We start from the raw sequence: 53,333 nt of genomic DNA, 5'->3' as shown, positions 1-53,333 counted from the left end.
ATGGAGTCCACGGCGCCCGGCAGATAGGCCAGGGCGGACATCACCTCGCGGGTGCCCTCCTCGATGCGCTTGGCGATCTCGATCTCGCCCTCGCGGGTCAGAAGCTCCACCGTGCCCATCTCGCGCATGTACATGCGCACCGGGTCGGTGGTGCGGCCCACGTCGCTCTCCACCGCCGCCAGCGCGGCCACGGCCTCCTCGGCCGCCGACTCGTCGGTGGAATGGTCGGCCATCATCAGGGTATCTTCATCGGGCGCTTCCTCGACGACATTGATACCCATGTCGTTGATCATGCCGATGATGTCTTCCACCTGATCGGGGTCGGCAATATCCTCGGGAAGATGGTCGTTGACCTCGGCATAGGTCAGGAAGCCCTGTTCCTTGCCGCGCGCGATCAACTCCTTCAGACGTGACTGCTGCTGCGCATTTCCAGCCATAGAAACCCTATCTCGACGAAGAAGAATGAAGCACCTGAAGCACTGAGGCGGAGAAAACTCGATAAGCCGAACAGTATAGCGGGGTAGACCGCCCTTTTGCCAGTTCGATGTATTTGCGCGGTCATTCAGGTGTGTTAGGTTGTCAGGTTGCGTCCCGTTCAGGTGACGCTGGTGTATATGGTGATGGTAGGAGGAAAATCAACCCCGTCGCCAATTTCCGGCGATCGCCGCGCGCCCTCCCCGCAGGCGACGGCAAGTCTCACCCCTTGAGTTCCATCAACAGCTCGTTCAGGCGCTGACGCTCCTCCTGCGACAGCCGCTCCCCCGCCTGCATCCGGGCCAGCAGGGCGTCGTACTCCTCCTGAGGCGAGCGCCGCCGGCGATGGCGCTGGAAGTAGGCCACCCAGTTGTCCAGCTCCGTCCCCCGCAGCGCCCTCGGCACCAGGGGCTCGCGACGCGCCAGCCCCGCCAGCCGCTCGCCCTCCGGCGTGCCGTGAAAGTGCGCCAGCAGCACCTGGGCGCTGCGGTAGCGCCCCGCCTTCAGCAGGCGCACCACCTCGCGGCACAGGCCGGCATCCGGGTCGTCCTGGTCGCACCAGTCATCGCTCTCGGGGAGGCGTTCGACCAGCCCCGGGTCGTGGACCAGCAGCTGCAGGGCCCGGGCCATCAACCCGAGCGCCGCCCCGCCGCCGGGCCGCCCGACCAGCGGCGGGGCGACCGTCGCCTCGGGCGGCGCCGCCGGGCCCTCCGACGACTCCGGTGCCGCACCCTCCTCCTTGGCCATCAAGGCCTCGAAGCTTGACTGGTCGACGCCGGTGCGTCGGGAGAGTTCCGTCAGCAGCAGCGACTTCAGCACGCCCTCCGGCAGGCGGCCGATGGCCGCCAGCACCTGGCTGGCGTAGCGTTCGCGCTCCTCGATCCGCTCGAGGTCGCGCCCCTCCGCCGCCTGCTCGAAGAGGAACTCCGACAGCGGGCTGGCACAGGTGATGCGGTCCTGGAAGGCCTCGGGCCCCTCGCGCCGTACCAGGGTGTCCGGATCCTCCCCCTCGGGGAGGAACAGGAAGCGCGCCTGGCGCCCGTCGATCATCTGCGGCAGCACCGTCTGCAGGGCCCGGGTCGCCGCCTGCCGGCCGGCCCGGTCGCCGTCGAAGCAGAACACCACCTCGCCGACCAGGCGGAACAGCCGCGACAGGTGGTCCTCGCTGGTCGAGGTGCCGAGGGTGGCCACCGCGTTGCGGATGCCGAACTGGGCCAGGGCCACCACGTCCATGTAGCCCTCGACGATCACCAGACGATCGAGGCGCGTCTCGGCCTGGCGGGCCTCGAAGAGCCCATAGAGCTCGCGCCCCTTGTGGAAGACCGGGGTCTCCGGGGAGTTGAGGTACTTGGGCTTGGCATCGCCCAGCACGCGACCACCGAAGGCGATGGTCCGACCGCGAATATCGCGGATCGGGAACATCACCCGGTCGCGGAAGCGGTCGTAGGTGCGCCCACTGTCCTCGCGATGCACCAGCAGGCCATACTCCACCTGCACCGCCTCGGTGATGCCCCGCTCACCCAGGTGACGCTTCAGCGCCTCCCAGTCGTCGGGGGCATAGCCGATGCCGAAGGCCTGCTGCACCTCCGGCGACAGGCCACGCCTGGCCAGGTAGTCCCGGGCGCCCTGCCCCTTCGGCATCTTCAATCGCTCGCGAAAGAAGCTCGCCGACAGCTCGAGCAGGTTCACGCCTTCCTTGCGCTTCTTCTCGCGCGCCTGGACACAGGGATCGTCGGCCCCCTCACGGGGCACCTCCAGGCCCAGCCGGGCGGCCAACTGCTCCACCGCCTCGGGGAAGCGCAGCTTGTCGTACTCCATCAGGAAGCGCAGGGCGCTGCCGTGGGCGCCGCAGCCGAAGCAGTGATAGAACTGCTTGTCGGCGCTGACGGTGAACGACGGCGACTTCTCCTGATGGAAGGGGCAGAGCCCCGAATGGTTGCGCCCGGCCTTCTTGAGTTTCACCCGCTCACCGACCACCTCGACCACGTCGACACGGGCCAGCAGGTCATCGATGAAGCGCTGTGGAATCTGACCGGCCATCGAGCCATCCAGGCATGGTTGAAGGTGGCGCGCCGAAAAACGGCGCAAAAACAAGCGGCCACCGAATGGCGGCCGCTTGGCGTCCCTCCCGAGACGGCCCGCGAGAACGCCGGCCGACTCCAGTACGGATCAATAGAGCCGTTCGAAACGCTTGCGCTCGCGCTGAAGCTTCTTCGCGTGGCGCTTGACGGCAGCCGCCGCCTTGCGCTTGCGCTCTGCAGTCGGCTTCTCGTACTGCTCGCGACGACGAACTTCGGAGAGAACACCGGCTTTTTCACAGGAACGCTTGAAGCGACGCAGCGCGACGTCAAACGGCTCGTTATCACGTACTTTGACAGAAGGCATTAAGCACTCACCTACCTTGGAAAACTTGAGTTCGGTTTGAACGCACGCCTTCCGGGGCCCCATCTCGCTCGATCGCGTGACACCGACATCGCCAGGCGAGCCGGTACGAAACGAGGCAATAACGCGGGATGTCGCCCCCGGGCGCACGACCCAGTCTTGCAGCGCACAGCATTCTAGTCGTCGTGAGCGCTCCATGCAAACCGTTTCGCCGGCCCGGCCCCTGCCGCTACCCGGTCAAAAGGCGTAGAATGCCGCCATTTCCGCTGACGGGCCATGACCATGCGTGTACTGGGCATCGAGACCTCCTGCGACGAGACCGGCGTCGCCCTCTACGACACCGAGCGCGGCCTCGCGGCCGACGCCCTCCACAGCCAGGTCGCCATGCATGCCGAATACGGCGGCGTGGTGCCGGAGCTCGCCTCCCGCGACCACACCCGCCGCCTGCTGCCGCTGATCCAGCGCGTACTGGACGACGCCGGCCTGACGCGCTCCCGGCTCGACGCCATTGCCTATACCGCCGGCCCCGGCCTGGTCGGCGCACTGATGGTCGGCGCCAGCACCGCCCACGGCCTGGCCCGGGCGCTGGACATCCCGGTGCTCGGCGTCCATCACATGGAGGGCCACCTGCTGGCCCCCATGCTGGAGGACGCACCGCCGGCCTTTCCCTTCGTGGCCCTGCTGGTCTCCGGCGGCCATACCCAGCTCGTGGAGGTCGCCGGCCTGGGCCGCTATCGGCTGCTCGGCGAGTCGGTGGACGACGCCGCCGGCGAGGCCTTCGACAAGGCCGCCAAGATGCTCGGCCTCGACTACCCCGGCGGCCCCGCGGTGGCACGCCTGGCAGAGGCCGGCGACCCGACGCGGCTGCGCTTCCCGCGCCCGATGACCGACCGCCCCGGTCTGGACTTCAGCTTCTCGGGGTTGAAGACCCATACCCTGACCGCCATCCGCCGGCTCGAGGCGGAGGGTGCCCTGGACGAGGCGGCTCGGGCCGACGTGGCCCGGGCCTTCGAGGACGCCGTGGTCGACACCCTGGCGATCAAGTGCCGCCGGGCCCTGGAGGCGACCGGGCTCAAGCGACTGGTGGTGGCCGGCGGGGTCAGCGCCAATCGGCGCCTGCGCGAGCGTCTGGAGCGGGAGGCCGGCAAGCGCGGCGCCGAGGTCCACTATCCCCGCGGGCGCTTCTGCACCGACAACGGGGCGATGATCGCCTATGTGGGCGCCCAGCGCCTGCTGGCGGGGGAACACGACGAGCCGGGCCGGATGCAGGCGGTGCCCCGCTGGCCGATGGAGACCCTCCAGCCTCCTGCCGGAGGCTGAGACGAGTGGAGAAGGAGGCTGGGAAGAGGGAAGACAGGCAATCCACCTTGCGTCCCACTTCCAGGTACGAAGCACCGGTCTTCCCTCTTCCAGTGGTGCAGCCGCGCTCTTCAAGCTTCCAGCTTATAGTTCCGGCTCATCGCCGCGCCCCAGCCGACGGATATTGAGCACGTGGCGCACCAGCACCAGCAGGGTGAAGACGATCACCACCCAGACATAGTCCGGCGCCAGCCAGATGGCAACCAGGGGGGCCACGGCGGCACTGGCCAGCGAGGCGATGGCCGCGGTGCGCATCCGCCAGGCCAGCAGGCACCACAGCAGCGCACAGCACAGCGCCACCCAGGGGGTCAGCAGCAGCATCACCCCGAAAGCGCTGGCCACGCCCTTGCCGCCGCGAAAACGATACCAGACCGGGTAGCTGTGCCCCAGCAGCACGCCCAGCCCGACCAATCCCTGGGCCCAGGGGGGCAGGCCCAGCAGCATCGCCAGGCCCAGCACCGGCATGCCCTTGGTGGCATCCACCAGCAGCGTCGCCAGGGCCAGGCGACGGCCGTGCAGGCGCAGCACGTTGGAGAAGCCGGGGTTGCCGGAGCCCGCCAGGCGGGGGTCGCCCACCCGGGCCAGCCGACAGACCGTCAGGGCACCGAGCCAGGTGCCGCTGAGATAGCCCAGCGCCATCAACGGCAGCGTCAGTTCGAGTTGTGCCAGCACGACGGTGTCTCGCGGAGGGTTCGGTCACGATTCTGCCAGCCATGGCCCGGCCGGAACAGCCGGCGCCCGCTGTCGTCTCGCGACGCGCTGTCGTACAATCGGCCGCCAATCCGGCACTATCACCGTCCTGCCCACCGCTCGGGGAGCCCTCGATGGATCTCGTACTGATCGAAGCGCTGAAGGTCGACACCGTGATCGGCGTCTACGACTGGGAACGCACCCTGACCCAGACCCTGGTGCTCGACCTGGAACTGGCCACCGACATCCGCCCGGCCGCGGCGGGTGACGACCTCACGCGGACCCTCGACTACGCCGCGATCAGCGCGCGCATCGCCGAGTTCGGCGCCCAGCACCGCTTCGCGCTGGTCGAGACCTTCGCCGAGCGCCTCGCCGAGGCCCTGCGCCAGGAGTTCGCCATTCCCTGGCTGCGCCTCACCCTGCGCAAGCCCGGCGCAGTGCCCGCCGCCGGTGCGGTGGGCGTGCGTATCGAGCGCGGAGCGGGACCCTGATGGCCCGGGTCAGCGTCAGCATCGGCAGCAACATCGAGCGGGAGCACCATGTGCGCGTCTGCCTGGACGCCCTGGCCGAGACCTTCCCGGCCCTGCGCATCTCGCGGGTCTACGAGAGCGAGCCGGTGGGCTTCGAGGACGGCCGCAACTTCTACAACCTGGTCGCGGTGTTCGAGAGCGACTGGTCGGTGGGCGAGCTGCAGGCCTGGTGCAAGCGGCTGGAATTCGCCAACGGCCGGCGCCCGAACAGTCCCAAGTTCAGCCCCCGCACCCTGGATATCGACCTGCTCAGCGTGGATGCCCTGACCGGCGAGCATGACGGCGTGCCGCTGCCCCGGGCCGATATCCTGCACCACGCCTTCATGCTCCGGCCCCTGGCGGAACTGCTGCCCGACACCCGTCACCCGGTTACCGGCGAGCACTATCTCGCGCTGTGGCAGGCCTTCGACGCCGAGGAGCAGCCCCTCTGGCCGGTGTCCTTCGTCTGGCGGGGGAAGGCCCTGTCCGGCGAGGACTGAGGCTCAGCCCTCGGCCAGCACCTCGTCGATCACCGCCCGGCGACGCCGGGCCAGCTCCTCGCCCAGCGCCCGCCCCTTGTAGCCCTCCTCGACCAGCCCCCGGGGCAGGATCTGCGCGGCCAGGCGCCAGGCCAGCGCCAAATCCGCCGCCAGGCCGGGGGCGTCCATGCTGACCAGGGCGATCAGCGGCGACACCCGCTCGGCCCGCCGCCAGGCATCGATGCCGTCGAGCCAGGCCATCACCCTCCCCCCGTCCAGCCGCCCCGCCCGGGCCGCCGCGCACAGCGTCCGGGTCCGGGCCGCCTGATCGGCCAGCCGACGCGGCGCCTTCGGCAGCTTCAGGCGCTCGGCCAGGGTCTCACGCGCCTCGCCCTCCAGGTGTTCCACCAGGCGGGCCCAGCGCCAGCGCGGCTCCTCCTCCGCGGGGATGTCCTCGGGCAGGCATGGCAGCCGCCCCAGGGCCTCGTCCAGCGCCGTGGCATCGGCGGCGAGCTCCGGCATCAGCACCGCCAGGGCCCCGCAGTCGTGGAGCGCCTGGAAGTAGACGTCGGGCCAGGGTTCGCCCAGGGCCTTCTCGGTCTCGACCCAGACCCGCTCGGCCACCAGGTGGGCGAGCTCGCCACTGACCACCAGCTCGTGCATCAGCGCGCGGGTCTCCTCGGCGATGACGAAGCCGAGCCCGGCATAGCGGGCCAGGAAGCGGGCCGTGCGCAGCACCCGCAGCGGATCCTCGACGAAGGCCGGCGAGACGTGGCGCAGCACCCGGGCCTCGAGGTCGGCGAGGCCGCCATAGGGGTCCACCAGCTCGCCCTCCGGGGTCTCGGCCATGGCATTGATGGTCAGGTCGCGGCGGGCCAGGTCCTGCTCCAGGGTGACCTCGGGGCTGGCCTGGACCTCGAAGCCGGTGTAGCCGTGGCCCGACTTGCGCTCGGTGCGTGCCAGGGCGAATTCCTCGTGGGTCTCGGGGTGCAGGAACACCGGGAAGTCTCGCCCCACGGGCCTGAAGCCGCGCCGCGTCAGGGTCTCGGGCGTGGCGCCGACCACCACCCAGTCGACATCGGTGACCGGCCAGCCCAGCCGGGCGTCGCGCACCGCCCCCCCGACCCGGTAGACCTCGAGCCCCTCGAGGAGGCCGTCACGGCGGCCCGGCATGGCTCAGGCCTCCACCCGCTCGGGATGGCGGTGCTGCCAGCCGGTGAAGCCGCCGTCGAGGCTGTAGACCTCGCCGAAGCCCTGGCCGGCCAGCCAGGCGGCGGCCTGCTGGCTGGAGTGGCCGTGGTAGCAGACCACCACCAGCGGCGTCTCCCGGGGCGTCTCGGCCAGCAGGGCCGGCACACTGTCGTTGTCCAGGTGGCGGCTCCCGGGGATATGGCCGGCGGCGAAGCTTGCCGGGTCGCGGATATCGACCAGGGTGAGGGGCCGGTCCCCCTCGAGCCAGGTGCCGAGGGTGGGAATGTCCAGGTGCTGGAAGGTCGCGGCGGTCATCGGAGTCTCCGGGTCGGGAAGGGAAATCAGTGGCGACCGGGTACGCTGACCCGCTCGCCGGTCGCCAGGTCCAGGGCCGTCAGGGCCCCGCCCCAGATGCAACCGGTGTCCAGGGCCTCGGCCCGCACGCGACTGCCCGGGGTGGTGCCCTGGAGGGCGGCCCAGTGGCCGAACAGCAGCCGGGGATCGTCGTCCCGGGGGTACTGGAACCAGGGTGCGAAGCCCGCTGGGGCACTGTCGAGCCCCTCCTTGGCGGCGAAGTCGAGGCAGCCCCGGGCATCGATGAAGCGCATGCGGGTCAAGGTGTTGACGATCACCCGCAGGCGATCGATGCCGTCCAGGTCGTCGCGCCAGCAGGCCGGCTCGTTGCCGTACATGTCGTGCAGGAAGGCGCCGGAGCGCTCGCTGCCGAGGGCGCTCTCCAGCTCCCCCGCCAGGCGCTCGGCCTGGTCGAGCCCCCACTGGGGCGGCAGACCGGCATGGCTCATCAGGGTATCGCCGTCACGCACCAGCAGCGGACGGCTCTGCAGCCAGTCGAGCAGCGCCTCCCGGTCCGGCGCCTCGAGGATCGCCGCCAGGGTGTCCTTGCGCCTGGCCCGCGCCCCGCCCCGGGCCACGGCCAGCAGGTGCAGGTCATGGTTGCCCAGCACCACCTGGGCCGCCTCGCCGAGGGCCTTGACCTCGCGCAGGCAGGCCAGCGACCCCGGGCCCCGGTTGACCAGGTCACCGGCCAGCCAGAGTCGGTCGCGGCGGGGGTCGAAGGCCAGCCGCTCGAGCAGGGCGACGAATTCGGCGTGACAGCCCTGCAGGTCGCCGATGGCATAGGTGGACATGGGCCCTCCGTGTCGACAGTGGGTGACGGCGCTCAGTGCACCTGGTTGGGACCGGCCAGGCGAAAGGGCGCGATGGCCACCTCGAAGGGCCGCTGGGTGGCGGTGTCGACGCAGGTGAAGGCGCCTTCCATCACGCCCACCGGGCCGTCGAGGATCGCCCGGCTGGTGTAGCGGAAGGTCTGGCCGGGGCCGATCATCGGCTGCTGGCCGACCACGCCCTTGCCCCGCACCTCCTGCACCTTGCCGCTGCCCTGGGTGATCTTCCAGTGGCGCGCCAGCAGCTGCATGCTGTGCCCGGAATGGTTGTGCACCGTGATGGTATAGCTGAACACGAAGCGCTCTTCCTCCGGCGCGGACTCGTCCTCCCGGAAGGCGGGCTCGACGTCGACGCGGATCTCGTCGCCCAGCGATGACGGGGTCATGACGCCTCCCCTTGCGCGGACAGGTGATTGGCGATACGCACGAATTCCTCCACCGTGAGGGTCTGGGGGCGGCGGCCCGGGTCGATGCCCAGGGCCTCCAGGTCGCCGGCGGCGAGGCGCCCCTTGAGATTGTTGCGCAGGGTCTTGCGGCGCTGGGCGAAGGCCTCGCGCACCAGCTGGAACAGCAGCGCCTCGTCCCGGGCCGCCTGGGGCAGGGTCGCATGGGGGCTCAGCCGCACGATGGCCGACTCCACCTTGGGCCGCGGCACGAAGGCCTCCGGCGGCACCGTGAACAGCGACTCGACCCGGCAGTGGTACTGGGCGAGCACCGAGAGGCGACCGCGATCGGTCCCGCCGGGCGGGGCGGCGAGCCGCTCCACCACCTCCCTCTGCAGCATGAAGTGCATGTCGGCCACGGCATCGCCGGCCTCGAGCAGGTGGCCGATGAGGGGCGTGGAGATGTTGTAGGGCAGGTTGCCCACCACCCGCAGCGGCGGCCCGTCGCCGCGCAGGGCCCGGAAGTCGACCTTGAGGGCGTCGCCCTCGTGGATGACGAAGCCCGGCCGGTCGAAGAACTGCACGCGCAGCCCGGGGATCAGGTCACGGTCCAGCTCGATCACCTCGAGGTGGCCCCCCGCCGCCTCGAGCAACGGCTCGGTGAGGGCGCCCTGGCCGGGGCCGATCTCCACCAGCCGCTCGCCGGAGCGGGCACCGATGGCCCGCACCAGCCGCGAGATGATGCCGGGGTCACGCAGGAAATTCTGGCCGAAGCGCTTGCGGGCGCGATGACCCTGGGGGCGGGATGCCATGACTGTGTCCTTCTGTTCGAATCGGAAGCGGTGCCAAGATGAGAAGCGACGATGAGTTATCCCGGGGCTCACCTGCATCTTGCCAAACGCTGGGAAAATGCTCTCACCCCCGACCGCGGCGGGCCATGTCGGCGGCCAGCGCCACGGCCACGGCGAGGCTGCCGGGATCGGCCTCGCCCCGGCCGGCCAGGTCCAGGGCCGTGCCGTGGTCCACCGAGGTCCGCACCCACGGCAGGCCGAGGGTGATGTTGGCGGCGCGGCCGAAGCCGGCGTACTTGAGGACCGGCAGGCCCTGGTCATGATACATGGCCAGCACCGCGTCCACGCCCGCCAGGTGGCGCGGGGTGAACAGGGTATCCGCCGGCAGCGGTCCGTCAAGGGTCAGGCCGTCCTGGCGCAGCCGCGCCAGGGTCGGGGCGATGACCTCGAGCTCCTCGCGGCCCAGGTGACCGCCCTCCCCGGCATGGGGGTTGAGCCCGCAGACGGCGATGCGCGGCGCCGCCACCCCGAACCAGCGCTTGAGGTCGGCGTCGAGGATGCGCAGGATCCGCGTCAGCCGCTCGGGCGTCACGGCGTCGCTGACCTCGCGCAGCGGCAGGTGGGTGGTGGCCAGGGCCACCCGCAGCGCGCTGCCGCCCCGCCAGCCGGCGGCCTCGGCATGCAGGGCCCGGTCGGTGGCGAGCATCATCACCACCTCGTCGACCGCACAGGCGTCGCGCAGGTATTCGGTATGGCCGCGGAAGCCGGCATGGCCGGCCTCGAGGATCACGGCCTTGTGCAAAGGCGCGGTGACCAGCCCCGCGGCCTCGCCGTCGCGACAGCCGTGGATGGCCCGGTCGAGGGTCTCGAGGACATAGTCGGCGTTGCGGGTGTCGAGCACGCCCGGCCGGCAGGGCGCGCGCAGGGGCACCGGCCAGACCGGCAGGCGCCCCGGGCAGGGCGCCGGCGGCGCCTCGTGCGGGGCCAGCTCGACCACCTCCAGGGGCCGGCCGAGGGCCGCGGCCCGCTCGACCAGCAGGTCGGGATCGCCCACCGCCACGACCCGGTGGTCCGCCGTACCGGCGGCCGGCGTATCGGTGGCCAGCATCACCGCGAGCTCCGGGCCGATGCCGGCCGGCTCGCCGGTGGTCAGCGCCAGCACCGGGGACGCCCTCATGAGCCGGGCTCGAGCCGCTCGTCGATGAAGGCGTCGGCCCGGATCTCCTGGATCCAGGCTTCCATCTCGTCGCTCACCTTGCGCTGGAACAGCGCCTCGCGGGCCTGGTCACGGCTGACGCTGCCGCCCTGCTGCTCGATGTAGCGCTCCACCTCCCGCTCGGAGAGGTTCACGCGACTGGCCACGCGACGCTGCTGCAGCTCGCGCATCAGCAGCTCGCGGCGCACCTGGTCGCGGACCACACCCAGGGACAGGCCGTCGGCCTCCAGGGCGTCGGCGAACTGCTCGAGGGTCATGTTGTTGCCCTCGGCGATGGCCCGCACCTGGCGGTTGAGTTCGGTGTCGTCGACGCTGAGGTTGGCCTCGCGGGCCATCTGCAGCTGGATCTCCTCGACGATCATGCGATCGAGCACCTGCTCGCGCAGCGCCGCCTCGGGCGGCAGCTCGACGCCCCGGGCCCTCAGCCGGTTGCGCGTCTGGGCGAGGCGATCCTCGAGCTGGGAGGCCATGATGGCGCCCTCGTTGACCACCGCCACGATGTGGTCCAGCGGCTGACGCGCCTGGGCCAGGCCGGCCAGGGGCGTCAGGGCGAGGCACAGGCCCAGCATCAGGGTGGCGAGTTGTCGACTGCGCATGTCTGTCTTTCCTCTCATCGGTGTCGGTTGCCTCAGGGTCGGCCGAAGGCAGTACTGCGATAGCCCGGGATCGCCTCCCGGAAATGGGTGTCCGCCTCGCCACCGACGCCGCCGAGCCCCTTGAACACGAAGCGCAGGAAGAAGCCGCGGTCGGTGGTGTCGTCGGCGATGGTGTTGGCGGTGTCCTCGTCGTCGATCCACTCCCGCCAGACCAGCTGCAGACCATAGCAGCAGTCGTTCCACTGCACACCCGCCAGTTGCTCCAGCATCCGGTCGTTGGTGTTGTCGTAGAGCACCCGGCCGATCACGTCGAGCCGCGGCGTGGCCTTGAGGGCGAAGGATAGGTCGTAGTCCTCGCGGTCATAGCCGCGCACGTCCTCCGCGTCCTCGGCGGGGGAAAAGCCCTCGAGCTCCCAGTTATAGCCAAGGTTCAGCACGTGGCCGGCATCGGCCCGGTACTGCAGTCCCAGGGAGGTGCGCTCGGTGCGCGACAGGTGGTCGTCGTAGAGCCACTCCCAGCGGGTGCGCCAGTGGTCGGTGACCCGCCAGTCGAGGCGGGTCACCCAGGGCGAGCGGTCCCGGGTGGCGTCGTAGAAGCGCGGGAAGTTCTGTTCGCTGGGCAGGGTGTCGGGATCGCCGCCCAGGTCGATGGTGCGGTCCTCGAAGTAGACCGCCTGCCCCACCCCCAGGGAGAGCCGCTCGCGGCCGCTGGCATCCTCCAGCAGGCGCGACTCCGTGCCGTAGGAGAAGCGATTGAGATCGCCGACCCGATCCCCCCCGGTGAAGCGATACGGCGACCACAGCTGGTTCCAGGAGAAGGCCCGCTCCTTGGTGTCGAAGTCGGGGAAGTCGCTCTGGTCCCGGGCCGGCACATAGGCATAGTTCAGGCGCGGCTCCAGGGTCTGGCGGAAGGCGTCACCGCCCAGCGCCAGGTCGCGCTCGAAGACCAGGCCGCCGTCCAGTGAGGCGATCGGCACGGTCTGCGACGGCCCCTCGGAACGCTCGGTGTCGCGCGCCCCGTAGTCGAGGTCGTAGGCGATATGGGCCAGTTCCAGGCGCGGCTCGAGAAAGCCCCAGGTGTCGTCGAAGCGCCAGCCCGTGGCGGGCGTCAGGCGCAGGCGCGAGCCGTTGGCCGCCTCGCGGATCGGGATCGTTCGCTGGCCGTCCCGGAAATCGTAGCGCCCATTCTCGTCGCCCTCGATATCGCGCCAGAAGTAGGTCAGGTTGGAGCCCCACTCCTGATAGAAGCCCGTGTCCTGGCGCCAGCGGGCATTGGCGGTCAGGCTCGGCAGCCGATAGAAGGGCTTGTCGCCCTCGTCGAGCGGGTCCTCGAGCTTCTGGTAGCCCTGGGCCTTGGCCTCGAGCCGCCAGACGTCGCCCCGGTAGTCGAGACGGGCCAGCCGGGCCAGGCTGTCGGTGTCCTGTTCGCCGAAGGTGAGGCCGAAGTCGTCGAAATAGGCCCCGTCACTGGCCGCCCCGTAGCGCAGCTGGTAGCGGGTGCGGGGGTCGAAGCGGCCGGCATGCCGGGCATCGATGTACCAGCGGGCGTCGCCGTTCTCCAGTTCGGAGCCCGCCGAGGCCTCCTCGCCGGCCAGACGGTCGTCGGCGATGTAGGCGCCCTCGAGGGTGCCGGCGTCGCCGGGCAGCAGGTAGCGGTATTCGGCGCCCATCAGCCAGCCGCGGTTGCTGATCCAGCGCGGCGTCAGGGTGGCGTCCTGGTTCGCGGCGATGTTCCAGTAGAACGGCTGGGCATAATCGAAGGAATCGCCGGAGAAGCCCAGGGTCGGCCACAGGAAGCCGGTCTGGCGGCGGTCGTCCAGCGGAAAGCGCACCCAGGGCCAGTAGAAGACCGGCACCTTGCCCACCTCGAGCCGGGCATGGGTGGCGGTGCCGTAGCCGCGCTGGCGATCCAGCAGGATGTCGTTGCCGACCAGGCGCCACAGGTCGCTGCCCGGCTCGCAGGTGGTGAAACTCGCCTCGGTCAGCCGGTAGCGGTCCTCGGCGACCCGGGCCAGGCGCACCGCATCGCCGCGCAGGCGCTGCTCGTGGGCCACGTAGTGGGCGGTGTCGATGCGCGCATCGTCACTCTCCAGGGAGAACTCGGCGGCCGCGCCGCGCACCAGCAGGTTGCGGTCGCGCAGGGCCACCGGCCCCTCGGCGAAGACCCGCTCCCGGGAGGCCGGCAGGCGCACCCGCGGCGCCTCCAGCTGGGTGTCGCCGCGGCGCAGCACCACCTCGCCGTTGAGGAGGGTCTCGCCGTCCGCCCCGTACTGGCCGCTGTCGGCCTCGCTGGCCACGCGCCCCGCCGGGGGCGCGGCCAGGCGGTAGTCCGGCACCACGTAGCGGCCCCGGCACAGGGCGCCGGCCGGGCGGTCTTCGCCCCAGGGCCGCCAGTCGAGCTGCGCCGCCGGCAGCGACTCGGGGGGCGCCGCCAGCAGGGGGCTCGCCATCACGCTGGAGGTCACTAGGCCTGCCAGGGCCGTCCATGAGGGTCGCTTGCCCATGTTCCACGATGTCCTTGGCCGGGGGAATCGGTATTATACAGGCCCCGTGCGACCTGTGCCGCCGACGAGCCCCTGTCTTCGCCGACGACGTCGGGCCTCAGCATGCGGCGCCGCCCCGGGGCCGTCAACCGACGCCCCGCCACCCGACGACCGAGAGGTGAAGATGCCACAGGCCGATGCCCTCCCGCGCCACCAGCGATTGCGCCACTGGGCCGCCGCCCGCCACGGGCTCGCCCCCGAGGCCCTCGACCTGCGCCTGGCCGCCGGCGATGCCAGCTTCCGACGCTACTTCCGCCTGACCCTGCCCGACGGCACCACCCGCGTGCTGATGGACGCGCCGCCGGCCCGGGAGGACAGCGCCCCCTTCGTCGCCATCGCCCGGCGCTGGCGGGAGGCGGGGCTGCCGGTGCCGGCGCTGCACGGCGTCGACCTCGCGGCCGGCTTCCTGGAGCTCGACGACCTGGGCGACACCCCCCTGCAGGCCGGCTTCGACGGCGACGACGGCCCGGCGACCCTGGCCTGGCACGAGCGCGCCCTGGCCCTGCTCGACGCGCTGCAGACCCGCACCCGCCCGGACGGGCTGCCGGCCTACGACGCCGAGCTGCTGGGGCGGGAGCTGGATCTCTTCCCCGAGTGGTGCCTGGGGCGCTGGCTGGCCCTCGAGACGCCGCCGGGCTGGCCGGCGCTGCGCCAGGCGCTGATCGACGCCGCCCTGGCCCAGCCGGTGGTCACCGTGCACCGGGACTTCGATGCCATGAACCTGATGGTCCAGGACGACCGGCTGTACCTGATCGACTTCCAGGACGCCGTGGCCGGCCCGCTCAGCTATGACCTGATCTCGCTGCTGCATGGCCGCTACTGTCGCTTCGCGCCGGCGCGGCGCGCTGCCTGGATCGAGGCCTTCCGGCGGCGGGCCGTGGCCGACGGCCGGCTGCCGGCCACGCTCTCGCCCGAGGCCTTCCGGGGCCAGGCGGCGGCCATGGCCGCCCAGCGCGCCCTCAAGGTGCTGGGCATCTTCTGCCGCCTGACCCTGCGTGATCACCGCGAAGGGTACCTGGCCCGCCTGCCGCACTTCCTCGCCCACCTCGAGGACGCCCTGGTCGAGCTCGACGGCCAGTCGGCCTTCCGGGCCTGGCTCGCCGAACGCTTCCGCCCCACGCTGATGGCACGCCTCGCCGCGGACGGGCTCGACCGGGAGGCGTCGGCATGAAGGCGATGATCCTGGCCGCCGGCCTCGGCACCCGCATGCGACCGCTCACCGACCACTGCCCCAAACCGCTGCTGCCGGTGGCCGGCAAGCCGCTGATCGTGCACCACCTGGAGCGGCTGGCGGCCGCGGGCATCGTCGATGTGGTAATCAACGTCAGCTATCGCGCCGAGCAGATCATCGCGGCCCTGGGCGACGGCCGAGACTTCGGCGTGCGCATCGCCTGGAGCCGCGAGGAGGCGCCCCTGGAGACCGGCGGCGGCATCCGCCGCGCCCTGCCGCTGCTCGGCGAGGCGCCCTTCTGGCTGGTCAACGGCGACGTCTGGTGCGACGTCACACCGCTCGCCATGGCACCGCTGGGCGACGACCTGGCACGCCTGGTGCTGGTGGACAACCCCGACCACCACGCGGAGGGCGACTTCCACCTCGACGCCGCGGGGCGGGTCCGCGAACGGGGCGAGCCCCGGCTGACCTATGCCGGCCTGGCGCTGCTCGACCCGGCCCTGGTGGCCGACCGGCCCGACGGCGCCTTCGCCCTGGCGCCGCTGCTGCGCGCGGCCATGGCCGAGGGCCGGGTCGGCGGCCACCACCATCACGGCCGTTGGGTCGACGTGGGCACCCCCGCGCGCCTGGCGGCCCTGGACCGGGCCCTCGGCGGGGCCGGGGGCTGAGTCGGCGGCCAGCAGCTGCTATGCTGCCTGACCCCATGCCGGGCCATTCGCATCCACCATTGAGAGAAGGAACCCCTGCCCATGAAAGCCAGCGTCAAGTGGACCGACGGTCGCCAGTTCGTCGCCGAGGCCGGGAGCGGCCACAGTGTGGTCATCGACGGCCCGCCCGACCACGGCGGCCGCAACACCGGCCCGCGGCCCATGGAGATGCTGCTGATGGGGCTGGGGGCCTGCACCTCCTTCGACGTCCTGGAGATCCTCGAGAAGTCCCGGGCCCCGGTCAGCGACTGCGTGGCCAGCGTCGAGGCCGAACGCGCCGACAGCGTGCCGAGCGTGTTCTCCAGGATCCACGTACACTTCACCGTCAGCGGACAGGGCCTCAAGGAGAAGCAGGTCAAGCGGGCCGTGGAGCTGTCCGCCGACAAGTACTGCAGCGCCTCGATCATGCTGGCCAAGGGGGGCGTCGAGGTGACGCACTCCTTCACCATCGTCGAGGACTGAGGGGGAACACGGTAGCGGCGCCTGCGATTCGTCACGTGACGGTGACGCGGGGCAGCGAAAAAAATGGGGGCCGGCGGGTGCGCCGTCATCGGTGGCTGTGCATAATACGCGCCTTTCGAACGCCTGGGTTCCGGCGCCACACGTCGGGATGACATCATCTGCCACAGAGGGAGGCTCGGACGTGACCGACAATCTCCGACTCCACGGGTTCAACAACCTGACCAGCTCCCTGAGCTTCAACATCTACGATATCTGCTACGCGAAGACCGAGGAGCAGCGCAGGGCCTACATCGACTACATCGATGAGCTCTACAACGCCGAGCGGCTGACGCAGATCCTCAAGGATGTGACCAACATCATCGGCGCCCATGTGCTCAACATCTCGCGGCAGGACTACGAGCCCCACGGCGCCAGCGTGACCATCCTGATCGCCGAGCACGAGTTGGAGGAGACCGATCCGGAGCAGCTCGAGCCGGGCCCGGGCCCGCTGCCCGAGACCGTGGTCGCCCACCTGGACAAGAGCCACGTCACGGTGCACAGCTATCCGGAATCCCACCCGGACAACGGCATCAGCACCTTCCGCCTGGATATCGACGTCTCCACCTGTGGCCACATCAGCCCGCTCAAGGCGCTGAACTACCTGATCCACAGCTTCGATTCCGACATCGTGACCATGGACTACCGGGTGCGCGGCTTCACCCGGGACGTGGACGGCAGGAAGCTGTTCATCGACCACGACATCACCTCCATCCAGGACTACCTGGCCGAGGACACCAAGCAGGCCTACCAGATGATGGACGTGAACGTGTACCAGGAGAACATGTTCCACACCAAGATGCTGCTCAAGGACTTCGAGCTGGAGAACTACCTGTTCGGCACCTCCCGGCGGGACATCACCTTCGAGGAGGCCCGGGACATCGAGGGCCGTTTGCGCAAGGAGATGCTGGAGATCTTCTACTCCCGCAACATGGATTGACCCGCCGCTGTGCGGCGGAGCTTTAAGCCTTAAGCTTGAAGCTGGAAGAAAAAGCGACCCCCCACCTCGGCCTGACCGAGGTGGGGGTTCTGTCTTTGGGGTTTCTTCAAGCTTACGGCTTCAAGCTTAAAACTTGTACACGGACTTGGTCATCACCCGGGACGCGAGCGTCATGCCCGCCTTGACCGGCCCCGGGAAGCGGGCGCCGCCGGCCTCCAGGGCCTGCTGGGCGTGATGGGCGTGATGGGCCTCGTCGATGGCCATCTGGCGCAGCACCGCCCGGGAGCGGTGGTCGCCCGGCGGCAGCTCCGCCATATGGGCATCGAGATGGCGGCCCACCTGCTCCTCGGTGGCCGCCACGAAGCCCAGACTGACGCGATCGCCGACGGCACCGGCCACCGCCCCGATGCCGAAGGAGGCAGCGTAGAACAGCGGGTTGAGCCGGCTGGTGTGGCCACCGAGCTCCTGCAGGCGGGCGTCGCACCAGGCCAGGTGATCGATCTCTTCCTGGGCGGCGGCCTCCATCTGCCCGCGGATCTCGGGCAGCTTGGCGGTCAGCCCCTGCCCCTGGTAGAGCGCCTGGGCGCAGACCTCGCCGGTATGGTTGATGCGCATCAGCCCCTCGGCATGACGACGCTCCTCGTCGCTCAGGTGGTCGTCGTGGACCTCCGGCGTGGCCGGCGAGGGCCGCGAGGGCTGGGCGGCGCGGGGCACCAGGGTGCGCAGCACGGCATCGAACTGGCGGACCAGGTCATCGGCGCGAGAATACTGACGGTTCATGACACCCCCTTGATCGGTCGTGGCGACATTGTAACCGAGTCGCCGCTCGCCGAGCAGGCCCCATGAGGCGACGCCGCCCCGAGGGGCGGCGTCGTGGGCATGCACCCGATGCGTCGAGCGCTAGGGGCGCGCGGCGAACCGCGGAGCGCCGGCTAGCCAGCCGGCCAAGTGAAGCGACGACCGCCCATCAGGTGCATGTGGATATGATAGACCGTCTGGCCGCCCTGCTCATTGCAATTCATCACCACCCGATAACCGTCCTCGGCGAAGCCGGCCTGCTTGGCCAGTTGGGCGGCGGTGAACTGCAGGCGCCCCACCAGGGCCAGGTCGCCGTCCTCCTCGATGTCGTTGAGGGTGGCGATGTGCCGCTTGGGCACGATCAGCAGGTGGGTCGGGGCCTGGGGATTGAGATCCTTGAAGGCCAGCACCTCGTCGTCCTCGAAGACGATGTCGGCGGGGATCTCGCGCTCGATGATCTTGCAGAACAGGCAGTCCATGGATTCGGGCTCCTCGGCGGTTGGCTCGGGTGGCGGTCAGCGGAAGCGCCGCTGGGCCAGCAGGTGGCGCACCAGCGGCCCCAGGATCAGCTCCATGGCCAGCGGCAGGCGCGACCCCGGGACCACCAGGGTGTGGGGCCGGCTCATGAAGGCATCCTGGATCATCGACAGCAGGTAGGGGAAGTCCACGGTGGCGGGGTCGCGGAAGCGGATCACCACGAAGGACTCGGCATCGGTGGGGATGTCCTGCACCTCGAAGGGGTTGGAGGTATCCACCGTCGGCACCCGCTGGAAGTTGATATGGGTGCGCGAGAACTGCGGCTGGATATAGCGCACGTAGTCGTCCATGCGGCCCAGGATGGTGTCGATCACCGCCTCCTGGGAATAGCCCCGGTAGCGCATGTCGCGGTCGATCTTCTGGATCCACTCCAGGTTCATGGTCGGCGCGACCCCCACCAGCAGGTCGACATGACGGGCGATGTCGTGCTCGGCGGTGACCAGGCCGCCATGCAGGCCCTCGTAGAACAGCAGGTCGGTGCCCGTGGGCAGCGGCTGCCATTCCGTGAAGGTGCCGACCTGGTAGCCGGCCTCGATCATCGCCTTGTCCTCGGCGTGGATGTAGTGCCGATAGGTCCCGGCGCCCGTGTCGCCGTACTCCTGGAAGAGCGTGTCCAGGTGGTCGAGCAGGTTGGCCTCCACGGCGAAGTGGGAAAGCTCGTCCTTGCGCTCGGGCTCCTCGCGGAAGATCCGCGCCAGCTCCTGGCGGGTATAGCGATGGAAGGCGTCGCCGTCGACGAAGGCGGCATGCACGTCCTCGCGGGCGAACATGCGCTCGAAGGTCCGCTTGACCGTGGTGGTGCCGGCCCCGGAGGAGCCGGTCACGGCGATGATCGGGTACTCTCGGGACATCAGGCCGCTCCCGTCAGGCAGTCACGCACCGCGCCGGGGATCGGCACCGGACGGCCCCCCGCCGGGTCCACCAGCATCAGGTTGAGGCGGGCGGTGGCGACGATCGCCGCGTCCGCCTCGCGACGGACGCGGTGGTAGACGGTGATGGCCTTGCGCGAGGGTGCCGGGATCGCGGTATCGACCACCAGGGCGTCGGGCCAGCGGGCCTCGGCCCGATACTGCACCGCGAGGTCCGCGGCCACGCTGGGGTAGCCGCCCATGTCGCCCTCGGCGAGCCCCAGTGCCGCCAGCGCCGAGATGCGCGCCTCGTGGAGCAGCGACACCAGGGCATCATGGCCCAGGTGACGGCCATAGTTCATGTCGGTGACCCGCACCGTCAGCGGGTGGCGATGGCGAATATCCGCCTCGGGAAAGGCCAGTCTGACGCGCTCCATGCAGCCTCCTTGTTATTGTCTGGCGGCAGTACGGCTCGAACATTGCCCCACGTGGCTCGCGCCCTCGCGCGGCACCCGATGCAACATCCGGGCTTAGCCCTCGCCGCACTCGCGGGCGATGGCGCGGTGGGCGATGTCGCGGCGATACAGGGCCTCGGGCCAGTGGATCTCGGCCACCCCCCGGTAGGCCAGGTCGCGGGCCGCGGAGACGCCCTCGCCCAGGGCGGTGACGCACAGCACCCGGCCGCCGGCGGTGACCACCTCGCCCTGCTCGCCCTCGGCGGTGCCGGCGTGGAAGACCTTGCAGCCGGTGGCCTCGGCCGCCGCGAGGCCCTCGATGGCGTCGCCCTTGCGGTAGCTGCCGGGATAGCCGCCGGCGGCCATCACCACACCCACCGCGGCCCGCTCGTCCCAGTCGCAGCCGAGCCCGGCCAGCTCGCCGCGGGCCCCGGCCAGGCACAGCTCGGCGAGGTCCGAGGCCAGGCGCAGCAGGATCGGCTGGGTCTCGGGGTCGCCGAAGCGGCAATTGTACTCGATCACCCGGGGGTCGCCCGCCCCATCGATCATCAGGCCGGCATACAGGAAGCCGGTATAGGGGTGGCCCTCCTCGGCCATGCCCTGCACGGTGGGCCGGATGACCCGCGCCATGATGCGCTCGAAGACCGCGTCGGTGACCACCGGCGCCGGGGAGTAGGCGCCCATGCCACCGGTGTTGGGGCCGGCGTCGCCATCGAAGGCGCGCTTGTGGTCCTGGCTGGTGGCCAGGGGCAACACCGTCTCGCCGTCGACCATGACGATGAAGCTGGCTTCCTCGCCCTCGAGGAACTCCTCGATCACCACCCGGGCCCCGGCGTCACCGAAGGCATTGGCCTCGAGCATGTCGCGTATCGCGGCCTCGGCCTCGTCCTGCGTCATGGCCACGATGACGCCCTTGCCGGCGGCCAGGCCGTCGGCCTTGATGACGATGGGCGCGCCCTTCTCGGCCAGGTAGGCGAGTGCCGGCTCCACCGCCACGAAAGTGCGGTACTCGGCGGAGGGGATGGCATGGCGCGCCAGGAAGTCCTTGGTGAAGGCCTTGGAGCCCTCGAGCTGGGCCGCGCCGGCGGTGGGCCCGAAGATCGCCAGCCCCGCCTCGCGGAAGCGATCCACCACGCCCGCCACCAGCGGTGCCTCGGGGCCGACGACGGTCAGCGCGACGTCCTCGTCCCGGGCGAAGGCCACCAGGCCGTCCAGGTCGTCGACGCCGATGGCCACGTTCTCGAGTCCCGGCTCCCGGGCGGTGCCGGCATTGCCGGGCGCCACGAAGACGGTGTCGACCCGGGGCGACTGGGCGACCTTCCAGGCCAGGGCATGTTCGCGGCCACCGCCGCCGATGATCAGAACCTTCATCCGCTGCTCTACCTCAATACCTCGGGGAAACATCGCGGCATTATGTCAGAAACCGCTCCCGACCGCCGCCCCGGGTGGCCTCACTTGTCCTCGGAGTCGTCGCCCTTCTTGCCGGAGCCGCCGAGGTTCTGCTGCCAGAAGCGCATGTTCTCCTCGGCCAGCTCGCGCATCATCTCCATCGGGGTGTGGCGCATGGCCTGCTGCCACTGGTCCTGCATGCGCTTCTGCTGCTCCAGCATCAGCCGGGTGCCCTGCTCCAGGTAGCGTGCCAGGGGCAGGGGCTGGGCCATGTCGTAGACGCGGATGAACTGGGCCAGCAGGTCGTTGGAGAACACCTCGGCATCGCCGCCGGCCTGTTCCTGCTCGATGATGATCGTCAGCAGGATGGTCCGGGTCAGGTCCTCGCCGGACTTGGCATCCTCGACGCGAAAGGGCACCTCGTCGAGGATCAGGCCCCGCAGATCCTCGAGGGTCACGTAGCGGCTCTGTTCGGTATCATAGAGCCTGCGGTTGGCATACTTGCGAATCACGCGCACGGCGATGCTCCTTGTCGTGGCAGGTGGGCGGTCGCCCCCTTATGCAGGTATTGTGCACCGCGCCACCATCCATGCAAGGCAAAAGGCATCACGAGGCCCCATGAACCTGATCCTGCTCTCGCCCGAGGACATCGAGAACGACCGCCTGGCGCGGGTCCGCGACCCCCGTCGCCTGGCGCACCTGACCGAGGTCCACCGGGCCCGGGCGGGCGATGTCATGACCCTGGGCGTCGCCGGCGGCCGGCTGGGACGCGGCGAGCTGCTGACCCTCGACGCGCACGAGGCGGTGTTCGACGTGGCCGGCCTCGACCAGGCCCCGCCGCCGCCGCTGCCGGTGCATCTGGTACTGGCCCTGCCGCGCCCACGCATGCTGGCCAGGACCCTGGAACATGTCACGGCGCTGGGCGTGAAGGAACTGACCCTGCTCAACACCCGCCGGGTCGAGAAGAGCTACTGGCAGTCGCCGGAGCTCGGCGACGACAAGATCCGGCGCCACCTGGTGCTGGGCCTGGAACAGGCCCGGGACACCCGGATGCCGACGGTGTCGCTGGCCAAGGGCTTCCGGCCCTTCGTCGAGGACCGCCTGCCGGCGCTGCTGGCGGGTCGCCAGGGCCTGCTGGCCCATCCGGGCATGGCGGAAGCCTGCCCGCGCGGGATCGAGGCCCCCACCCTGCTGGTGGTCGGGCCGGAGGGCGGCTTCATTCCCTGGGAAGTGGAGCGGCTGCTCGCCGCCGGCTGCCGGGGCATCCACCTCGGCCCGCGCATCCTGCGGGTGGAGACCGCCGTGACCGCCCTGCTCAGCCGGCTGTTCTGAGCGCGGCTCAGTCCTCGTCGCCGGCCTCCCGCCGGTCGGGCGCGTGAGGCACCCGGGGCGAGTCCTCGTCGCAGTCCGCCTCGGTCAGGAAGGTCTCGCGCACGTCCAGCCGGCCGAGGTGGCCGATGGTGCGACGCCCCAGCAGCATCGGGTAGGTCATCTCCTCGCGATTGCGCAGGCTGAACTCCTCCTCGTAGCGGGTCTCCCCCACGCAGATGTCCATCAGCACCACCAGCCGCTCGTCGCGGCCGCCGGCGCCGCGCACCACCATGTCGCGGTAGAGGGGACGCTCCAGGGTCATCGAGAAGGTCTCGCCGGAGTCCTCGTCCTCGAGCATCAGCCGAAAGCGCACCCATTCCTCCCCCGCCTTCTCGAAGGTCTCGATGTGGCGGGCGTCCAGCGACGAGGTCAGGGCCCCGCTGTCCAGCTTGGCCTTGACCGCCACGTCCCAGGGCGCCAGCGTCACCGTCTCGATCCAGCCCACCACCCGGTCGGGGGCGGCAGCCGAGGTCAGGGCCGGCCACAGGGCCACGGCCAGCAGCAGGGGGCGAAGGATGGCGGTCATGCGAGGTCTCCTGAGGGTCATGCTGGGGATCAGAGGGGCTGGCGCCGCAGGCGCTCGAGCAGGCCGAGGGTGGCGAAGCCATCGGGGACCAGGCCGAGCCGGCGCTGGAAGGCGCGCAGGCCGCGCCGGGTGTTCGGCCCGAGGATGCCGTCCGGCGGGCCGACGTCGTGGCCGAGGGCGTTCAGCCGACGCTGCATCTCGCTCACCTGAGCACGCTTCAGCGGCGGCTCCTCCCGGGGCCAGGCGCCCTGGATGGCGTCGCGCCCGGCCAGGACGTCCGCCAGGCTGGCCACCGCCAGGGCATAGCTGGTGGCATTGTTGTAGCGGCGGATGACGCGGAAGTTGTGGCCGACCAGGAAGGCCGGCCCCCGGGCCCCCGCCGGGGCGATCACCGCGGCGGCGGCGAGGTCCGGCAGCGGCCGGCCCTGCCGGCCCCGCACGCCGGCGGCGGCCCACTCGGCACTGGCGCGACGGACCGCCGGATCGGCCAGGCCGTGGTCGAAGTCCGCCGGCAGCACGACCTCCGCCCCCCAGGGCTCGTCCTCGCGCCAGCCGGCATTGTCGAGGTAGTGGGCGGTGGAGGCCAGCACATCGGGAATGCTGCCCCAGATGTCGCGACGCCCGTCGCCGTCCCCGTCCACCGCATGGGCCAGGAAGCTCGAAGGCAGGAACTGGGTGTGGCCCATGGCGCCGGCCCAGGAGCCGACCATGCGCGCCGGGGCGATGTCACCGGCCTCGATGATGCGCAGGGCCGCGATCAGCTCGTCCCGGGCGAAGTCGCGGCGGCGCCCCTCGTAGGCCAGGGTGGCCAGGGCCTCGAGGATCGAGAAGTCGCCGAGATAGTCGCCGTAGCTGCTCTCGATGCCCCAGATGGCCACCAGGATCTCGGCCGGCACCCCGTAGCGCCGGGCCGCCTCCCGGGCGGCGACCCGATGCTCGGCCAGACGCGCGCGGCCGTTGCGGATCCGGGACGGGGAGACGGCGCTGTCCAGGTAGGTCCAGATCGGGCGGACGAATTCCGGTTGGCGGCGATCCAGCTCGATGACCCGGGGGCGGTAGCGCAGGCCGTCCAGGGTCCGCTCCAGGGTCGCCTCCGCGATGCCCGCCGCCCGGGCCCGCTCCCGGAAGGACGCCCGCCAGGCCTCGAAGCCGGCCGCCTCCGCCCGCTCGGCGGCCGGCGCGTCGCTCGCGGCGACGGGATCGGGCGAGGCGGCCCGGGCCTGGCAACCCGCCAGGGCAACACACAGCAGGGCGAGCGAGAGGATCCTGGGCATCATGGGGTGACGTTCCTTGGCGACATCAGGCCGACGATCATCGCGCAGAACGCCGTCTCAGGCCAGTAGCAGCAAGCGGGTGACAGGCGTTGAAGGACGACAGGCCGGCAGGACGGCCGAGCCAGCGGGGCCAGGGATCAAGGGATGACGGTCATGACGGACCTCCCGGGCGGTGTGGCGGCGCGCCCCGACCCGGCGGACCGGTCGGCTCAGGAGGGATCGCGCGGCATGGGGTCCGACGGCTCGCCCGGCCGTTCCAGGCCGCTGTCGAGGCGGTGCGTGAGGGGGTGATAGTGGGGGCGCAGCTCGTCCTTCACGGTGCCGCTCCACAGCCGCGTCCCGACGAAATAACCCGCCCGGCCGATGACATGGGCCGCCACCGGCGCCGTCATCATCAGGAAGAGCACCACCCCGAGCGCCCGGGCGACCACCGCCACCTCGCCGAAATGCAGCGCCACCGCCAGCATGATCAGCGAGACCCCGAGGGTGGCCGCCTTGGTGGTGGCATGCATCCGGGTCAGCAGGTCGGGCAGGCGGACCACGCCGATCGCGGCCACCAGCATGAAGGTGGTGCCGGCGAGGATCAGGCCGACCACGAGCCACTCAATCATCCCGCGGCCCTCCCCGCTCCAGGAAGCGGGCGAAGCCGATGGTGGCCATGAAGCTCATCAGCGCCATGACGATGGCCACGTCGAGCAGCAGGGCGATATCGGTGGCGATGGCCAGCAATCCGATGATCCCCACGGTGATCGTCGCGAAGAGCTCCAGGGCCACCACCCGGTCGGGCAGGCCGGGCCCGCGGAACAGGCGCAGGAAGACCAGGCCCAGCGCCAGGGTCAGTAACGTCAGGCAGAGCAGGATCACGATCGGCATGGCGGGTCTCCCTTGGCTAGCGGAACAGCGCCAGGGCCCGGCGCTCGAGCTCGGCCAGGCTGCGTCGCAGCCCCGGCTCGTCGCCGAGGAACATGGCATGAATGTAGAGCACGCGATGGTCGTCGGAGACGTCCAGGCTCAGGGTCCCCGGGGTCAGGGAAATCAGGTTGGCGACGAAGGCGATCTCGAAGTCGCTGCGCGCCGCCAGCGGCATGGCGATCACCCCCGGCTTCATGTACCAGGGCGGCGTGAGGATGTCGTAGGCCACCTTGAGGTTGGCCAGCAGCAGCTGCCGGATGAAGAAGCCGACGAAGGCGACCAGCCGTGGCAGGCGTTGCGCATAGCCCGACAAGGCGGCGATCCGGGGCTGCACCAGCGCCAGGACCAGATAGGCGAAGACCAGCCCGGTCAGCAGGTTGGCGCCGCTGAAGTCACCGGTGAGCAGCAGCCAGCCCAGCCCCAGCAGCAGGTTCCACATCATGCCGATCATGGCCCCTCCTTCCCGTCGGAGCCGAGCACCGCGCGGATATAGCGCTCGGGGTCGAGCAGCTCCTCGGCCGAGGCCTCGGCGAGGCCATAGAGGGACCCCGCATTCAGGCCGAGGAACAGCGTGCACAGCGCCAGCCCCACCACCGGCGCCATCATCAGCCACAGTTCGCCCCGCCCCACCGGCGCCGGCGTGTCGACGGCCTGCGGACAGGCCTTCCAGAACACCTCGGCCCAGATCTTGACCATCGAGAAGAGGGTGAGCAATCCCACCAGCAGGGCAATGGCGGTCACCCCGTAGGCTCCGGCCTCGAGGCCGGCCCGGATCACGATGAACTTGGCGAAGAAGCCGGAGAGCGGCGGCATGCCGGCCAGCGACAGTGCCGGCACGAGGAACAGCACCGACAGCCAGGGGCGCTGCCGATAGAGCCCGCCAAGCCGCTCGAGACGATAGCTGCCGCGCAGGCGATGGACGATGCCGCTGATCAGGAAGAGGTTGGTCTTCACGATGATGTGATGGACGATGTAGAAGAGCCCGCCGAGCACGGCCAGGGGCGTGAACAGCGCCAGGCCCAGCAGCATGTAGCCGATCTGGCTGACGATATGGAACGACAGGATGCGCCGGAACTCGAACTGGGCCGCCGCCCCGAGCACCCCCGAGAGCATGGTCAGGCCGGCCCCCCACAGCAGGACTTCATGGGTATAGCCCGGGCTGTGGGGAAAGATCAGGGTGAATATGCGAAACAGGGCATACACGCCCACCTTGGTGAGCAGCCCCGCGAACAGTGCCGAGACCGCCACCGGCGGCGTGTGATAGGAGGCCGGCAGCCAGAAGAACAGCGGGAAGGCCGCCGCCTTGATGCCGAAGGCGACCATGAACATCATCGCCAGGGCCTCGACCATGCCGTCCCCCGGGAGCATCGTCACGCGCCGGGCGACATCGGCCATGTTCAAGGTGCCGAGCTTGCCGTAGAGCAGGCCCACGGCGACCAGGAAGATCACCGACGACAGCAGGTTGAGGGTGACGTACTTGATCGCCCCCTCCATCTGGGCCTTCTCGCCGCCCAGGATCAGCAGCGCGAAGGACGCCACCAGCATCACCTCGAACCACACGTAGAGGTTGAACAGGTCGCCGGTGAGGAAGGCACCCACGACCCCCGCCAGCAGCAGATGCATCAGCGGGAAATAGCCGAAGGCCTGGTGCTCTCGGCCGCTGGTCGCCAGCGAGAAGACCGCCACGGCCAGGCCGATCAGGCCGGTGATGACCACCATCAGGGTGCCCAGCAGGTCGGCGACCAGGCTGATGCCGAAGGGCGCCGGCCAGGCGCCCACCTGTACCACCAGGATGCCCTCCTGCCGGACCCGGTGCAGCAGCCAGCCCCCGGCCAGCAGCAGGCCGCCGGTCCCCGCCACGGCGAGCCCTCGCTGCAGCCGTGGCAGGCGCCAGGCCATCAGCGACAGGGTCCCGGCGAGCAGGGGGATCAGCAGGGGCAGCGTGACCGCCGGATTCACGTATCGGTTTCCTTCAGGTGGTCCAGGTCATCGGTGCGCACCACTTCCCAGGCACGATGCACCAGCACCACGGCGAAGGACAGCACGCCGAAGGAGATGACGATGGCGGTGAGCACCAGCGCCTGGGGCAACGGATCGGCTACCGCCCCTGCGGGCACGCTCATCCCCTGGGGTACCAGCGGGGGCGCGTCGCGGGTCAGGCCGGCGGTGACGAAGATCAGCAGGTTGGCCGCATTGGAGAGCAGCATCAGGCCGATCACCAGCTTGACGATGGAGCGGCGCAGCATCATGTAGATGGCGGCGGCGAAGAGAATGCCGATGGTCACGGCCATCACGGGTTCCATGAAACCTCCTCGTCAGCGGATCGCATCGTCCCGATCGGTCTCCACCAGGGCGATGATGGCGGTCAGCACCGAGCCGATCACCGCCAGGTAGACGCCGATATCGAAGATCAGCGGGGTCGAGATCTCGAGCCCGATGCCCGGGATCCGCCACCACTGGGCGGTGAACAGGGGCTCGCCCCGCCACCAGGCGGGCAGGGTCGAGAGCACGCCGATCAGCAGCCCCAGGCCGATCAGGTCGCGGGGTGACACCTTGAGAAGGGCGTGCAGGGCCTGGCGCCCGTGGGCGAACAGGAACAGGGCCAGCCCTCCCGCGGCCACCAGGCCGGCGATGAAGCCGCCGCCCGGCTCGTCATGGCCGCGCTGCAGCAGGAACAGCGAGAACAGCAGCTGCAGGGGCACCAGCAGGCGCGCCGCGACCTCGAGGATCAGGGTACCGGACTTAACCATGATCGCCCTCCCCGGGTCGCGCGTCCCGCCGGCTCACGGGGCCCTCGGGACGCAGGCCGAGCATCGCGAAGACGCCGGTGGCGGCCAGGCCCAGCACGATGACTTCGCCGAGGGTATCCAGCGCCCGGAAGTCCACCAGGATGACGTTGACCAGGTTGTGGCCATGCCCCAGCGGCTGCCCGTTGGCGATCATGTACCCGGAGATGCGCGGTAGCCGCTCGCCGCCAAGCACCGACAGCATCAGCAGGCTGACCAGCCCACCGACCAGGCTCGCCACCCCCAGGTCCCGCAGACGTTGCAGCGGGGTGGAGAGGATGGCGAAGCGCGGCAGGCGAAACAGCACCAGTGCCAGCAGGACCACCGTCAGGGTCTCCACCAGCAGCTGGGTGATCGCCAGGTCCGGCGCGCTGAACAGCACGAAGGTCAGGGCGATGGAGAACCCCATGGCCCCTAGGGCGGCGACCGCCGCCAGCCGGGAACGCATCAGGCAGGCCGTCACCGCCCCGGCCACCATCAGCGCGGCGACCAGGACCTCGTGCACCCGGGCCGACGGCACGGGGGCCGCCAGGGCCCCGTGGCGCACGAACAGGGCATGACCGACCAAGCCCAGCAGCACCAGCAGGGTCATCACCAGGTAGCTGCGCAGGTGGCCATTCTGCAGCCATCGGGTCTGCGCCTCGGCGAGACGCAGCCATCCGCGCATCACGGCCGCGTAGCCGCCCTCCGGGCCGAGGGCCATGACGGGGTCGAGCCGCGCCGACCAGGTCCGCAAGCCCTCCCAGTGGCGCACCACCAGCGCCCCCAGCAGCAGGCTGGCCAGCGACAGGCCGAGCGGCAGGGTGAGGCCATGCCAGAGCGTCAGGTGGACCGTGGCCTCGCGCACGCCCAGGCCCCGCACGATGGCCGTCACCAGGTCCTCGAGCCCGTGCGGCGCGAGCCCCAGCCACAGCGAGAGGCCCGCCAGCAGGGCCGGGCCGGCGAGCATCGCCGGGGAGCCCTCGCGGGGCGGCCGGGGCGTCTCCCGCACGGCCCCGAAGAAGGGACGCAGGACCATCAGGGCCGCCACCGCCAGGGTCAGCAGGGCGGCGAGGAAGGCCAGTGGCAGGATCACCCAGCGCAGGGGGGCGGCCTCGAGCACCGCGGCGAACAGCGCCTCCTTGCCGATGAAGCCCAGTAGCGGCGGCAGGCCGGCCAGCGACAGGGCGGCGAGCCCGGCCACCAGGGCGGTCCAGGGCATGCAGTGGCGCAGCCCCCCCATGCCGGTCAGGTCCCGGGTCCCGGTCGCCTGGTCGAGGATGCCGGCCACCAGGAACAGCGCGCCCTTGTAGAGCGCATGGGCCACCAGGAAGACGACGAAGGCGGCGAGCGCGGCGCGGGTGCCGATGCCCAGCAGCAGGGTCATGGCGCCCAGCGCCATCACCGTGGAGTAGGCCAGCAGGATCTTGAGGTGGGTCTGGCGGATCGCCAGGCAGGCGCCCAGGGCCATGGTCAATGCCCCCACCAGTGAGAGGGTGACGCCCCAGGCGTCACTGCTGCCCAGTACCGGGTGCAGGCGGGCCAGCAGGTAGATACCGGCCTTGACCATGGTCGCCGCGTGGAGATAGGCCGAGACCGGCGTCGGCGCGGCCATGGCATTGGGCAGCCAGAAGTGGAAGGGAAACTGCGCCGACTTGGTGAAGGCCCCCAGCAGCACACAGACCAGCAAGGGTCCATGCAGCGCATGTGCCTGGACGGCCTCGCCGCGGCCGGCCAGCTCGGCCAGCGACCAGCTGCCCCCGGCCTGGGCCAGCATGACCAGACCGGCCAGCAGTGCCAGGCCGCCACCGGCGGTGACCATCAGGCTCTGCAGCGCCGCCTTGCGCGCCACCGGATCCTCGTGATGAAAGCCGATCAGCAGGTAGGAGGTCAGGCTGGTGAGCTCCCAGAAGATGAACAGGGTCACCAGGTTGTCGGCCAGCACCAGGCCGAGCATCGCCATCATGAAGGCGACGATCAGCACCAGGAAGCGGGGCTGGTCGGGATCATCACGCAGATACTCGCCCGAATAGACCAGCACCAGGGCCCCGATGGCACAGATCAGCAGGGCGAACAGCCAGGCCAGGCCGTCGAGGAAGAAGGTCAGCGAGACCTCCAGGGCGGGAACCCAGGGCCAGGCCAGCAGCAACGTCTCGCCGGCGGCGATCAGCGGCCACTGCCAGAGCAGCCACAGCACCAGGCTGGCAGGCAGCAGGGCCATCATCGACGCCGTCCGGGCGCCGAGCCAGCGGTGCAGCAGTGGCGCCAGCCCCGCCATTACGAAACCTGCCAGCACAGCCTGTTGCATGAAGTTCCTCCGCGCCAGACGTGGCCCTCGGCGTGGGTAGGTTTTTTTGGTCCTGTCGCTTCACTCTAGTCGAGGCGGGGAGTTGAAAGGCAAGGAGGGCGCGAGACGCCTTCCTTTGCGGTAGAGTATGGGGCGAATGCCATTGATGGGCCTGTTCGCCCAGGGACGGATGCGACGCCTTGCCGCTTGCTCGGGGCCGTCCCTCGGCAGGATGGGACCCTTGGCCCAACGCAAACGCGCAGGATGACCGATCGATGACATTGCTGTGGATCGCCTTGTTGCCCCTCCTCGGTGTACTGGTGCCGCCGCTGGTGGCGAACCGGGGGCGTCGTGACTGTTCCCTGGCCACGGCGGCCCTGCCGACCCTGGCCCTCGTGCTGACCCTGTCCCAGGTGCCGGCCCTCAACGCCGGGGAAGCGCTGCGCTTCTCTGCCGAATGGATCCCGGCACTGGGCCTCGAGGTGGCCTTCCGACTGGACGGGCTGTCGCTGCTGTTCAACCTGCTGATCCTGGGGATCGGCCTGCTGATCCTGCTGTATGCGCATTACTACCTCGCGCCCGAGGAGCCCTACGGTCGCTTCTATGCCTACCTGATCCTGTTCATGGCCTCCATGGTCGGCATCGTGATGGCCGACAACCTGTTGCTGCTGTGGATGTTCTGGGAGCTCACCAGCCTCTCCTCCTTCCTGCTGATCGGCTTCTGGTCCCACCGCAGCGATGCCCGCAAGGGGGCCCGCATGGCGCTGGTGGTGACCGGCGCCGGGGGGCTGGCGTTGCTGGCCGGCTTCCTGCTGCTGGGCGACATGGTCGGCGGCTTCGAGATGGATCGGGTGCTGGCCGGCGGCGAGACCATCCAGGCCGACCCCCGCTTCCCGTTGATGCTGACCCTGGTGCTGCTGGGGGCCTTCGCCAAGTCGGCGCAGTTTCCCTTCCAGTTCTGGCTGCCCCACGCCATGGCCGCGCCGACGCCGGTCTCGGCCTATCTCCACTCGGCGACCATGGTCAAGGCCGGCATCTTCCTGATGGCCCGGCTGCACCCGGCGCTGGCCGGCAACGAGCTGTGGACGATGGTGGTCTCCCTGGTGGGCATGACCACCCTGCTCTACGGCGCCTGGTTCGCCCTGATGAAGACCGACCTGAAGGGCATCCTGGCCTTCTCCACGGTCAGCCACCTGGGCCTGGTGACGGTGCTGCTGGGCATCGGCAGCCCCATGGCGGTGCTGGCGGCGCTGTTCCACATCCTCAACCACGCCACCTTCAAGGCGGCGCTGTTCATGAGCTCCGGGATCATCGACCACGAGACCGGCACCCGGGAACTGGCCCGCCTCGGCGGCCTGGCGAGGGCCATGCCGGTCACCGCCCTGCTCACCTCGATCGCCGGCGCGGCCATGGCCGGGGTGCCGCTGCTCAACGGCTTCCTGTCCAAGGAGATGTTCTTCGCCGAGAGCCTGACCACGCCGGTGCTGGGTGGCCTGAGCTGGCTGATGCCGGTGATGGCGACCCTCGGCGGTGTGCTCTCGGTGGCCTATTCGCTGCGCCTGGTTCACGCGGTCTTCTTCAAGCCGCCCCGCCAGTCGCCTCCCAAGACGCCCCATGAACCGCCCCGGCTGATGCGCGCCCCCGTCGAGCTGCTGACGGTCCTCTGCGTGCTGGTGGGGCTCTTCCCCTCCGCCCTGGCCGGAGGCCTGCTCGACCTGGCCACCCGCGCCGTGTTGCTGGCGCCGCTGGAGTTCCACCTGGCCATCTGGCATGGCGTCAATCTGCCGCTGCTGATGAGCGCCATCGCCCTGGCCGCCGGCATCGGCCTCTATCACCTGCACCGTTACCTGCGGCGCTTTCTGCGGGGCTTTCGGCCGGTGGATGCGCGGATGGTCTTCGAGGCCAGCGTGCAGCGCCTGGGGCGGCGATCGGAGGGCCTGCTCGCCCGGCTCGACAATGCCTCGCTGCAGCGCTACATGGGCCTGCTGCTGTTCAGCGCCCTGGCGCTGACGGCACTGGGCCTGGTCATGGTGCCGAGCCTCGCCGGCGACCAGCCCCAGCGCCCGGTGGACGGCGTGCTGCTGACCGGGGCGATGCTGCTGATGTTCAGCGGCCTGGGCACGGTCATCGCCCACCGCTACCGCCTGATCTCGCTGCTGCTGCTGTCCATGGTCGGCCTGCTGGTCTCGCTGACCTTCGCCCGCTTCTCGGCCCCCGACCTGGCCCTGACTCAGCTGTCGGTCGAGGTGGTCACCATGATCCTGCTGATGCTGGCGCTGTTCTTCCTGCCCCAGAAGACCCCGCGGGAATCCTCGCTGCCGCGCAGCGTGCGCGATGCCCTGCTGGCCGGGGCCCTGGGCATGGCCATCGCCAGCCTCAACTACGCCGTGCTGACCCGCGGCACGCCCAGCATCTCGGGCTTCTTCCTCGACAACAGCGTGCCGGGCGGTGGCGGCCACAACGTGGTCAACGTCATCCTGGTCGACTTCCGCGGTTTCGATACCCTGGGCGAGATCACCGTGCTGGCCCTGGCGGGCCTGGCGATCTTCAAGCTGCTCAACCGCCTGAGACTGTTCATGCCCCACAGTGACGGCGAGGGCCGCCTGTGGTCGCCGGATCGCTACCCGATGATCCTGACCACCATCTCCCAGGCGCTGCTGCCACTCGCCCTGCTGGTCTCGGTGTTCATCTTCCTGCGTGGCCACAACCTGCCCGGCGGCGGCTTCATCGCCGGGCTGATCACCGCGGTGGCGCTGATCCTGCTCTACATGGCCCGGGGCGTGGCGTGGGCCCAGGAACGCCTCGCCTTCCAGTACCAGCCGGTGGCCATCGCCGGGGTCGGCGTGGCCGCGGTGACCGGGGTGGGCAGCTGGCTGTTCGGCCACCCCTACCTGACCTCGGCCTTCGGCCACTTCCACCTGCCGTTGATCGGGGACATCGAGCTGGCCACGGCGATGATCTTCGACCTGGGGGTCTACCTGGCCGTGGTCGGCGCCACCCTGATGATCCTGGCCAACCTCGGCAAGGTAACCACGCCGCACCGGCCGGCCAAGAACGAGGCCGCCCCCGCCACGACCACCGCCAAGGAGAAGCGCTGATGGAAAGCCTCTATGCCATCACCACCGGCGTGCTCAGCGCCTGCGGGCTCTACCTGACCCTGAGGGGACGGACCTTCCCCGTGGTGGTCGGGCTGACCCTGCTGTCCTATGCGGTCAACCTCTTCCTGTTCTCCATGGGCGGGCTGACCACCAATGGCGCGACCATCATCGACGGCGCCCGCGACTATGCCGACCCCCTGCCCCAGGCCCTGGTGCTGACCGCCATCGTCATCGGCTTCGCCATGACGGCCTTCGCCGTCATCCTGTCGATGCGAGCCCGCGGCGACATGGGCAACGACCATGTCGACGGTCGCAAGCAAGAGGAACGAGAGGAGAACCACCGGTGATGCAGCATCTGATCGTCCTCCCCGTGGTCCTGCCGCTGCTGACGGGCCTGTTCCTGCTGCGCAGCCTCCACGGCGGGACCCGCCTGAAGCGCGTGCTCGGCGTGACCTCGACGGGGCTGCTCGTGCTCATCGCCCTCGCCCTGCTGCTGCGCGCCGCCGACGGCGAGGTCGCCTACTACGCCCTGGGCGGCTGGCAGCCCCCCTTCGGCATCGTGCTGGTGCTGGACCGCCTCTCGGCGCTGATGGTGCTGCTCACCGCCGTGCTCGCCCTGGGCTGCGTGATCTTCGCCTGCGGCGGCGACGACGAGAAGGGCAGCAACTTCCATGGCCTCTTCCAGCTGCAGCTGATGGGCATCAACGGCGCCTTCCTCACCGGTGACCTGTTCAACCTCTTCGTCTTCTTCGAGGTGCTGCTGCTGGCCTCCTATGCCCTGCTGCTGCACGGCGGCGGCAGGTCCCGCATCCAGGCCGCCGTGTACTATGTGGTGCTCAACCTGGCCGGCTCGGCACTGTTCCTGATCGCCGTGGGGACCCTCTACGGCGCCACCGGCACCCTCAACATGGCCGACATGGCGGTGCGCCTCGGCGAGCTGCCCGCCGAGCGCGCCGGCCTGGTCACCGCCGGGGCCCTGATGCTGCTGGTGGTGTTCGGCCTGAAGTCGGCGATCCTGCCGCTGTACTTCTGGCTGCCCCGTGCCTATGCCGCGGCCCCGGCGCCGGTGGCGGCGCTGTTCGCGATCATGACCAAGGTCGGCATCTACGCCATCCTGAGGGTCTACTCGCTGATCTTCGGCGAGCACGCCGGGGACCTGGCCGACCTCGAACAGCCGTGGGTCTGGTGGCTGTCGCTGGCGACCCTGGCGATCGCCACGGCGGGGGTGCTGGCGGCCCGCGACCTGCGCCTGCTGATCGCCTACCTGGTCCTGGTCTCGGTGGGCACCCTGCTGGCCGGGGTCGGCATGGGCACCGTCGAGGCCACCGCGTCGCTGCTCTACTATCTAGTGCACACCACCCTGGTCACCGGCGGCCTCTTCCTGCTCGCCGAGATGATCGGCCTGCAGCGCGGCAAGGCCGGTACCCGCATCGTCAAGGGCAAGCCACTGACCCAGGGCGGCCTGTTGGCGCTGCTGTTCCTGGTCGGCGCCGTGGCGGTGGCCGGCCTGCCGCCGCTGTCGGGCGCCATCGGCAAGGCCCTGCTGCTCCAGGCGGCCACGCCGGCCCAGCAGCCCTGGCTCTGGCCACTGCTGCTGGCGAGCGGCCTGGGGGCGATGGTCGCGCTGTCCCGCGCCGGCTCGACCTTCTTCTGGCGCAGCCAGTCCGGTGAGAGCAACGGTGAGCGCCTGTCCCGCCACCAGTGGGTGGGCGTGGGCCTGCTGCTCGCCGCCTCGCCGCTGCTGGCGGCCCTGGCCGGGCCGGTCAGCGACTACACCCGGGCCACCGCCAGCCAGCTGGCCAACCCGGACAGCGTCGTCGGAACCCTGCTGCCCGATGCTGGAGACGCCCCATGATCACCCCCCGCTCCTGGCTTCCCATCCCGCTGCTGTCGCTGCTGCTGCTGGTGGTCTGGCTGCTCATGGTACGCAGCCTGGCCTTCGGCCACCTGCTGCTGGGCAGCGCCCTGGCGGTCGCCATTCCGCTGTTCACCTACCGCTTCTGGGACGTGCAGCCCCGGGTCAAGCGACCCGGCCTGCTGCTACGCTTCATCCTGCGCGTGCTGGGCGACATCATCATCGCCAACTTCCAGGTCGCCTGGCTGATCATCAACCCCTGGCAGCGCTCCCGCCCCCACTTCGTCGAGTATCCCCTGATGCTGGAGGAGCGGTTCACCATCACCCTGCTGGCCAATACCATCAGCCTGACCCCGGGCACGGTGTCGGCCAACCTGCGCATGGACGGCAAGACGCTGCTGGTGCATGCCCTCAACGTGGAGGATGAGGACGCGCTCATCGCCGAGATCCGGGATCGCTACGAGCGGCCGCTCAAGGAGATCTACGAATGCTAGACATCGCGCTGAAGATCAGCCTGGCACTGATCCTGATGGCCATCGTCCTGAACGCCTTCCGTCTGACGATCGGCCCCTCGATGCCCGACCGCATCCTGGCCCTGGACACCATGTACGTGAACTCCATCGCGCTGATCGTGCTGATGGGGCTCTGGCTCAACACCAAGACCTACTTCGAGGCGGCCCTGCTGATCGCCATGCTCGGTTTCATCAGCACCGTGGCCGTCTGCAAGTACCTGCTGCGCGGCGATATCATCGAATAGGCGAACCGGAGCCATCATGACGACCTTTGTGATCCTCGAGGGCGTGATCTCCCTCTTCCTGATCGCCGGCGGGGCCTTCGCCTTCATCGGCTCGCTGGGCATGGCCCACCTGCGCGACTTCTACATGCGCCTGCACGGCCCCACCAAGGCCACCACCATGGGCATCGGCTGCACGCTGATCGCCTCGATGCTCTACTTCGGGGTGATCGACAGCCAGCCGGTGGTCCAGGAGATGCTGATCACCCTCTTCCTGTTCATCACCGCCCCGGTCAGTGCCCACCTGCTGGCCAAGTCGGGGCTTCACCAGCGGCTCCCCCACGTCGACAAGACCCGCGGACGCCCGGCGGAGTTGCGCAGCGAGGAACTCGGCGAGAAGCCCGTGCCACACCCGGAGCATGGGCATGAACCCCTCACCCACGAGCGCGAGCGTCCCTCCCGCTAGGTGTGTAAACCCACCAGGTTGTTCACGGAAAGCCTCAGCCGGCTAACCGGAGGCCGATAATCCAGACTGGCATGTGGCCGATGCCAGTTGTACTGATGAAGCCAGGCAGGCAGATGCCTGCCTCGCTCCTCCGAGCTGATGTATGACCGGGCGTAGGCCCATTCCCGCAGCGCGGTCTGAATGAACCGCTCTGCCTTGCCATTGGTGCGGGGCGTATAGGGTCGAGTGCGTTTGCGCTTCAGTCCCAGACGCCGGCACAGGCGGCGGAACGGCTTGGATTTGTAGCATCCACCATTGTCGGTCAGCACGCGCGAGAAGCGAATGCCCAGGTTCCTGTAGTAACGCACGGCCTCCAATAGGGCATAGCACGCACTCCAACCGGTTTCATCGGGATAGCGGGTGCCGAAAGCGACCCGCGAGTGATCGTCGATGGCGATGTGAACATACTCCCAGCCGGCGCCCCGCGTGTTCTGCTGGCGATCGCCGGTGACACGATGCCCTGGGCGTTCGAAGCGGCCGAGTTTCTTGATGTCCAGGTGCAGTAGATCTCCCGGCGCGTCATGCTCGTAACGATTCACGGGACGGGCAGGTGCCAAGGCCGAGAGACGATTCAGCCCCTCGCGTTCGAGGAGCCGTGCGACCGTGCTGTGTCCGATCCCTAACCGCTCGGCGATCTGGCGGTAGGTCTGGCGCTGCTGGCGACGCTCGAGGACCTGCTCGCGAACCTCGGCAGGGACCGCATGAGGGCAGCGACGGGGACGAGAAGAGCGGTCCTGCAGCCCGGCCTCACCCTCTTGCCGGTAGCGGCGCACCCACTTGTAGACCGTCCTCACACTGACACCTTGCGCCTTGGCGACCTCCACTGGCCGAAGCCCTTCGTCAACGACTCGGCGGACCAGCAGGGCTCGACCATGCAGGGTAAGACGGGCATTCTTATGGGTGTTCATCCGGGCCTCCTGGAGGTTGGTTTGGGTCGCACCTCCAATTGTCCGGGTAGGTTCCGGATGAACAACCTACCGAGAGATCACAGCTAGGCGTCTGTCGGATGTGACCGATCGTCACGAGGTTCACGGATTTCGAGTCAAGTCTATCGATCTGTTGAGGCGAATAGCGCGCTATTTAACGAAACAGATCGAATGAAGTCGGCCGAAGGCCCGGGATTTGCAGTCGATCAGCGTCAAGTCCGACAGGCTCCTGCTAGAGCCAGCCGGCCAGCTCGTTCTCGGCGATCGCCGCCAGCGCCCGGACATGGTCGTCCCGGGCGTTGAGGCAGGGCACATAGGTGAAGGTCTCACCGCCGGCGGCCAGGAAGGCGTCGCGGATCTCCTGCTGGATCTCCTCCAGGGTCTCCACGCAGTCGGCGGCGAAGGCCGGCGAGATCACGGCGATATGCTTCCTGCCCTGGCGGGCCAGCGCCGCCACCTGGTCGACGGTGGCCGGCCCCACCCACTCCTCGGGCCCGAACTTCGACTGGAAGGCGGTGACGACGGCCCCGTCGGCCAGCCCCACGTGTTCCTTGAGCAGCCGCGTGGTCTTCAGGCACTGGCAGTGGTAGGGGTCACCCTCCTCGAGATAGCGCTTGGGCACGCCGTGGTAGGAGGCGACCAGCACCTCGGGCATCGACGTCGCCGCGTCATAGGCCTCCCGCACCGAGGCGCCCAGGGCGGCGATATAGTCGGGGTGCTCGAAGTAGGCCGGGACCGTGCGGATGGCGGGCTGCCACTTGAGCCGCATCAGGGTGCGGAAGGCCTGGTCATTGGCCGTGGCGGTAGTGGGCGAGGCGTACTGGGGATAGAGCGGGAAGAACAGGATGCGCTCACAGCCCCGGGCCTGTAGCCGACGCAGCACGCTCTCGGTCGAGGGATTGCCGTAGCGCATGCAGAAGTCCACCTCGACCCGCCCGCCATGCTCGGCCTCGAGCCGTGCCGCCAGCTTTTCCGTCTGCTCCCGGGTGATGGTCAGCAGCGGGCTCTCGTCGAGGGCCTCGTTCCAGATACTGCGATAGGCCCGGCCCGAGGCGAAGGGCCGCTTGGTGAGGATCACCAGCTGCAGCAGCGGCTGCCACAGCCAGCGGGAGTAATCCACCACCCGCCGGTCGGAGAGAAACTCGTCGAGATAGCGGCGCATGGACCAGTAGTCGGTGGCGTCCGGGGTACCCAGGTTGGCCAGCACCACGCCCACCTTCCGGCGCGCGACGGGTGGGTGATCGACGGGAGCCTGGGCCAGGCGGTCCTCGCCCGGACGGGCGAGGTCGTTGCCGACGGAATTCTCGAGAGCTGCCATGGTGCGCGGTCCCTGTGGTGGCGTGAAGCGAGTGTAAGCCACCCAAGATACCATCGGCAGGCAGGCAAGCGGAATCCAGTTATACCGAATCTTAAAAATGTATAGCTTTTGAACAACCCATGCCCCGCCCCCTGATCCGGAAGCCCGGCGACCCGCTCAGCCATGGGCTGGCCAGCCTGCGCAACGCGTCGGATGACGCCGTGATCGCCCTCGGCGAGGTTGCCGAGGAAGGCCGCTACGCCTCGCCACCCGCGGCGAGATCGCCTCGCCCTGGTGGACATCGCGCCGCAGATTTCGAGCCCGGGGCCGAGCGTCGGGGCGATGATCGGGAAGCGGCACCGGCGAGACGCCGAGGGGCGTCGGTTCGCGGGACGGGAAGCCAGCCGCGCCCTCTGTGCGGTGCTGGGCTATCGGCGGCGGGCAGGACCAGCGGCCGGCAGGGCTGCCGGAGGCGGGGTATCGCGTCTTCGCCCGCCACCGGGAGCGGCTCGGGCGTCGTTTGAGGTAATGCCGGGGGTGAGGATCAGAAGACCAGCGGCATGCGCGAGGCCAGCGGATCCGCGTAGTGGGTCGCGCGGCCGATCATCTCGTCATGGGGCACCTGCTGGACGAGGTAGGCCCGATGGATGCCGGCGCGCTTGAGTTCGAGGTAGACATCGTCCAGGGCGCGGAACAGCATCGGCTTGCCGCTGCGGGTCAGCATATGGCGCTGGCCCTCCACGTCCTCGAGTTCGACCTGGTAGAAATGGCTGCCCGCATGGCCGATCACGCGGATCTCGAAGTTGTCATGGTCGGCCACGAAGGCCTTGAGGTCATTGAATTCCATGGATCCCTCCATCAGAAGAGTCGACTCGTCGGATCGGTCACAGCCTGAGGGTGACCGATGACACGCGCATGACCGATCCGTGTCGTAGGTGTGACCGATGGCGGGATCAGGGGTTCCCGGGGCTACTGGTAGTCGGCGGGATCGATGGCCTTGCCCAGGGAGTTGCGGTCGACCCACTTGCCGGCCTTGGTCTCCTTGTAGCGAAAGACCACCCGGTCGCCGACCTGGACCGGCAGCTCCGAGTCCTCGGTCTGGTAGCTGTAGCTCTCGCCGTCCACCACGATGTGGTAGCGGTAGAGGTCCGGCATGCCCAGCCACTCCTTGAACGGGCCTTCCCGCTCCATGGACTGCAGCTCGCCGCGGGCCTCGAGTTTCGGGGGGCGACGACGATTGCCGCGTCGGAATCCGCCTGCCATGGTGTGCCTCCAGTGTGATGTTCAGGGGGTCGGATTATACGGTGACCAGCCGGCGGCTCAAGCGTCGCGCCGGCTCACTCGCCGAAGGCCTCGCCGTAGCTGTCCGGCGCCAGGTCCTCGAAGCGGGTGTACTTGCCGATGAAGGCCATGTGCACCGTGCCGATGGGGCCGTTACGCTGCTTGCCGATGATGAACTCGGCCAGCCCCTGGTTGTCGGGGTTATCCGGATTGTAGACCTCGTCGCGGTAGACGAACCCGATCAGGTCGGCATCCTGCTCGATGGCGCCGGACTCGCGCAGGTCCGACATCACCGGGCGCTTGTTGGGCCGCTGCTCCAGCGAGCGGTTGAGCTGCGAGAGCGCCACCACCGGGCAGCCGAACTCCTTGGCCAGGCCCTTCAGCGAGCGCGAGATCTCGGAGATCTCGCCGGTGCGGTTCTCGGAGAAGCCGGGGATCTGCATCAGCTGCAGGTAGTCGATCATGATCAGCGCCAGGTTGCCGTGCTCGCGCACCACCCGGCGGATGCGCGAGCGCATCTCGTTGGGCGACAGCGCCGCGGTGTCGTCGATGAACAGCTGCTTGTCCTTGAGCAGGTTCACCGCCGAGGTCAGCCGCGGCCAGTCCTCGTCCTCCAGCTGGCCGGTGCGCACCCGGGTCTGGTCGATGCGCCCCAGCGACGAGAGCATGCGCAGCATCAGCGCCTCCGCCGGCATCTCCATGGAGAACACCATCACCGGCTTGTCGCTGGCGATCACCGCATGTTCGACGAGGTTCATGGCGAAGGTGGTCTTGCCCATGGAGGGCCGCCCGGCGACGATCACCAGGTCCGAGGGCTGCAGGCCGGAGGTCATGTCGTCCAGGTCGCGGAAGCCGGTGGACAAGCCGGTCATCTCACCCTGCATGTTGAACATCTCGTCGATGCGGTCCACCGCCTTGGCCAGCAGGTCGCTCATGCCGATGGGGCCGCCTTCCTTGGGGCGCTCCTCGCTGATCTGGAAGACCAGTCGCTCGGCCTCGTTGACCAGCTCGTCGGCGGGACGCCCCTGGGGGGCGAAGGCGCTCTCCGCCACCTGGTTGGCGGCGTGGATCAGCTTGCGCAGGGTGGCCCGCTCGCGAACGATGTCGGCATAGGCGCGGATATTGCTCGCCGAGGGGGTGTTGCGGGCCAGCTCCGCCAGGTAGGCGAGTCCGCCGACGGTCTCCAGCTGGTCCCGCCCCTCCAGGGCCTCGGACAGGGTCACCACGTCCAGGGGGCCGGCCGCCTCGGCCAAGCCGGCCATGACGTTGAAGATCAGGCGATGCTCGTAGCGATAGAAGTCGTTGGCCACCAGGCGGTCGGCCACGCTGTCCCAGGCCCGGTTGTCGAGCATCAGGCCGCCGAGCACCGACTGCTCGGCCTCCAGCGAGTGGGGCGGCACCTTCAGGGCCGCGGTTTCCTTGTCGAGCTCGAGAGCTTCGTTCATGACGGCGGGGACCTTCGCGAAAACGGCCGGCTCATTCTACCCGAAGGGTCGCGCCGACCCCATGCCCCACCGGAAAAACCGCCCCGACCGATGGCGAGGGACGCGGCTTTCGGCAGCGAAAAGGGGCGCGAGGATCTCTCCTCGCGCCCCTTGGCAACCGATGCCGACGCCGTCAGGACGGCGTCAGGGAATCGGACTCACTCGGCCACGACCACCACGCGCACGGTGGCATCGACTTCGGCATGCAGGTGCAGGTCGATGTCGTACTCGCCGGTCTGGCGAATCGGGCCTTCCGGCATGCGGACCTCGCTCTTGGCCACTTCGATCCCGGCGGAGGAGATCGCTTCGGCCAGGTCGCGCGGGCCGATGGAGCCGAACAGCTTGCCCTCGTCTCCGGACTTGGCGACCAGCGACAGCTCGATGTCGTTGAGCTGTTCGGCGCGGGCCTCGGCCTCGGCCTTGCGCTCGGCGGCCTGGGCCTCGAGCTCGGCGCGCTGGGCGTCGAAGGCCGCGATGTTGTCCTTGGTGGCCGGCACGGCGAGGCCGTAGGGCACCAGGTAGTTGCGGCCATAACCGGGCTTGACGACCACCCGGTCACCCAGGCCGCCCAGCTTGCCAATCTTGTCGAGCAGAATGACTTCCATCTCGTTAACCTCTTGTCAATCGCTGCGGCCGAGTCGGTCACGGAGGTCCGCGAAGGTATCCGTCAGGGCCGCGAGCAGCACGATGAGAATCATGGGCCAGGTGGTGATCAGCAACACATAGAAGGCGACCAGCCACAGCCCGTTCATTCCCTTCAATCCGATGAAACCATGTACCAGAGCGATGCCGGTCACCAGCAGCGGCACCCACAGCAGCATGCCCAGGGACGGCAGTCCCAGCACCAGGCCGACCGCGCCGAGCCCGAACAGCACCAGCAGCTCGCGGGGTGCCAGCCGCAGGGCATGGAACTCCTCGCGAAAGCCGCCGGGGTTGTACAGCCCGGCCTGCCAGCTGCGAGCCAGCGCCAGGCAGGCCACCGCCGCCAGCAGCACCACCAGGCCGGTGACGCCGCCGATCAGCAGGCCGGCGAGCTGCTCGGTCTGCATGCCCTGCCGGGCAAAGTCGTCGAGCATCGCCGCGACCTCCGGGGACCCCTGGCGGAGCTGGTCCAGCACCGGCCCGGCGCCCCCCGGCGGCAGGAAGACGCCGAGCTGGATCATCGCCGCCCCGGACAGGGCGCCGACGATCAGCGCCTCGCTCCAGCGCAGCCGGGCCCGCAGCACTACCGCCATCAGCGTGACCAGCAGGATGCTGGCCAGCGGAATGACGTCGCCCCGGGTCCACCACCAGCCCGCGGGCACGGCGGCGGCGACGATCACCGGCAGCGCCGGCGACAGGCCGCGGCGCAGGGTGACCAGAGCGGCGATGGCGGCCCCCAGCCAGAACAGCCAGGGGATCACCGTGGCCGCCGCGGCCCCGAGGACCGCCTGCGGCGTGCCGCGCATCATCCAGCGGGCGACGGGCAGCATCACGCCTGCGTCTTACTGGTGGCTATCGGTGTAGGGCAGCAGCGCCAGGTAGCGTGCCCGCTTGATGGCGGTGGACAGCTGGCGCTGGTAACGGGCCTTGGTCCCGGTGATGCGGCTGGGAACGATCTTGCCGGTCTCGGTGATGTAGGCCTTGAGCGTGTCCAGATCCTTGTAGTCGATCTGCTTCACGCCTTCCGCGGTGAAACGGCAGAACTTGCGGCGACGGAAAAAACGTGCCATGGGGAGACTCCTTCAGACGTGCGAGGTGGGCTCAGGCGGACTCGGCGGTGCGTGACGGCTTCTCGTCACGACGGGCGCGCTTGTCTTCCGCCGGCTTCATCATCGGCGAGGCTTCGGTGATGGCTTCCTTGCAGCGCACGACCAGGCTGCGAATGATGGCATCGTTGAAGCGGAAGATGTTCTCGATTTCCTCGAGGGTCTCGCCGCGGCACTCGACGTTCATCAGCACGTAGTGAGCCTTGTGAATCTTGTTGATCGGGTAGGCCAGGTGACGGCGACCCCAATCCTCGAGACGATGCACGGTGCCGCCGTTCTCGGTGACGATGCTGGTGTAGCGCTCGACCATCGCGGGGACCTGCTCGCTCTGGTCCGGGTGGACCATGAAGACGATCTCGTAGTGACGCATGGGTTCTCCTTGCGGTTTGGCAGCTTCCGGTGGAGGCGCGGTGCCTTCCAGGGGAAGCAAGGAGGTGATTATCGAAATGCACGATGCCCGTTCGCGGGACGAACGGGCGCCAGTATTCTAAAGACTGGCGGCGAGCTTAGCAAGCGGGCCGTCGCCTAGGCAGGAGCCCGCGGCTTTTCCGGCGACAGGCCCCGGGATGCCGGACCATCGCGGAGGCGCTGTGGCTCCCTCCCTGGGCGCTACCGATTCTCTCCCTGGAATCGGACCTCCGCTTCGACCTGTCCCCGGCGCCGCTCACCAAGGCGGCTCTCCAAGCGTAGCCCTGGTGGGGTTTCTTCCAGCTTAAAGCTTATGGCTTACCGCTCCGGGCGAAGCCCGGCCGCGCTGGCGCACCGCCTCGAACAGGCAGATCCCCGTCGCCACCGAGACGTTGAGGCTCGACACCTGCCCGGCCATGGGCAGCTTGACCAGGCCGTCGCAGGCCTCCCGGGTCAGCCGCCGCATGCCCTTGCCCTCGGCACCCATCACCAGGGCGGTGGCCACGGTGAAGTCGGCGTCGAAGATGCTGGCCTCGGCCTCGCCGGCGGTGCCGGTGACCCATACGCCCAGGTCCTTGAGCTTGGCCAGCGCCCGCGCCAGGTTGGTCACCTGGTAGACGGGCACGCTCTCGGCGGCCCCGCAGGCCACCTTGCGCACCGTGGCGTTGAGCGGCGCGGCACGGTCCTTGGGCACCACCACGCCGTGGGCGCCGGCGGCATCGACGCTGCGCAGGCAGGCGCCGAAGTTGTGCACGTCGGTGATGCCATCGAGCACCAGCAGCAGCGGCGGGGTCGGCGACGACCAGCCCTGGAGGCGATGCCACAACGCGGCCTCGGCCTCGAAGGCCAGCGGCGGACAGAAGGCCACCAGACCCTGGTGGGCGGCGCCCTGGGCGAGCTGGTCGAGCTCGTCCCGGGGCCGGGACAGCACCCGGGCGCCGCCGCGGCGGGCCGCGGCCACCAGGTCGGCCAGGCGCGACGCCGCCTCCCCGTCCTGCACCCAGAGCTCCCGGGGGGCCTCGCCCCGCTCGAGCAGGGCCCGCACCGCGTGGACGCCGTAGACGGCGTCGAGACCACCCGGGGCCCTGGGGCCCCGGCGTTGAGCGTGCTTCTTCATGATGTTGACGTCTTGCCGAAGGAGAAAGGGATACCGCGGGGATCAGCGGCGACGCGGACCCCGGCGACGGCGCTTCTTGCCGCCGTCGTCATCCCCGCCGGACTTGCCGCGGGCTCCGGCCTTGGCCGCCTCGGGCTTGCCGGCGGCCCCGCCCTGGCCACCGCGACGCTTGCGCGGCGCCCGGCGCGGCCGAGGCTTGTCGTCGGCCAGCTCGAAGTCGATCTTGCGGTCGTCGAGGTCGACCCGCGCCACCTGGACGCTGACCCCATCGCCGAGGCGGTAGCTCATGCCGCTGCGCTCGCCCTTGAGGCGATGCTTCTCCGGCTCGTAGTGGTAGTAGTCGGAGGGCAGCGAGGTGACGTGCACCAGGCCTTCCACGTAGACCTCGTCGAGGCGCACGAAGATGCCGAACTGGGTCACCGAGGCGATGGTGCCCTCATAGACCTCGCCCAGCTTGTCGGACATGAACTCGCACTTCAGCCAGCCCTCGACGTCCCGGGTGGCGTCGTCGGCACGCCGCTCGGTCATGGAGCAGTGCTCGCCGAGCTCGAGCATCTGCTCGAAGGTATAGGGGCACCACTTGCTCGGCGGCTCCACCGGGGCGCCGTCGGCGCGCAGCACGGTGTTGGTCTGGCGCGGCCCGCGGATCACCGAGCGGATGGCCCGGTGGACGACCAGGTCCGGGTAACGGCGGATCGGCGAGGTGAAGTGGGCATAGGCCGGGTAGGCCAGGCCGAAGTGGCCCTCGTTCTGGGGCGAGTACACGGCCTGGCTCATGGAGCGCAGCATCACCGTCTGGATGATGTCGCTGTCGTCACGCTCCTTGATGGCCTCGGCCAGGTCACGGTAGTCCTGGGGGGTCGGCTCGTCGCCGCCGCCCAGCGACAGGCCCAGCTCGTTGAGGAACAGGCGCAGCTTGTCGAGACGTTCCGGCGAGGGGCGCTCGTGGATCCGGTAGAGGGCCGGCAGGTCGTGCTTGTCGAGGAAGCGGGCGGTGGCGACGTTGGCCGCCAGCATGCACTCCTCGATGATCTTGTGGGCGTCGTTGCGCGAGCGCGGGACGATCTGCTCGATCTTGCGCTCCTCGTTGAAGAGGATCGCCGTCTCGGTGGTCTCGAAGTCGATGGCCCCGCGCTCCACCCGGGCCTCGCGCAGCAGGCGGTAGAGGGCATGGAGGTTCTTCAGCGAGGGCACCAGCTCGTGATGCTCCTCGCGCAGGGCCTCGCCCTGTTCGTCGTCGTCGTCGAGGATGGCGGCGACCTTGTTGTAGGTCAGCCGCGCATGGGAGCGGAACACCCCCTCATAGAAGCGGTAGCGGCTGATGGCACCGGTCTTGGAGATGTTCATCTCGCAGACCAGCGCCAGGCGGTCCACCTCGGGATTGAGCGAGCAGAGGCCGTTGGACAGCAGCTCCGGCAACATGGGCACCACCTGCCCCGGGAAGTAGACCGAGTTGCCCCGGGTGATGGCTTCCTGGTCCAGCGGGCTGCCCGGCCGCACGTAGTGGGAGACGTCGGCGATGGCCACCAGCAGCTTCCAGCTGCCGGACTTGGTCTTCCAGGCGCAGACGGCATCGTCGAAGTCCTTGGCGGACTCGTCGTCGATGGTCACCAGGGGCACGTCGCGCAGGTCGACCCGGTGGTGCTTGTCGTCCTCGGCCACCTCGGCGGACATGCCGGCGATCTGGTCGTGGACCTCCGGCGGGAACTCAGCCGGGATCTCGTAGCTGCGGATGGCGATGTCGATCTCCATCCCGGGATCCATGCGCTCGCCGAGCACCTCGGCGACCTCGCCCACCGGCTGCACCCGGGTCTCGGGCTGCTTGATGATCGTCGCCGAGATCACCTGGCCGTCCCGGGCCCCGCCGTTGGCCTTGTGGGGAATGATGACTTCCTGGACGATACGCGGGTTCTCGGGAATCAGCACGCCGAACTCGGGGGTGTTCTCCCGATAGACGCCGACGATGGTCTGGGTGTTGCGGGCCAGGATCTCGGCGATGGTGGCCTCGTCGCGACCGCGGCGATCGCGGCCGCTGACGCGCACCAGCACGTGGTCGCCGTGGAAGACCCGCCGCATCTGCCGCGGCGGCAGCACCAGGTCGGGTTTCTTGCCATCATCGCGCAACAGGAAGCCGAAGCCGTCGCGGTGGCCGAGCACCCGCCCCTTGATCAGGTCGAGCTTGTCGATCAGCGCATAGGCGCCACGGCGGTTGCGCAGCACCTGGCCGTCCCGTTCCATGGCGGCCAGCCGGCGGCGGACCGCCTCCTGCAGGTCCTCGTCCTCGAGCCCCAGCATCTGGCTCATCGCCTCGTGGGTGATCGGCTTGCCATGCTCTTCCAGGCGGGCCAGCAGGTATTCGCGACTGGGGGCGGGCTTGTCGTACTTGTGGGCCTCGCGGCTGGCGTGCGTATCGTCGCTGAGCGTCCAGTGATTCATGCAGAGAGCATCCTTGGCAGGGTCGGGGACGGCATGAGGGAGGTGGCGCGCGGGCGCCGCGGGCATACGGTGATGCGATCGGGGTATAATGTCATGGCGGCAGTATAGCGCCGCCATGGGCATCACCCAACCATGCGAGGGCGCCCTCTCCTCGCCGGAGGCAAAAAAAATCGCGCCGGAGCCCGCGGCAGGCCTTGCATCCGCGCCAGGATTCGGTAACATACGCGCCACTTGCCCAGATGGCGGAATTGGTAGACGCGCTAGCTTCAGGTGCTAGTGTCCTTACGGACGTGGAGGTTCAAGTCCTCTTCTGGGCACCATCGATACCTCGGTATCACCGCTCTTTATCAGCTCGAAATCGCTCGTGTTCGCCCAGGTGGCGGAATTGGTAGACGCGCTAGCTTCAGGTGCTAGTGTCCTTACGGACGTGGAGGTTCAAGTCCTCTCCTGGGCACCATCATCGCTCACGCGATGGCCCGCGACACGACGATATGCATGACGCGCCCAGGTGGCGGAATTGGTAGACGCGCTAGCTTCAGGTGCTAGTGTCCTTACGGACGTGGAGGTTCAAGTCCTCTCCTGGGCACCATTCCGCGTTATGCAGAGCCTCTCTCCCACATCGTTACCGCTTCATATCACAGGCCGCCCCGAGTTGCGGTTTTTTCGCGTGCGTATTCGCCGGAAAGACTCACCTTTCCCCGAGCGCCTGGTCCGAATTTCGGGGTCCACTTCAGCCGGCTGTCAGTCGAAGCGACCCGGCAGGCGCGCCACGGCCTCGAGGCCCCAGCCGCCGGTATCGACTCGCCCCTCCAGGACATCGGCCGCCGCCGCGGGCAGGTGAGGGAAGAAGTCCAGCCCGGTCAGCGCCTCGACGCGGTCGATGCTGACCACGAAACGGTCCAGGGGCTCGTCGCCGTTCACCGCCTGCGGCATGACGAAGGCCAGGGCACGCGGTCGCGCCCCCGGGACCACCAGGATCTTGTAGAAGGCCACCGGCACCTCGACGAGCCCCACCCGGTGCAGGGCGCCCTGCTGGAAGCGCGACGCGAACACCGGGCCGGCGATGACCTGCAGGGCCCCGACACGCGGCACGAAATGATCGATCACCACTTCCTCGAGGCGCTGCCAGAGGCGCCGATTGAGGGACGGCCGCTGGGGCACCATGTTGCTCATCAGGAAGGTGTCGCGCTGGGCGCCGCGGCCATGCACGGCGGCGATGGCATAGTTGGGGGCCAGGTGGCCGCGATCGTAGCCGCTGCCCAGGTAGCTGTCCGGGGTGACCGGCCAGAGGGTGCGCCAGTCGCGGCGAAAGCCGGGACGCTCGCCGATGCGGGCATCCCCGGCGGCGGCCAGGCGGTAGCTGACCCACAGCGGGCTGACCCGCACGTCCGACCAGCCCACCAGATAACCGTCGTTGCGCAGCACCCGATGCAGGCTCAGGGGCGTCAGCCGCTGCCAGTCGGGCACGCCCATCCAGCTGAGACCGTCGCGGACCTCGCGCTCCTCGACATACCACAGGCCACTGCCCACCGCGGCGAAGAGCACGGCGACGGCGGCCCGGCGCATCAGGGGGCGTAGCCGGGACACGGCGGAACGACGACGGGGCGGCATGCGCGAGGCGGGACGCCGTGAGGCTTACCAGCCCAGCGAGAACATGGTCTCGAGGTCGTGTCGGGAGTGCACCTGCATGGCGTTGAGGGTCTCGGTCTCGCGAATGCCCTCCACCTCGTTGAGGCGCCCGGTGACCAGCTCGGCCAGGCTCTCGAAGTCCCGGGTACGGGCGATGGCGACCAGGTCATAGCGACCACAGGTGGAGAACACCTCGCTGATGCCTTCGACATCGGCCAGGCGCTCGGCCACGGCCTTGACCTGGCCCTTCTCGGCATTGATCAGGATCACGGCGTTCTGCATCGGGCACTCTCCGTCTGAAAGGGATTCTCCGGGGCGGTCAGCAGGCCGCCTCTGCCGGGAGTATACCAGCGACGCCGGCCCGGCAGAATCGCCGTCGCGCGCGCGGCGGATTGCCGCAGCATTCGCCAGCGCCCGACCGAGTGACTACCATGAAGCGGTCGAACTCCGCGGGCATGACCCTGTCGGATCTAGAGGTGGGCTCACCACCCTGACCAGAAGAACGGCCGGACCACCGGTCAGCACGACCAGACCAAGACTGATGATGACAAGGAGAGACCATGGCCAATCACAGCCGTCGTGATTTCATGCGCCACAGCTTGCTGGGCCTCGCCGCCCTGCCCCTGGGCGCGGGCATCCTGTCCAGGTCCGCCTTCGCCCAGGAGCTGACGCCCCTGGACCCGAACAGCGAGCAGGCCAAGGCCCTGAACTATGTGGAGAACGCCAGCGAGGCCAGCGACCACCCGGCCTATGCGGAAGGCGAAAACTGCGCCAACTGCATGTTCTACAACGCCGACAACCAGGGCTGTCAGCTGTTCCCGCAGAACAGCGTGAACCCCGAGGGCTGGTGCCAGTCCTGGACCGCCCAGGCCTGATCCCCCTCCCCCAACGCACGAGACCCGCACCGACAGGTGCGGGTCTCGCCGCTTCGTCACGGCCCGTCACTCCGCCGACGCGTCCTCCTCCGGCAACGGCCAGTGATAGCGGCGCACGACCTCCTCGCCCTCCATCGACTCGAGCTTCACCGGGAAGCCCCACAGCTGGTGCAGGTGACGCATCACCGGGTAGACGCTGCGCGCCAGGGGGCGACGGCTGTCCTGGACATGGCGCAGGGTCAGCGAGCGGTCGCCGCGGATGTCCGCCGAGTAGACCTGGATGTTGGGTTCGCGCACCGACAGCGCATACTGGGTGGCCAGCGCCTCACGAATGCGTCGATAGCCGCGCTCGTCGTGGATCGCCGTCACCTCGAGCATCTCGTCCTGGTCGTCGTCGATCACCATGAACAGCTTGAGGTCGCGGATCACCTTGGGCGACAGGAACTGCTGGATGAAGGACTCGTCCTTGAAGTTGCGCATGGCGAAGTGCAGCGTTTCCAGCCAGTCGCTGCCCGCACTATCCGGGAACCACTCGCGGTCCTCCTCGGTGGGCGCCTCGCAGATGCGCCGGATGTCGCTGAACATGGCGAAGCCCAGGGCATAGGGGTTGATGCCGTTGTAATGCGGGCTATCGAAGGGCGGCTGCTGGACCACGGAGGTATGGGACTGCAGGAACTCCAGCATCAGCCCCTCGTCAACCAGCCCCTCGTCGAACAGGCGATTCATCAGGGTGTAATGCCAGAAGGTCGCCCAACCCTCGTTCATCACCTGGGTCTGGCGCTGGGGATAGAAGTATTGGGCGAGCTTGCGCACGATGCGCACCACCTCGCGCTGCCAGGGCGCCAGCAGCGGCGCATTCTTCTCGATGAAGTACAGCAGGTTCTCCTGGGGCTCCGGGGGATAGCGGCCGCCGGCATGCAGACCGAGAGGGTCCTCCTCCCCGACGGCCGCCTCCAGCTCCCCGTCGGCCGGGGCCCGCTCGGGGATGGTCCGCCACAGGGTGTTCACCTGGGCCTGGAGATAGGCCTCGCGTTCCTTCTGGCGACGCGCTTCCTCCTCGGCGGAGATCGGCGATGGCCGCTTGTAACGATCGACCCCGTAGTTCTGCAGCGCATGACAGGCATCCAGCAACTGCTCCACGGCGGTGACCCCATGGCGCTCCTCGCACTCGGCGATGTAGCGCCGGGCGAACAGCAGGTAGTCGACGATGGAGCTGGCGTCGGTCCAGGTGCGGAACAGGTAGTTACCCTTGAAGAAGGAGTTATGGCCATAGCAGGCGTGGGCCATCACCAGCACCTGCATCATCAGGGTGTTCTCCTCCATCAGGTAGGCGATGCAGGGATCGGAGTTGATGACCAGCTCGTAGGCCAGCCCCATCTGCCCGCGCCGATAGGCCTGCTCCACGGCCAGGAACTGCTTGCCGAAGGACCAGTGGTGGTACCCCACCGGCATGCCCACGCTGGCATAGGCGTCCATCATCTGCTCGGTGGTGATGATCTCGATCTGGTTGGGGTAGGTATCCAGGCGATACTCATCGGCCAGCCGCGCGATCTCGTCCTCGAACTCGTGAAGGATCTCGAAGTTCCAGTCGGAACCGGTGGCGATGGGCTTGCGATCGGTCATGGTACCTCCTTGACGCCACTCACTGGGTACTGCGACGCCGGAACAGCTCGCGGAACACCGGATAGATGTCGCCGGCCTCGACGATCTGGCGCATGGCGAAGCGCTCGGGATACTCGGCCTCCACCCGCTCGTACTCCTCCCACAGCGCCTGGTGGGCATGGGGCGTGATCTCCACGTAGGTGAAGTACTGCAGACGCGGCATCAGCGATTTCGCCAGCAGGTCACGACAGGTCAGGGAGTCGTCGTCCCAGTTGTCCCCGTCGGAGGCCTGGGCCACGTAGAGGTTCCACTGGGTCGGGGGATAGCGCGCCTCGATGATCTCGTCGACCAGGGACAGGGCGCTGGAGACGATGGTGCCGCCGGTCTCCCGGGAGTAGAAGAATTCCTCCTCGTCGACCTCCTTGGCGGCGGTGTGATGGCGCACGAAGACCAGCTCGACCTTTTCGTAGTTGCGCTCGAGAAAGAGATAGAGCAGCAGGAAGAAGCGCTTGGCGATGTCCTTGTGGGCCTGGGTCATGGACCCGGACACGTCCATCACGCAGAACATCACCGCCTTGCTGGAGGGCTGGGGCTGGTTGATCAGGTTGTTGTAGCGCAGGTCGTAGGTGTCGATGAAGGGCACCGCCTCGAGGCGCTTCTCGAGGCGCTCGATCTCGGCCCTGAGTTCCTCGATGCGGGCCGGGTTGCGCAGCACCGGGTCCTTGCGCTCCTCGACCTCCAGCGCCTCCTGGGCCGCTCGCAGGGCACGGCGGATGGGGCCGCGCATGGCGATACGCCGGGCATGGGCCTCGCGCATGGAGCGCACGATGTTGATGCGGGCCGGGACGCCATCGCGGGTCAGGCCGGCGCGAATCGGGCGCACCTCGTCCAGGTCCACCAGGCTCTTGCGCTCCAGGTGCGGCAGCTCCAGGCCGTCGAAGACGAAGTCGAGGAACTCCTCGCGACTCAGGGTGAAGGCAAACTCGTCCATGCCCTCGCCCTGGTTGGAGGCACCGCCCTCCCCGGCCCCGCCGCCACCGCCGCCACTGGGCCGGCGCAGCCGGTCGCCCTCGACGAACTCCTTGTTGCCGGGGGCGATGATCGAGCGCTTGCCGCCGGGACCGTGCTGGAACACCGGCTCCGAGATGTCACGTGTGGGAATCGAGACCTTCTCGCCACGCTCCATGTCGGTGATCGAGCGACGGTTGACGGCCTCCTCGACGGACCGCTTGATGTGGGTGCGATAGCGGTCGAGGAAGCGCTGGCGGTTGACCGCACTCTTGTGCTTGGCGTTGGCACGACGATCGATGAAGTAGGTCATGGGGACCTCCTCTCGGCGCTTGTCGTCGCGGAGAGGAACGGCCGATGCCGCCCTCCCCGCCCGTAGCCCGTAGCCCGTAGCCCGTAGCCCGTAGCCCGTAGCCCGTAGCCCGTAGCCCGTAGCCATCAGGCTATTGCGACTTGCGCACTCTCAGGTACCACTCGGAGAGCAGCCGCACCTGCTTCTCGGTATAGCCGCGGTCGACCATGCGGGCCACGAAGTCCTCGTGCTTCTTCTGGTCGGCCGTCGAGGCCTTGGCGTTGAAGGAGATGACCGGCAGCAGCTCCTCGGTGTTGGCGAACATCTTGTGCTCGATCACGCCGCGCAGCTTCTCGTAGGACTGCCAGCTCGGGTTCATGCCGTTGTTCTGGGCCCGGGCCCGCAGCACGAAGTTGACCACCTCGTGACGGAAGTCCTTGGGATTGGAAATGCCGGCCGGCTTCTCGATCTTCTCCAACTCCTCGTTGAGGGACTGGCGGTTGAACAGCTCGCCGGTCTCCGGGTCCCGATACTCCTGGTCCTGGATCCAGAAGTCGGCATAGGTCACGTAGCGGTCGAAGATGTTCTGGCCGTATTCGGAATAGGATTCCAGGTACGCGGTCTGGATCTCCTTGCCGATGAAGTCGACGTAGCGAGGCGCCAGGAACTCCTTGATGAAGCGCAGGTAGCGCTCGAAGGTCTCGCGGGGCAACTGCTCCTGCTCGAGACGCTGCTCGAGCACGTAGAGCAGGTGCACCGGGTTG

58 protein-coding genes and 3 tRNA genes (2 of these 61 cut by a window edge) are annotated in these 53,333 nt (G+C 69.1%); 18 read left to right on the top strand and 43 right to left on the bottom strand.

The genetic code is table 11. The annotated features are described in order from the left end of the window. The 3 genes from rpoD to rpsU form a co-directional block, all read right to left on the bottom strand. Positions 1-437 carry the start of an RNA polymerase sigma factor RpoD gene (gene rpoD / locus OCT48_RS04030; protein WP_263591445.1) on the bottom strand. 1,405 nt of this gene lie to the left of the window's left edge, so 437 of the gene's 1,842 nt are visible here — the first part of the coding sequence; its start codon is at positions 435-437; its stop codon lies off the left edge, out of view. 259 nt (positions 438-696) lie between these two features. Beyond that, on the bottom strand, positions 697-2,514 hold the full coding sequence (dnaG, locus tag OCT48_RS04025) for a DNA primase (protein WP_263591444.1): 1,818 nt from the start codon (positions 2,512-2,514) through the stop codon (positions 697-699). 129 nt (positions 2,515-2,643) lie between these two features. Continuing rightward, positions 2,644-2,859 carry a 30S ribosomal protein S21 gene (gene rpsU, locus OCT48_RS04020; RefSeq protein WP_013333229.1) on the bottom strand — a complete coding sequence of 72 codons (216 nt, stop codon included), beginning with the start codon at positions 2,857-2,859 and terminating at the stop codon, positions 2,644-2,646. Positions 2,860-3,138: 279 nt separating this feature from the next. Between rpsU and tsaD the strand changes: the two genes are divergently transcribed. Beyond that, positions 3,139-4,176, top strand: coding sequence for a tRNA (adenosine(37)-N6)-threonylcarbamoyltransferase complex transferase subunit TsaD (tsaD, locus tag OCT48_RS04015; protein ID WP_263592574.1), 1,038 nt, complete (start codon positions 3,139-3,141; stop codon positions 4,174-4,176). 123 nt (positions 4,177-4,299) lie between these two features. Here tsaD and plsY read toward each other — a convergent pair whose 3' ends face one another. After that, positions 4,300-4,887: a glycerol-3-phosphate 1-O-acyltransferase PlsY gene (gene plsY, locus OCT48_RS04010; protein ID WP_263591443.1), complete on the bottom strand. Its 588-nt coding sequence runs from the start codon at positions 4,885-4,887 to the stop codon at positions 4,300-4,302. A 152-nt stretch (positions 4,888-5,039) separates the two neighbouring features. Between plsY and folB the strand changes: the two genes are divergently transcribed. Together folB and folK are read left to right on the top strand one after the other, a co-directional pair. Then, positions 5,040-5,396 carry a dihydroneopterin aldolase gene (folB, locus tag OCT48_RS04005; protein ID WP_263591442.1) on the top strand — a complete coding sequence of 119 codons (357 nt, stop codon included), beginning with the start codon at positions 5,040-5,042 and terminating at the stop codon, positions 5,394-5,396. Then, positions 5,396-5,914: a 2-amino-4-hydroxy-6-hydroxymethyldihydropteridine diphosphokinase gene (gene folK, locus OCT48_RS04000; RefSeq protein ID WP_263591441.1), complete on the top strand. Its 519-nt coding sequence runs from the start codon at positions 5,396-5,398 to the stop codon at positions 5,912-5,914. Before folB ends, folK begins: the two co-directional genes overlap by 1 nt. 3 nt (positions 5,915-5,917) lie before the next feature. Here the strand turns inward: folK and OCT48_RS03995 are convergent, their stop codons facing one another. From OCT48_RS03995 to OCT48_RS03960, 8 genes are all read right to left on the bottom strand, one after another. Continuing rightward, a complete protein-coding gene (locus OCT48_RS03995; RefSeq protein WP_263591440.1) occupies positions 5,918-7,066 on the bottom strand; it encodes a polynucleotide adenylyltransferase in 1,149 nt (382 codons plus the stop codon). 3 nt (positions 7,067-7,069) lie between these two features. Beyond that, positions 7,070-7,399, bottom strand: a complete 330-nt coding sequence (glpE, locus tag OCT48_RS03990; RefSeq protein ID WP_183382823.1) for a thiosulfate sulfurtransferase GlpE — start codon at positions 7,397-7,399, stop codon at positions 7,070-7,072. Positions 7,400-7,425: 26 nt separating this feature from the next. Continuing rightward, the gene (locus tag OCT48_RS03985) at positions 7,426-8,232 is read right to left on the bottom strand and encodes a symmetrical bis(5'-nucleosyl)-tetraphosphatase (RefSeq protein ID WP_263591439.1); all 807 of its coding nucleotides are present in this window, start codon (positions 8,230-8,232) and stop codon (positions 7,426-7,428) included. A 32-nt stretch (positions 8,233-8,264) separates the two neighbouring features. After that, positions 8,265-8,654, bottom strand: coding sequence for a Co2+/Mg2+ efflux protein ApaG (apaG, locus tag OCT48_RS03980; protein ID WP_126483535.1), 390 nt, complete (start codon positions 8,652-8,654; stop codon positions 8,265-8,267). Next, positions 8,651-9,463 carry a 16S rRNA (adenine(1518)-N(6)/adenine(1519)-N(6))-dimethyltransferase RsmA gene (rsmA, locus tag OCT48_RS03975; RefSeq protein ID WP_263591438.1) on the bottom strand — a complete coding sequence of 271 codons (813 nt, stop codon included), beginning with the start codon at positions 9,461-9,463 and terminating at the stop codon, positions 8,651-8,653. The genes apaG and rsmA overlap by 4 nt, the downstream gene beginning before the upstream one ends. A 103-nt stretch (positions 9,464-9,566) precedes the next feature. After that, on the bottom strand, positions 9,567-10,619 hold the full coding sequence (gene pdxA / locus OCT48_RS03970) for a 4-hydroxythreonine-4-phosphate dehydrogenase PdxA (protein WP_263591437.1): 1,053 nt from the start codon (positions 10,617-10,619) through the stop codon (positions 9,567-9,569). Beyond that, positions 10,616-11,254, bottom strand: coding sequence for a SurA N-terminal domain-containing protein (locus OCT48_RS03965; protein ID WP_263591436.1), 639 nt, complete (start codon positions 11,252-11,254; stop codon positions 10,616-10,618). The genes pdxA and OCT48_RS03965 overlap by 4 nt, the downstream gene beginning before the upstream one ends. A 32-nt stretch (positions 11,255-11,286) precedes the next feature. Beyond that, positions 11,287-13,758: an LPS-assembly protein LptD gene (locus OCT48_RS03960; protein WP_263591435.1), complete on the bottom strand. Its 2,472-nt coding sequence runs from the start codon at positions 13,756-13,758 to the stop codon at positions 11,287-11,289. 163 nt (positions 13,759-13,921) lie between these two features. Between OCT48_RS03960 and OCT48_RS03955 the strand changes: the two genes are divergently transcribed. From OCT48_RS03955 to speD, 4 genes are all read left to right on the top strand, one after another. Further along, complete coding sequence (locus OCT48_RS03955) at positions 13,922-14,968, top strand: aminoglycoside phosphotransferase family protein (RefSeq protein WP_263591434.1); 1,047 nt, start codon at positions 13,922-13,924, stop codon at positions 14,966-14,968. Continuing rightward, entirely contained in the window at positions 14,965-15,636 is a 672-nt protein-coding gene (murU, locus tag OCT48_RS03950) for an N-acetylmuramate alpha-1-phosphate uridylyltransferase MurU (RefSeq protein WP_263591433.1), read from the top strand. Before OCT48_RS03955 ends, murU begins: the two co-directional genes overlap by 4 nt. Positions 15,637-15,717: 81 nt before the next feature. After that, positions 15,718-16,137, top strand: a complete 420-nt coding sequence (locus tag OCT48_RS03945) for an OsmC family protein (RefSeq protein WP_263591432.1) — start codon at positions 15,718-15,720, stop codon at positions 16,135-16,137. 181 nt (positions 16,138-16,318) lie between these two features. Then, positions 16,319-17,113, top strand: a complete 795-nt coding sequence (gene speD, locus OCT48_RS03940; protein ID WP_183382814.1) for an adenosylmethionine decarboxylase — start codon at positions 16,319-16,321, stop codon at positions 17,111-17,113. A 126-nt stretch (positions 17,114-17,239) separates the two neighbouring features. Here speD and coq7 read toward each other — a convergent pair whose 3' ends face one another. From coq7 to phaR, 6 genes are all read right to left on the bottom strand, one after another. Beyond that, the gene (gene coq7 / locus OCT48_RS03935) at positions 17,240-17,893 is read right to left on the bottom strand and encodes a 2-polyprenyl-3-methyl-6-methoxy-1,4-benzoquinone monooxygenase (protein WP_263591431.1); all 654 of its coding nucleotides are present in this window, start codon (positions 17,891-17,893) and stop codon (positions 17,240-17,242) included. 152 nt (positions 17,894-18,045) lie between these two features. Next, on the bottom strand, positions 18,046-18,390 hold the full coding sequence (locus OCT48_RS03930; protein ID WP_263591430.1) for a histidine triad nucleotide-binding protein: 345 nt from the start codon (positions 18,388-18,390) through the stop codon (positions 18,046-18,048). A 36-nt stretch (positions 18,391-18,426) separates the two neighbouring features. Beyond that, entirely contained in the window at positions 18,427-19,299 is an 873-nt protein-coding gene (locus OCT48_RS03925; protein ID WP_263591429.1) for a phosphoribulokinase, read from the bottom strand. Then, on the bottom strand, positions 19,299-19,733 hold the full coding sequence (locus tag OCT48_RS03920) for an acyl-CoA thioesterase (RefSeq protein WP_263591428.1): 435 nt from the start codon (positions 19,731-19,733) through the stop codon (positions 19,299-19,301). The genes OCT48_RS03925 and OCT48_RS03920 overlap by 1 nt, the downstream gene beginning before the upstream one ends. Before the next feature lie 93 nt (positions 19,734-19,826). Continuing rightward, positions 19,827-21,122 (bottom strand): phosphoribosylamine--glycine ligase, encoded by a 1,296-nt coding sequence (gene purD / locus OCT48_RS03915; protein ID WP_263591427.1) that lies wholly within the window; start codon positions 21,120-21,122, stop codon positions 19,827-19,829. An 80-nt stretch (positions 21,123-21,202) separates the two neighbouring features. Beyond that, positions 21,203-21,658: a polyhydroxyalkanoate synthesis repressor PhaR gene (gene phaR, locus OCT48_RS03910; protein WP_263591426.1), complete on the bottom strand. Its 456-nt coding sequence runs from the start codon at positions 21,656-21,658 to the stop codon at positions 21,203-21,205. A gap of 100 nt (positions 21,659-21,758) precedes the next feature. Here phaR and OCT48_RS03905 point away from each other — a divergent pair, with 100 nt between their 5' ends. Further along, on the top strand, positions 21,759-22,472 hold the full coding sequence (locus OCT48_RS03905) for a 16S rRNA (uracil(1498)-N(3))-methyltransferase (RefSeq protein WP_263591425.1): 714 nt from the start codon (positions 21,759-21,761) through the stop codon (positions 22,470-22,472). Positions 22,473-22,479: 7 nt separating this feature from the next. Here OCT48_RS03905 and OCT48_RS03900 read toward each other — a convergent pair whose 3' ends face one another. The 9 genes from OCT48_RS03900 to OCT48_RS03860 all read right to left on the bottom strand — a co-directional run bounded on the left by OCT48_RS03900 (position 22,480) and on the right by OCT48_RS03860 (position 30,296). After that, the gene (locus tag OCT48_RS03900) at positions 22,480-23,037 is read right to left on the bottom strand and encodes an ATP-dependent zinc protease (protein WP_263591424.1); all 558 of its coding nucleotides are present in this window, start codon (positions 23,035-23,037) and stop codon (positions 22,480-22,482) included. Between the two features lie 29 nt (positions 23,038-23,066). Continuing rightward, a complete protein-coding gene (locus OCT48_RS03895; protein ID WP_263591423.1) occupies positions 23,067-24,314 on the bottom strand; it encodes a lytic murein transglycosylase in 1,248 nt (415 codons plus the stop codon). 206 nt (positions 24,315-24,520) lie between these two features. Then, on the bottom strand, positions 24,521-24,922 hold the full coding sequence (gene mnhG / locus OCT48_RS03890) for a monovalent cation/H(+) antiporter subunit G (RefSeq protein ID WP_263591422.1): 402 nt from the start codon (positions 24,920-24,922) through the stop codon (positions 24,521-24,523). Further along, the gene (locus OCT48_RS03885) at positions 24,915-25,184 is read right to left on the bottom strand and encodes a monovalent cation/H+ antiporter complex subunit F (RefSeq protein ID WP_263591421.1); all 270 of its coding nucleotides are present in this window, start codon (positions 25,182-25,184) and stop codon (positions 24,915-24,917) included. The genes mnhG and OCT48_RS03885 overlap by 8 nt, the downstream gene beginning before the upstream one ends. A gap of 16 nt (positions 25,185-25,200) precedes the next feature. Continuing rightward, a complete protein-coding gene (locus OCT48_RS03880) occupies positions 25,201-25,674 on the bottom strand; it encodes a Na+/H+ antiporter subunit E (protein ID WP_263591420.1) in 474 nt (157 codons plus the stop codon). Further along, positions 25,671-27,182, bottom strand: a complete 1,512-nt coding sequence (locus tag OCT48_RS03875; protein WP_263591419.1) for a Na+/H+ antiporter subunit D — start codon at positions 27,180-27,182, stop codon at positions 25,671-25,673. Before OCT48_RS03875 ends, OCT48_RS03880 begins: the two co-directional genes overlap by 4 nt. Continuing rightward, on the bottom strand, positions 27,179-27,526 hold the full coding sequence (locus tag OCT48_RS03870; protein WP_263591418.1) for a Na+/H+ antiporter subunit C: 348 nt from the start codon (positions 27,524-27,526) through the stop codon (positions 27,179-27,181). The genes OCT48_RS03875 and OCT48_RS03870 overlap by 4 nt, the downstream gene beginning before the upstream one ends. Before the next feature lie 12 nt (positions 27,527-27,538). Further along, positions 27,539-27,973, bottom strand: coding sequence for a Na+/H+ antiporter subunit B (locus OCT48_RS03865; protein WP_263591417.1), 435 nt, complete (start codon positions 27,971-27,973; stop codon positions 27,539-27,541). Continuing rightward, a complete protein-coding gene (locus OCT48_RS03860; protein ID WP_263591416.1) occupies positions 27,966-30,296 on the bottom strand; it encodes a putative monovalent cation/H+ antiporter subunit A in 2,331 nt (776 codons plus the stop codon). The genes OCT48_RS03865 and OCT48_RS03860 overlap by 8 nt, the downstream gene beginning before the upstream one ends. A 254-nt stretch (positions 30,297-30,550) precedes the next feature. Here OCT48_RS03860 and OCT48_RS03855 point away from each other — a divergent pair, with 254 nt between their 5' ends. Genes OCT48_RS03855 through OCT48_RS03830 form a run of 6 tightly spaced genes read left to right on the top strand, consistent with a single transcriptional unit; the run spans position 30,551 to position 36,427 of the window. Then, positions 30,551-33,373 carry a monovalent cation/H+ antiporter subunit A gene (locus OCT48_RS03855; RefSeq protein ID WP_263591415.1) on the top strand — a complete coding sequence of 941 codons (2,823 nt, stop codon included), beginning with the start codon at positions 30,551-30,553 and terminating at the stop codon, positions 33,371-33,373. Continuing rightward, positions 33,373-33,720, top strand: coding sequence for a Na+/H+ antiporter subunit C (locus tag OCT48_RS03850; protein ID WP_263591414.1), 348 nt, complete (start codon positions 33,373-33,375; stop codon positions 33,718-33,720). The genes OCT48_RS03855 and OCT48_RS03850 overlap by 1 nt, the downstream gene beginning before the upstream one ends. Next, complete coding sequence (locus OCT48_RS03845; protein WP_263591413.1) at positions 33,717-35,228, top strand: monovalent cation/H+ antiporter subunit D; 1,512 nt, start codon at positions 33,717-33,719, stop codon at positions 35,226-35,228. Before OCT48_RS03850 ends, OCT48_RS03845 begins: the two co-directional genes overlap by 4 nt. Then, positions 35,225-35,722, top strand: coding sequence for a Na+/H+ antiporter subunit E (locus OCT48_RS03840; RefSeq protein ID WP_263591412.1), 498 nt, complete (start codon positions 35,225-35,227; stop codon positions 35,720-35,722). The genes OCT48_RS03845 and OCT48_RS03840 overlap by 4 nt, the downstream gene beginning before the upstream one ends. Then, on the top strand, positions 35,716-35,985 hold the full coding sequence (locus tag OCT48_RS03835) for a K+/H+ antiporter subunit F (RefSeq protein ID WP_263591411.1): 270 nt from the start codon (positions 35,716-35,718) through the stop codon (positions 35,983-35,985). Before OCT48_RS03840 ends, OCT48_RS03835 begins: the two co-directional genes overlap by 7 nt. 16 nt (positions 35,986-36,001) lie before the next feature. Next, positions 36,002-36,427 (top strand): Na+/H+ antiporter subunit G, encoded by a 426-nt coding sequence (locus tag OCT48_RS03830; RefSeq protein WP_263591410.1) that lies wholly within the window; start codon positions 36,002-36,004, stop codon positions 36,425-36,427. Here the strand turns inward: OCT48_RS03830 and OCT48_RS03825 are convergent. From OCT48_RS03825 to rnr, 11 genes are all read right to left on the bottom strand, one after another. Further along, complete coding sequence (locus OCT48_RS03825; protein WP_263591409.1) at positions 36,424-37,374, bottom strand: IS481 family transposase; 951 nt, start codon at positions 37,372-37,374, stop codon at positions 36,424-36,426. The genes OCT48_RS03830 and OCT48_RS03825 overlap by 4 nt on opposite strands. Positions 37,375-37,624: 250 nt before the next feature. Further along, entirely contained in the window at positions 37,625-38,710 is a 1,086-nt protein-coding gene (gene hemH, locus OCT48_RS03820) for a ferrochelatase (protein ID WP_263591408.1), read from the bottom strand. A gap of 523 nt (positions 38,711-39,233) precedes the next feature. Then, on the bottom strand, positions 39,234-39,536 hold the full coding sequence (locus OCT48_RS03815; protein ID WP_263591407.1) for a DUF6482 family protein: 303 nt from the start codon (positions 39,534-39,536) through the stop codon (positions 39,234-39,236). A gap of 122 nt (positions 39,537-39,658) precedes the next feature. Next, complete coding sequence (locus OCT48_RS03810) at positions 39,659-39,952, bottom strand: hypothetical protein (RefSeq protein WP_263591406.1); 294 nt, start codon at positions 39,950-39,952, stop codon at positions 39,659-39,661. A gap of 74 nt (positions 39,953-40,026) precedes the next feature. Next, positions 40,027-41,415 carry a replicative DNA helicase gene (gene dnaB, locus OCT48_RS03805; protein ID WP_263591405.1) on the bottom strand — a complete coding sequence of 463 codons (1,389 nt, stop codon included), beginning with the start codon at positions 41,413-41,415 and terminating at the stop codon, positions 40,027-40,029. A gap of 197 nt (positions 41,416-41,612) precedes the next feature. Next, complete coding sequence (gene rplI, locus OCT48_RS03800) at positions 41,613-42,059, bottom strand: 50S ribosomal protein L9 (RefSeq protein WP_263591404.1); 447 nt, start codon at positions 42,057-42,059, stop codon at positions 41,613-41,615. Positions 42,060-42,074: 15 nt separating this feature from the next. After that, on the bottom strand, positions 42,075-42,926 hold the full coding sequence (locus OCT48_RS03795; protein ID WP_263592573.1) for a hypothetical protein: 852 nt from the start codon (positions 42,924-42,926) through the stop codon (positions 42,075-42,077). A gap of 12 nt (positions 42,927-42,938) precedes the next feature. Next, on the bottom strand, positions 42,939-43,166 hold the full coding sequence (rpsR, locus tag OCT48_RS03790; protein WP_016853668.1) for a 30S ribosomal protein S18: 228 nt from the start codon (positions 43,164-43,166) through the stop codon (positions 42,939-42,941). 31 nt (positions 43,167-43,197) lie between these two features. Further along, complete coding sequence (gene rpsF / locus OCT48_RS03785) at positions 43,198-43,572, bottom strand: 30S ribosomal protein S6 (RefSeq protein WP_126483457.1); 375 nt, start codon at positions 43,570-43,572, stop codon at positions 43,198-43,200. A gap of 342 nt (positions 43,573-43,914) precedes the next feature. Then, entirely contained in the window at positions 43,915-44,727 is an 813-nt protein-coding gene (rlmB, locus tag OCT48_RS03780; protein ID WP_263591403.1) for a 23S rRNA (guanosine(2251)-2'-O)-methyltransferase RlmB, read from the bottom strand. A gap of 42 nt (positions 44,728-44,769) precedes the next feature. Further along, positions 44,770-47,163 (bottom strand): ribonuclease R, encoded by a 2,394-nt coding sequence (gene rnr / locus OCT48_RS03775; RefSeq protein WP_263591402.1) that lies wholly within the window; start codon positions 47,161-47,163, stop codon positions 44,770-44,772. 233 nt (positions 47,164-47,396) lie between these two features. Between rnr and OCT48_RS03770 the strand changes: the two genes are divergently transcribed. The 3 genes from OCT48_RS03770 to OCT48_RS03760 all read left to right on the top strand — a co-directional run bounded on the left by OCT48_RS03770 (position 47,397) and on the right by OCT48_RS03760 (position 47,752). Continuing rightward, positions 47,397-47,483, top strand: a tRNA-Leu gene (locus OCT48_RS03770). A 50-nt stretch (positions 47,484-47,533) separates the two neighbouring features. Continuing rightward, positions 47,534-47,620, top strand: a tRNA-Leu gene (locus OCT48_RS03765). A gap of 45 nt (positions 47,621-47,665) precedes the next feature. Next, positions 47,666-47,752 (top strand) — tRNA-Leu (locus OCT48_RS03760). 152 nt (positions 47,753-47,904) lie between these two features. On the opposite strand, the gene OCT48_RS03755 is transcribed toward OCT48_RS03760, so the two are convergent. Both OCT48_RS03755 and OCT48_RS03750 read right to left on the bottom strand, forming a co-directional pair. Next, complete coding sequence (locus OCT48_RS03755; RefSeq protein WP_263591401.1) at positions 47,905-48,774, bottom strand: DNA/RNA non-specific endonuclease; 870 nt, start codon at positions 48,772-48,774, stop codon at positions 47,905-47,907. 24 nt (positions 48,775-48,798) lie between these two features. Beyond that, positions 48,799-49,074 carry an Lrp/AsnC family transcriptional regulator gene (locus tag OCT48_RS03750; protein ID WP_183382784.1) on the bottom strand — a complete coding sequence of 92 codons (276 nt, stop codon included), beginning with the start codon at positions 49,072-49,074 and terminating at the stop codon, positions 48,799-48,801. Positions 49,075-49,352: 278 nt separating this feature from the next. On the opposite strand from OCT48_RS03750, the gene OCT48_RS03745 reads away from it, so the two are divergent. Then, entirely contained in the window at positions 49,353-49,667 is a 315-nt protein-coding gene (locus tag OCT48_RS03745) for a high-potential iron-sulfur protein (RefSeq protein ID WP_263591400.1), read from the top strand. Positions 49,668-49,733: 66 nt separating this feature from the next. Here OCT48_RS03745 and OCT48_RS03740 read toward each other — a convergent pair whose 3' ends face one another. The 3 genes from OCT48_RS03740 to OCT48_RS03730 all read right to left on the bottom strand — a co-directional run. Next, a complete protein-coding gene (locus tag OCT48_RS03740; protein WP_263591399.1) occupies positions 49,734-51,290 on the bottom strand; it encodes a SpoVR family protein in 1,557 nt (518 codons plus the stop codon). Between the two features lie 19 nt (positions 51,291-51,309). Then, on the bottom strand, positions 51,310-52,590 hold the full coding sequence (locus OCT48_RS03735) for a YeaH/YhbH family protein (protein WP_263591398.1): 1,281 nt from the start codon (positions 52,588-52,590) through the stop codon (positions 51,310-51,312). 130 nt (positions 52,591-52,720) lie between these two features. Further along, positions 52,721-53,333, bottom strand: the end of a protein-coding gene (locus tag OCT48_RS03730; RefSeq protein ID WP_263591397.1) for a PrkA family serine protein kinase. Its footprint extends 1,310 nt past the window's final position; only the last 613 of its 1,923 coding nucleotides appear in the window; the start codon falls outside the window, past its right edge; the stop codon is at positions 52,721-52,723.

Origin of the sequence: Halomonas sp. M4R1S46 (assembly GCF_025725685.1) — a bacterium.
Classification (GTDB): domain Bacteria; phylum Pseudomonadota; class Gammaproteobacteria; order Pseudomonadales; family Halomonadaceae; genus Halomonas.
The sequence above is the reverse complement of the archived record's forward strand: the minus strand, read 5'-3'. Positions and strand labels throughout refer to the sequence as shown.

What these genes read in the sequence shown, in the direction of transcription:
- dnaG (WP_263591444.1), bottom strand. Translation starts at nt 2,514, where the DNA reads ATGGCCGGTCAGATTCCACAGCGCTTCATCGATGACCTGCTGGCCCGT.
- rpsU (WP_013333229.1), bottom strand. Translation starts at nt 2,859, where the DNA reads ATGCCTTCTGTCAAAGTACGTGATAACGAGCCGTTTGACGTCGCGCTG.
- tsaD (WP_263592574.1), top strand. Translation starts at nt 3,139, where the DNA reads ATGCGTGTACTGGGCATCGAGACCTCCTGCGACGAGACCGGCGTCGCC.
- folB (WP_263591442.1), top strand. Translation starts at nt 5,040, where the DNA reads ATGGATCTCGTACTGATCGAAGCGCTGAAGGTCGACACCGTGATCGGC.
- folK (WP_263591441.1), top strand. Translation starts at nt 5,396, where the DNA reads ATGGCCCGGGTCAGCGTCAGCATCGGCAGCAACATCGAGCGGGAGCAC.
- OCT48_RS03995 (WP_263591440.1), bottom strand. Translation starts at nt 7,066, where the DNA reads ATGCCGGGCCGCCGTGACGGCCTCCTCGAGGGGCTCGAGGTCTACCGG.
- glpE (WP_183382823.1), bottom strand. Translation starts at nt 7,399, where the DNA reads ATGACCGCCGCGACCTTCCAGCACCTGGACATTCCCACCCTCGGCACC.
- OCT48_RS03985 (WP_263591439.1), bottom strand. Translation starts at nt 8,232, where the DNA reads ATGTCCACCTATGCCATCGGCGACCTGCAGGGCTGTCACGCCGAATTC.
- apaG (WP_126483535.1), bottom strand. Translation starts at nt 8,654, where the DNA reads ATGACCCCGTCATCGCTGGGCGACGAGATCCGCGTCGACGTCGAGCCC.
- rsmA (WP_263591438.1), bottom strand. Translation starts at nt 9,463, where the DNA reads ATGGCATCCCGCCCCCAGGGTCATCGCGCCCGCAAGCGCTTCGGCCAG.
- pdxA (WP_263591437.1), bottom strand. Translation starts at nt 10,619, where the DNA reads ATGAGGGCGTCCCCGGTGCTGGCGCTGACCACCGGCGAGCCGGCCGGC.
- OCT48_RS03965 (WP_263591436.1), bottom strand. Translation starts at nt 11,254, where the DNA reads ATGCGCAGTCGACAACTCGCCACCCTGATGCTGGGCCTGTGCCTCGCC.
- OCT48_RS03960 (WP_263591435.1), bottom strand. Translation starts at nt 13,758, where the DNA reads ATGGGCAAGCGACCCTCATGGACGGCCCTGGCAGGCCTAGTGACCTCC.
- OCT48_RS03955 (WP_263591434.1), top strand. Translation starts at nt 13,922, where the DNA reads ATGCCACAGGCCGATGCCCTCCCGCGCCACCAGCGATTGCGCCACTGG.
- murU (WP_263591433.1), top strand. Translation starts at nt 14,965, where the DNA reads ATGAAGGCGATGATCCTGGCCGCCGGCCTCGGCACCCGCATGCGACCG.
- OCT48_RS03945 (WP_263591432.1), top strand. Translation starts at nt 15,718, where the DNA reads ATGAAAGCCAGCGTCAAGTGGACCGACGGTCGCCAGTTCGTCGCCGAG.
- coq7 (WP_263591431.1), bottom strand. Translation starts at nt 17,893, where the DNA reads ATGAACCGTCAGTATTCTCGCGCCGATGACCTGGTCCGCCAGTTCGAT.
- OCT48_RS03930 (WP_263591430.1), bottom strand. Translation starts at nt 18,390, where the DNA reads ATGGACTGCCTGTTCTGCAAGATCATCGAGCGCGAGATCCCCGCCGAC.
- OCT48_RS03925 (WP_263591429.1), bottom strand. Translation starts at nt 19,299, where the DNA reads ATGTCCCGAGAGTACCCGATCATCGCCGTGACCGGCTCCTCCGGGGCC.
- OCT48_RS03920 (WP_263591428.1), bottom strand. Translation starts at nt 19,733, where the DNA reads ATGGAGCGCGTCAGACTGGCCTTTCCCGAGGCGGATATTCGCCATCGC.
- purD (WP_263591427.1), bottom strand. Translation starts at nt 21,122, where the DNA reads ATGAAGGTTCTGATCATCGGCGGCGGTGGCCGCGAACATGCCCTGGCC.
- OCT48_RS03905 (WP_263591425.1), top strand. Translation starts at nt 21,759, where the DNA reads ATGAACCTGATCCTGCTCTCGCCCGAGGACATCGAGAACGACCGCCTG.
- OCT48_RS03900 (WP_263591424.1), bottom strand. Translation starts at nt 23,037, where the DNA reads ATGACCGCCATCCTTCGCCCCCTGCTGCTGGCCGTGGCCCTGTGGCCG.
- OCT48_RS03895 (WP_263591423.1), bottom strand. Translation starts at nt 24,314, where the DNA reads ATGATGCCCAGGATCCTCTCGCTCGCCCTGCTGTGTGTTGCCCTGGCG.
- mnhG (WP_263591422.1), bottom strand. Translation starts at nt 24,922, where the DNA reads ATGATTGAGTGGCTCGTGGTCGGCCTGATCCTCGCCGGCACCACCTTC.
- OCT48_RS03885 (WP_263591421.1), bottom strand. Translation starts at nt 25,184, where the DNA reads ATGCCGATCGTGATCCTGCTCTGCCTGACGTTACTGACCCTGGCGCTG.
- OCT48_RS03880 (WP_263591420.1), bottom strand. Translation starts at nt 25,674, where the DNA reads ATGATCGGCATGATGTGGAACCTGCTGCTGGGGCTGGGCTGGCTGCTG.
- OCT48_RS03870 (WP_263591418.1), bottom strand. Translation starts at nt 27,526, where the DNA reads ATGGAACCCGTGATGGCCGTGACCATCGGCATTCTCTTCGCCGCCGCC.
- OCT48_RS03865 (WP_263591417.1), bottom strand. Translation starts at nt 27,973, where the DNA reads ATGGTTAAGTCCGGTACCCTGATCCTCGAGGTCGCGGCGCGCCTGCTG.
- OCT48_RS03860 (WP_263591416.1), bottom strand. Translation starts at nt 30,296, where the DNA reads ATGCAACAGGCTGTGCTGGCAGGTTTCGTAATGGCGGGGCTGGCGCCA.
- OCT48_RS03855 (WP_263591415.1), top strand. Translation starts at nt 30,551, where the DNA reads ATGACATTGCTGTGGATCGCCTTGTTGCCCCTCCTCGGTGTACTGGTG.
- OCT48_RS03850 (WP_263591414.1), top strand. Translation starts at nt 33,373, where the DNA reads ATGGAAAGCCTCTATGCCATCACCACCGGCGTGCTCAGCGCCTGCGGG.
- OCT48_RS03840 (WP_263591412.1), top strand. Translation starts at nt 35,225, where the DNA reads ATGATCACCCCCCGCTCCTGGCTTCCCATCCCGCTGCTGTCGCTGCTG.
- OCT48_RS03835 (WP_263591411.1), top strand. Translation starts at nt 35,716, where the DNA reads ATGCTAGACATCGCGCTGAAGATCAGCCTGGCACTGATCCTGATGGCC.
- OCT48_RS03830 (WP_263591410.1), top strand. Translation starts at nt 36,002, where the DNA reads ATGACGACCTTTGTGATCCTCGAGGGCGTGATCTCCCTCTTCCTGATC.
- OCT48_RS03825 (WP_263591409.1), bottom strand. Translation starts at nt 37,374, where the DNA reads ATGAACACCCATAAGAATGCCCGTCTTACCCTGCATGGTCGAGCCCTG.
- hemH (WP_263591408.1), bottom strand. Translation starts at nt 38,710, where the DNA reads ATGGCAGCTCTCGAGAATTCCGTCGGCAACGACCTCGCCCGTCCGGGC.
- OCT48_RS03815 (WP_263591407.1), bottom strand. Translation starts at nt 39,536, where the DNA reads ATGGAATTCAATGACCTCAAGGCCTTCGTGGCCGACCATGACAACTTC.
- OCT48_RS03810 (WP_263591406.1), bottom strand. Translation starts at nt 39,952, where the DNA reads ATGGCAGGCGGATTCCGACGCGGCAATCGTCGTCGCCCCCCGAAACTC.
- dnaB (WP_263591405.1), bottom strand. Translation starts at nt 41,415, where the DNA reads ATGAACGAAGCTCTCGAGCTCGACAAGGAAACCGCGGCCCTGAAGGTG.
- rplI (WP_263591404.1), bottom strand. Translation starts at nt 42,059, where the DNA reads ATGGAAGTCATTCTGCTCGACAAGATTGGCAAGCTGGGCGGCCTGGGT.
- OCT48_RS03795 (WP_263592573.1), bottom strand. Translation starts at nt 42,926, where the DNA reads ATGCTGCCCGTCGCCCGCTGGATGATGCGCGGCACGCCGCAGGCGGTC.
- rpsR (WP_016853668.1), bottom strand. Translation starts at nt 43,166, where the DNA reads ATGGCACGTTTTTTCCGTCGCCGCAAGTTCTGCCGTTTCACCGCGGAA.
- rpsF (WP_126483457.1), bottom strand. Translation starts at nt 43,572, where the DNA reads ATGCGTCACTACGAGATCGTCTTCATGGTCCACCCGGACCAGAGCGAG.
- rlmB (WP_263591403.1), bottom strand. Translation starts at nt 44,727, where the DNA reads ATGAAGAAGCACGCTCAACGCCGGGGCCCCAGGGCCCCGGGTGGTCTC.
- rnr (WP_263591402.1), bottom strand. Translation starts at nt 47,163, where the DNA reads ATGAATCACTGGACGCTCAGCGACGATACGCACGCCAGCCGCGAGGCC.
- OCT48_RS03755 (WP_263591401.1), bottom strand. Translation starts at nt 48,774, where the DNA reads ATGCCGCCCCGTCGTCGTTCCGCCGTGTCCCGGCTACGCCCCCTGATG.
- OCT48_RS03750 (WP_183382784.1), bottom strand. Translation starts at nt 49,074, where the DNA reads ATGCAGAACGCCGTGATCCTGATCAATGCCGAGAAGGGCCAGGTCAAG.
- OCT48_RS03745 (WP_263591400.1), top strand. Translation starts at nt 49,353, where the DNA reads ATGGCCAATCACAGCCGTCGTGATTTCATGCGCCACAGCTTGCTGGGC.
- OCT48_RS03740 (WP_263591399.1), bottom strand. Translation starts at nt 51,290, where the DNA reads ATGACCGATCGCAAGCCCATCGCCACCGGTTCCGACTGGAACTTCGAG.
- OCT48_RS03735 (WP_263591398.1), bottom strand. Translation starts at nt 52,590, where the DNA reads ATGACCTACTTCATCGATCGTCGTGCCAACGCCAAGCACAAGAGTGCG.